This window comes from Methylobacterium sp. yr668 (assembly GCF_900116245.1).
Taxonomy (GTDB): Bacteria; Pseudomonadota; Alphaproteobacteria; order Rhizobiales; family Beijerinckiaceae; genus Methylobacterium.
The window spans coordinates 10035-65928 of the sequence record NZ_FOZY01000001.1 but is presented as its reverse complement, the minus strand read 5'-3'; the positions used below and the strand labels follow the sequence as shown (position 1 = coordinate 65928).

At 70.8% G+C, this 55894-nt stretch carries 53 protein-coding genes and 1 tRNA gene (1 of these 54 running past the window's edge); 27 read left to right on the top strand and 27 right to left on the bottom strand.

Annotation, left to right across the window (positions count from 1 at the left end):
• Positions 1–657 carry the 5' portion of a formate dehydrogenase accessory sulfurtransferase FdhD gene (fdhD, locus tag BM419_RS00320; RefSeq protein WP_244540688.1) on the bottom strand. 117 nt of this gene lie to the left of the window's left edge, so the window shows 657 of its 774 coding nt (coding positions 1–657); the start codon lies at positions 655–657; its stop codon lies beyond the left edge, outside the window.
• Between the two features lie 370 nt (positions 658–1027).
• Here fdhD and coxB point away from each other — a divergent pair, with 370 nt between their 5' ends.
• From coxB to BM419_RS00275, 10 genes are all read left to right on the top strand, one after another.
• Positions 1028–1867 carry a cytochrome c oxidase subunit II gene (gene coxB, locus BM419_RS00315; protein ID WP_056522032.1) on the top strand — a complete coding sequence of 280 codons (840 nt, stop codon included), beginning with the start codon at positions 1028–1030 and terminating at the stop codon, positions 1865–1867.
• A gap of 50 nt (positions 1868–1917) precedes the next feature.
• On the top strand, positions 1918–3546 hold the full coding sequence (gene ctaD, locus BM419_RS00310) for a cytochrome c oxidase subunit I (RefSeq protein WP_020091411.1): 1629 nt from the start codon (positions 1918–1920) through the stop codon (positions 3544–3546).
• Positions 3547–3761: 215 nt separating this feature from the next.
• Positions 3762–4712 carry a heme o synthase gene (locus BM419_RS00305; RefSeq protein ID WP_020091410.1) on the top strand — a complete coding sequence of 317 codons (951 nt, stop codon included), beginning with the start codon at positions 3762–3764 and terminating at the stop codon, positions 4710–4712.
• A gap of 5 nt (positions 4713–4717) precedes the next feature.
• Positions 4718–4882: a hypothetical protein gene (locus BM419_RS32220; protein ID WP_020091409.1), complete on the top strand. Its 165-nt coding sequence runs from the start codon at positions 4718–4720 to the stop codon at positions 4880–4882.
• Positions 4883–4892: 10 nt separating this feature from the next.
• Positions 4893–5504, top strand: a complete 612-nt coding sequence (locus BM419_RS00300; RefSeq protein ID WP_091924306.1) for a cytochrome c oxidase assembly protein — start codon at positions 4893–4895, stop codon at positions 5502–5504.
• A gap of 147 nt (positions 5505–5651) precedes the next feature.
• Positions 5652–6515 carry a cytochrome c oxidase subunit 3 gene (locus BM419_RS00295; RefSeq protein WP_020091407.1) on the top strand — a complete coding sequence of 288 codons (864 nt, stop codon included), beginning with the start codon at positions 5652–5654 and terminating at the stop codon, positions 6513–6515.
• A 151-nt stretch (positions 6516–6666) separates the two neighbouring features.
• A complete protein-coding gene (locus BM419_RS00290) occupies positions 6667–7041 on the top strand; it encodes a DUF983 domain-containing protein (RefSeq protein WP_026604660.1) in 375 nt (124 codons plus the stop codon).
• Positions 7038–7802: an SURF1 family protein gene (locus tag BM419_RS00285; protein ID WP_091924304.1), complete on the top strand. Its 765-nt coding sequence runs from the start codon at positions 7038–7040 to the stop codon at positions 7800–7802. Before BM419_RS00290 ends, BM419_RS00285 begins: the two co-directional genes overlap by 4 nt.
• Positions 7803–8014: 212 nt before the next feature.
• Entirely contained in the window at positions 8015–9130 is a 1116-nt protein-coding gene (gene sfnG, locus BM419_RS00280) for a dimethylsulfone monooxygenase SfnG (RefSeq protein WP_091678104.1), read from the top strand.
• Between the two features lie 42 nt (positions 9131–9172).
• Positions 9173–10429, top strand: a complete 1257-nt coding sequence (locus tag BM419_RS00275) for an SfnB family sulfur acquisition oxidoreductase (RefSeq protein ID WP_091924301.1) — start codon at positions 9173–9175, stop codon at positions 10427–10429.
• A gap of 8 nt (positions 10430–10437) precedes the next feature.
• Here the strand turns inward: BM419_RS00275 and BM419_RS00270 are convergent, their stop codons facing one another.
• The 3 genes from BM419_RS00270 to BM419_RS00260 form a co-directional block, all read right to left on the bottom strand.
• Positions 10438–11325, bottom strand: a complete 888-nt coding sequence (locus tag BM419_RS00270; protein WP_091924297.1) for a cation diffusion facilitator family transporter — start codon at positions 11323–11325, stop codon at positions 10438–10440.
• Between the two features lie 97 nt (positions 11326–11422).
• Positions 11423–11641 (bottom strand): hypothetical protein, encoded by a 219-nt coding sequence (locus BM419_RS00265; protein ID WP_091924294.1) that lies wholly within the window; start codon positions 11639–11641, stop codon positions 11423–11425.
• Positions 11638–11895: a hypothetical protein gene (locus BM419_RS00260; RefSeq protein ID WP_091924291.1), complete on the bottom strand. Its 258-nt coding sequence runs from the start codon at positions 11893–11895 to the stop codon at positions 11638–11640. The genes BM419_RS00265 and BM419_RS00260 overlap by 4 nt, the downstream gene beginning before the upstream one ends.
• Positions 11896–11993: 98 nt before the next feature.
• On the opposite strand from BM419_RS00260, the gene queA reads away from it, so the two are divergent.
• Positions 11994–13058, top strand: coding sequence for a tRNA preQ1(34) S-adenosylmethionine ribosyltransferase-isomerase QueA (gene queA / locus BM419_RS00255; RefSeq protein WP_091924288.1), 1065 nt, complete (start codon positions 11994–11996; stop codon positions 13056–13058).
• Positions 13055–14191 (top strand): tRNA guanosine(34) transglycosylase Tgt, encoded by a 1137-nt coding sequence (gene tgt / locus BM419_RS00250; protein WP_091924285.1) that lies wholly within the window; start codon positions 13055–13057, stop codon positions 14189–14191. The genes queA and tgt overlap by 4 nt, the downstream gene beginning before the upstream one ends.
• Before the next feature lie 7 nt (positions 14192–14198).
• Here the strand turns inward: tgt and BM419_RS00245 are convergent, their stop codons facing one another.
• Entirely contained in the window at positions 14199–15239 is a 1041-nt protein-coding gene (locus tag BM419_RS00245; RefSeq protein ID WP_091924283.1) for a hypothetical protein, read from the bottom strand.
• Positions 15240–15450: 211 nt separating this feature from the next.
• Between BM419_RS00245 and BM419_RS00240 the strand changes: the two genes are divergently transcribed.
• The 3 genes from BM419_RS00240 to BM419_RS00230 all read left to right on the top strand — a co-directional run bounded on the left by BM419_RS00240 (position 15451) and on the right by BM419_RS00230 (position 17677).
• Positions 15451–16203 (top strand): class I SAM-dependent methyltransferase, encoded by a 753-nt coding sequence (locus BM419_RS00240; protein ID WP_091924280.1) that lies wholly within the window; start codon positions 15451–15453, stop codon positions 16201–16203.
• A 147-nt stretch (positions 16204–16350) separates the two neighbouring features.
• On the top strand, positions 16351–17061 hold the full coding sequence (locus tag BM419_RS00235) for a restriction endonuclease (protein WP_091924277.1): 711 nt from the start codon (positions 16351–16353) through the stop codon (positions 17059–17061).
• A 289-nt stretch (positions 17062–17350) separates the two neighbouring features.
• A complete protein-coding gene (locus tag BM419_RS00230) occupies positions 17351–17677 on the top strand; it encodes a hypothetical protein (protein ID WP_091924274.1) in 327 nt (108 codons plus the stop codon).
• Positions 17678–17843: 166 nt separating this feature from the next.
• Here BM419_RS00230 and BM419_RS00225 read toward each other — a convergent pair.
• Both BM419_RS00225 and BM419_RS00220 read right to left on the bottom strand, forming a co-directional pair.
• Positions 17844–17920: transfer RNA gene (locus BM419_RS00225), tRNA-Pro, on the bottom strand.
• Positions 17921–18005: 85 nt separating this feature from the next.
• Positions 18006–18722 carry a 4'-phosphopantetheinyl transferase family protein gene (locus BM419_RS00220; protein ID WP_091924270.1) on the bottom strand — a complete coding sequence of 239 codons (717 nt, stop codon included), beginning with the start codon at positions 18720–18722 and terminating at the stop codon, positions 18006–18008.
• A gap of 130 nt (positions 18723–18852) precedes the next feature.
• On the opposite strand from BM419_RS00220, the gene BM419_RS00215 reads away from it, so the two are divergent.
• The 3 genes from BM419_RS00215 (at position 18853) to BM419_RS00205 (ending at position 23584) form a co-directional block, all read left to right on the top strand.
• Positions 18853–20145, top strand: a complete 1293-nt coding sequence (locus BM419_RS00215; RefSeq protein WP_091924267.1) for an MFS transporter — start codon at positions 18853–18855, stop codon at positions 20143–20145.
• A 64-nt stretch (positions 20146–20209) separates the two neighbouring features.
• Positions 20210–22642 carry an NAD-dependent DNA ligase LigA gene (gene ligA, locus BM419_RS00210; RefSeq protein WP_091924264.1) on the top strand — a complete coding sequence of 811 codons (2433 nt, stop codon included), beginning with the start codon at positions 20210–20212 and terminating at the stop codon, positions 22640–22642.
• A gap of 72 nt (positions 22643–22714) precedes the next feature.
• Positions 22715–23584: a 3'-5' exonuclease gene (locus tag BM419_RS00205; RefSeq protein ID WP_091924261.1), complete on the top strand. Its 870-nt coding sequence runs from the start codon at positions 22715–22717 to the stop codon at positions 23582–23584.
• A 6-nt stretch (positions 23585–23590) separates the two neighbouring features.
• Here BM419_RS00205 and BM419_RS00200 read toward each other — a convergent pair whose 3' ends face one another.
• Together BM419_RS00200 and BM419_RS00195 are read right to left on the bottom strand one after the other, a co-directional pair.
• Positions 23591–24649, bottom strand: a complete 1059-nt coding sequence (locus tag BM419_RS00200) for a GntG family PLP-dependent aldolase (RefSeq protein WP_091924258.1) — start codon at positions 24647–24649, stop codon at positions 23591–23593.
• A gap of 15 nt (positions 24650–24664) precedes the next feature.
• On the bottom strand, positions 24665–25549 hold the full coding sequence (locus BM419_RS00195) for an amino acid ABC transporter substrate-binding protein (protein WP_056522091.1): 885 nt from the start codon (positions 25547–25549) through the stop codon (positions 24665–24667).
• Between the two features lie 185 nt (positions 25550–25734).
• Here BM419_RS00195 and BM419_RS00190 point away from each other — a divergent pair, with 185 nt between their 5' ends.
• A complete protein-coding gene (locus BM419_RS00190) occupies positions 25735–26697 on the top strand; it encodes a LysR substrate-binding domain-containing protein (protein WP_244540677.1) in 963 nt (320 codons plus the stop codon).
• On the opposite strand, the gene BM419_RS00185 is transcribed toward BM419_RS00190, so the two are convergent.
• Positions 26667–28868 carry a 3-hydroxyacyl-CoA dehydrogenase NAD-binding domain-containing protein gene (locus BM419_RS00185; RefSeq protein WP_091924247.1) on the bottom strand — a complete coding sequence of 734 codons (2202 nt, stop codon included), beginning with the start codon at positions 28866–28868 and terminating at the stop codon, positions 26667–26669. The two genes, BM419_RS00190 and BM419_RS00185, sit on opposite strands and share 31 nt — an antisense overlap.
• Before the next feature lie 113 nt (positions 28869–28981).
• Here BM419_RS00185 and BM419_RS00180 point away from each other — a divergent pair, with 113 nt between their 5' ends.
• Positions 28982–29761 carry an EAL domain-containing protein gene (locus BM419_RS00180; RefSeq protein WP_020091385.1) on the top strand — a complete coding sequence of 260 codons (780 nt, stop codon included), beginning with the start codon at positions 28982–28984 and terminating at the stop codon, positions 29759–29761.
• Positions 29762–29791: 30 nt separating this feature from the next.
• Here the strand turns inward: BM419_RS00180 and BM419_RS00175 are convergent, their stop codons facing one another.
• From BM419_RS00175 to ccmA, 6 genes are all read right to left on the bottom strand, one after another.
• Entirely contained in the window at positions 29792–30307 is a 516-nt protein-coding gene (locus tag BM419_RS00175; protein WP_020091384.1) for a hypothetical protein, read from the bottom strand.
• Between the two features lie 120 nt (positions 30308–30427).
• Positions 30428–31636, bottom strand: a complete 1209-nt coding sequence (locus tag BM419_RS00170) for an acetyl-CoA C-acetyltransferase (RefSeq protein ID WP_026604659.1) — start codon at positions 31634–31636, stop codon at positions 30428–30430.
• Positions 31637–31915: 279 nt separating this feature from the next.
• On the bottom strand, positions 31916–33412 hold the full coding sequence (gene dnaA / locus BM419_RS00165) for a chromosomal replication initiator protein DnaA (RefSeq protein ID WP_091924244.1): 1497 nt from the start codon (positions 33410–33412) through the stop codon (positions 31916–31918).
• Positions 33413–33900: 488 nt separating this feature from the next.
• The gene (rpsT, locus tag BM419_RS00160; protein WP_007561677.1) at positions 33901–34167 is read right to left on the bottom strand and encodes a 30S ribosomal protein S20; all 267 of its coding nucleotides are present in this window, start codon (positions 34165–34167) and stop codon (positions 33901–33903) included.
• A 311-nt stretch (positions 34168–34478) separates the two neighbouring features.
• Positions 34479–35147 carry a heme exporter protein CcmB gene (ccmB, locus tag BM419_RS00155; RefSeq protein ID WP_056522298.1) on the bottom strand — a complete coding sequence of 223 codons (669 nt, stop codon included), beginning with the start codon at positions 35145–35147 and terminating at the stop codon, positions 34479–34481.
• Positions 35144–35782: a heme ABC exporter ATP-binding protein CcmA gene (gene ccmA, locus BM419_RS00150; RefSeq protein ID WP_091924240.1), complete on the bottom strand. Its 639-nt coding sequence runs from the start codon at positions 35780–35782 to the stop codon at positions 35144–35146. Before ccmA ends, ccmB begins: the two co-directional genes overlap by 4 nt.
• A gap of 127 nt (positions 35783–35909) precedes the next feature.
• On the opposite strand from ccmA, the gene BM419_RS00145 reads away from it, so the two are divergent.
• Positions 35910–36095 carry a hypothetical protein gene (locus tag BM419_RS00145; protein WP_056522110.1) on the top strand — a complete coding sequence of 62 codons (186 nt, stop codon included), beginning with the start codon at positions 35910–35912 and terminating at the stop codon, positions 36093–36095.
• On the opposite strand, the gene BM419_RS00140 is transcribed toward BM419_RS00145, so the two are convergent.
• Positions 36096–36881, bottom strand: a complete 786-nt coding sequence (locus tag BM419_RS00140; protein ID WP_091924237.1) for an RNA methyltransferase — start codon at positions 36879–36881, stop codon at positions 36096–36098.
• Between the two features lie 206 nt (positions 36882–37087).
• Here BM419_RS00140 and BM419_RS00135 point away from each other — a divergent pair, with 206 nt between their 5' ends.
• Complete coding sequence (locus tag BM419_RS00135; RefSeq protein ID WP_020091377.1) at positions 37088–38302, top strand: NADP-dependent isocitrate dehydrogenase; 1215 nt, start codon at positions 37088–37090, stop codon at positions 38300–38302.
• A 78-nt stretch (positions 38303–38380) separates the two neighbouring features.
• Here BM419_RS00135 and BM419_RS00130 read toward each other — a convergent pair whose 3' ends face one another.
• The 3 genes from BM419_RS00130 to BM419_RS00120 form a co-directional block, all read right to left on the bottom strand.
• On the bottom strand, positions 38381–38560 hold the full coding sequence (locus tag BM419_RS00130) for a hypothetical protein (protein WP_091924233.1): 180 nt from the start codon (positions 38558–38560) through the stop codon (positions 38381–38383).
• A gap of 2 nt (positions 38561–38562) precedes the next feature.
• On the bottom strand, positions 38563–39186 hold the full coding sequence (locus tag BM419_RS00125; protein WP_026604656.1) for an acyl-homoserine-lactone synthase: 624 nt from the start codon (positions 39184–39186) through the stop codon (positions 38563–38565).
• A 175-nt stretch (positions 39187–39361) separates the two neighbouring features.
• Positions 39362–40090 (bottom strand): autoinducer binding domain-containing protein, encoded by a 729-nt coding sequence (locus BM419_RS00120; RefSeq protein WP_020091374.1) that lies wholly within the window; start codon positions 40088–40090, stop codon positions 39362–39364.
• Positions 40091–40240: 150 nt separating this feature from the next.
• Here BM419_RS00120 and BM419_RS00115 point away from each other — a divergent pair, with 150 nt between their 5' ends.
• Positions 40241–40471, top strand: a complete 231-nt coding sequence (locus tag BM419_RS00115; protein ID WP_020091373.1) for a hypothetical protein — start codon at positions 40241–40243, stop codon at positions 40469–40471.
• 31 nt (positions 40472–40502) lie between these two features.
• Here BM419_RS00115 and BM419_RS00110 read toward each other — a convergent pair whose 3' ends face one another.
• A complete protein-coding gene (locus tag BM419_RS00110; RefSeq protein ID WP_020091372.1) occupies positions 40503–40940 on the bottom strand; it encodes a DUF3429 domain-containing protein in 438 nt (145 codons plus the stop codon).
• A 138-nt stretch (positions 40941–41078) separates the two neighbouring features.
• Positions 41079–44336: an SEL1-like repeat protein gene (locus tag BM419_RS00105; protein WP_091924230.1), complete on the bottom strand. Its 3258-nt coding sequence runs from the start codon at positions 44334–44336 to the stop codon at positions 41079–41081.
• Between the two features lie 301 nt (positions 44337–44637).
• On the opposite strand from BM419_RS00105, the gene BM419_RS00100 reads away from it, so the two are divergent.
• A complete protein-coding gene (locus BM419_RS00100; protein ID WP_091924227.1) occupies positions 44638–46425 on the top strand; it encodes an acyl-CoA dehydrogenase C-terminal domain-containing protein in 1788 nt (595 codons plus the stop codon).
• A 163-nt stretch (positions 46426–46588) separates the two neighbouring features.
• Here the strand turns inward: BM419_RS00100 and BM419_RS00095 are convergent, their stop codons facing one another.
• The 3 genes from BM419_RS00095 to BM419_RS00085 all read right to left on the bottom strand — a co-directional run bounded on the left by BM419_RS00095 (position 46589) and on the right by BM419_RS00085 (position 48463).
• Entirely contained in the window at positions 46589–47869 is a 1281-nt protein-coding gene (locus BM419_RS00095; protein ID WP_020091369.1) for an O-acetylhomoserine aminocarboxypropyltransferase, read from the bottom strand.
• A gap of 101 nt (positions 47870–47970) precedes the next feature.
• Positions 47971–48186: a hypothetical protein gene (locus BM419_RS00090; RefSeq protein WP_056522126.1), complete on the bottom strand. Its 216-nt coding sequence runs from the start codon at positions 48184–48186 to the stop codon at positions 47971–47973.
• A gap of 34 nt (positions 48187–48220) precedes the next feature.
• Positions 48221–48463: a hypothetical protein gene (locus BM419_RS00085; protein ID WP_020091367.1), complete on the bottom strand. Its 243-nt coding sequence runs from the start codon at positions 48461–48463 to the stop codon at positions 48221–48223.
• A gap of 190 nt (positions 48464–48653) precedes the next feature.
• Here BM419_RS00085 and BM419_RS00080 point away from each other — a divergent pair, with 190 nt between their 5' ends.
• The 3 genes from BM419_RS00080 to BM419_RS00070 all read left to right on the top strand — a co-directional run bounded on the left by BM419_RS00080 (position 48654) and on the right by BM419_RS00070 (position 52668).
• Entirely contained in the window at positions 48654–48854 is a 201-nt protein-coding gene (locus tag BM419_RS00080) for a hypothetical protein (RefSeq protein ID WP_056522129.1), read from the top strand.
• Positions 48855–49144: 290 nt separating this feature from the next.
• Positions 49145–50983 carry an ATP-binding protein gene (locus BM419_RS00075; protein WP_091924224.1) on the top strand — a complete coding sequence of 613 codons (1839 nt, stop codon included), beginning with the start codon at positions 49145–49147 and terminating at the stop codon, positions 50981–50983.
• On the top strand, positions 50980–52668 hold the full coding sequence (locus tag BM419_RS00070; RefSeq protein ID WP_091924221.1) for a putative bifunctional diguanylate cyclase/phosphodiesterase: 1689 nt from the start codon (positions 50980–50982) through the stop codon (positions 52666–52668). Before BM419_RS00075 ends, BM419_RS00070 begins: the two co-directional genes overlap by 4 nt.
• Positions 52669–52695: 27 nt before the next feature.
• Here the strand turns inward: BM419_RS00070 and BM419_RS00065 are convergent, their stop codons facing one another.
• Positions 52696–54570 carry a Hint domain-containing protein gene (locus BM419_RS00065; protein WP_091924218.1) on the bottom strand — a complete coding sequence of 625 codons (1875 nt, stop codon included), beginning with the start codon at positions 54568–54570 and terminating at the stop codon, positions 52696–52698.
• A gap of 757 nt (positions 54571–55327) precedes the next feature.
• Positions 55328–55894: TRAP transporter large permease subunit (locus BM419_RS00060; RefSeq protein WP_139257045.1), on the bottom strand; the 567-nt coding region annotated here is incomplete at its 5' end.

The following is a 55894-nucleotide window of genomic DNA, read 5'->3' as shown; positions in this document are numbered from 1 at the left end:
CGCCGAGATAGCGACGATCACGGCCGCGCCGAGCCGCGCGGCCTTCTCGACCATCTCGTACGAGCAGCGGCTGGTGATGACCAGGAAACCCGAGTCCGCGGGCGTCCCGGTCCGCATCAGGGTGCCGATCAGCTTGTCCAGAGCGTTGTGGCGGCCGACATCCTCGCGCACAGCCGCGAGGCCGCCGTCGAGGCGCGCCCAGGCCGCGGCGTGGACCGCGCGCGTCTCCGCGCCGAGGCGCTGGGCGCTGTCGAGATTCGACAGGGCGCGGGCGATGGCGGGCAGCCCGACCCGGACCTCGGAGTCCGCCCGCTTACCGGCCTGCGGCAGTTGCGCCAAGTCCTCGATGCCGCAGACCCCGCAGCCGGTGCGGCCGCTGATGGCGCGCTTGCGCGCCAGATGCTCGCGGAGCCGGCCCGGCGCGAGCTCGACGTGGAGGCGCAGACCGTCCGACGCCGTCTCCACCCGGGTCGCGCGGATCTCCTCCGCGCTGTCGACGATGCCCTCCGTCAGGCTGAAGCCGTAGGCGAAATCCTCGAGGTCGGCGGGCGTCGCCATCATCACGGCGTGCGGCACGCTGCCGTAGACGAGGTTGACCGGCGCCTCGACGGCCAGCGCCCGCGTGTCCGGCCTCGGCGCCGAGCCCGTATAGGTCATCACCTGCATCGGCGCCGGCACCGCGCAGGGGAGAGGACCGGAGGTGGGGCTGCCGGTTTGGGTGGACATCTCGAACTCCGCAGGCGTGGCACGAACGCGTCGCGACGCTTCATCCCCGGCGCGACGCGACGGGGAACGATTTCGCCGGCCCCTAGTGCGCCGACGCCACGAGGCGCCGTCAACTGGCGGGAAAGCGCGCGATGCGACGCTTGTGCGGTTGCACGTGGCCGGCCCTTGTGGTCTGAAGCGCCGGTCGGATAATGCCGGGTGACACAACCGGTACTCCGTCACGTCGGTACAATCCCGCACGCGTTCAAGACGGGGAGGTCCGGCGGCAGCCAGACAGTTTCAGGGGAGCCACGAGAGGCAGATGCGGACGGTGCGGACGATCAACCGGTCACTCTGGAGCCTCGCCGCTCTCGGCGCCCTGCTCTTCCCGATATCCGGCGCGCAGGCCGCGGGCTTCGGTCAGCCCGTGCCGTGGGAGATGGACCGGCAGATCCCGGTCACCGAGAACGCGCGCGACATCCTGAACTTCGAGATCGGCCTGCACTGGCTGTCCCTCGCCATCTCGGTGTTCGTCCTCGGGCTCATCCTGTGGTGCGTCTACCGCTTCGGCGAGAAGCGGAACCCGACGCCGTCGCGCACCACGCACAACACCGCCATCGAGGTCGCCTGGACGATCGTGCCGGTGCTGATCCTGGTCGCCGTGGCGATCCCGTCCTTCCGCCTGCTGCGCACGCAGCTCTCGGACCCGAAGGCCGACATGATCGTCAAGGTCGTCGGCCACGCCTGGTACTGGTCCTACGAGTACCCGCAGACCGAGGCCGGCGGCGGCTTCACGTTCGATGCCAACATCGACGAGGACAAGCAGCCGCGCCTGCTCCAGACCGACAACGAGATGGTCGTTCCGGTCAACAAGATCGTGAAGATCCAGGTCACCGCCGCCGACGTGCTGCATTCCTGGGCGATGCCGGCCTTCGGCTTCAAGATCGACGCCGTCCCCGGCCGCCTGAACCAGATGTGGTTCAAGGCCGACAAAGAGGGCACCTTCCACGGCCAGTGCTCCGAGCTGTGCGGCCAGCGCCACGCCTACATGCCCATCGTGGTCCGCGTGGTCAGCGAGCAGGCCTACGCCGACTGGCTGAAGGAGGCGAAGACCAAGTACGCCCGCATCGACAACGGCACGAGCTTCGCCGAGGCCCGCTGAGCCCCGGCTGATCGAACAGACCCCATCAGATCCACAAGGCATTCGAATCCATGGCTACAGCCGCAGCCCATGCCGGGGCCCATGAGGTCCACGACCACAAGCCGTCGTTCTTCGCCCGCTGGTTCCTGTCGACGAACCACAAGGACATCGGCACCCTCTACCTGCTGTTCGCCTTCTGCGCCGGAATCATCGGCGCGTTCCTCTCCTTCGGCATCCGGATGGAGATGGAGGCGCCCGGCCTGCAGTATTTCTCGAACCCGGCGACCTACAACGTGTTCGTCACCGGTCACGGTCTCATCATGGTGTTCTTCATGGTGATGCCGGCGCTGATCGGCGGCTTCGGCAACTGGTTCGTGCCCCTCATGATCGGCGCGCCCGACATGGCGTTCCCGCGCATGAACAACATCTCGTTCTGGCTGACGGTGGCGGGCTTCTGCTCCCTGCTCTGCTCGCTGTTCGTCGAGGGCGCGCCCGGCGCGTCCGGCGCCGGCACCGGCTGGACCGTCTACCCGCCGCTCTCCACCGCCGGCCATCCCGGCCCGGCCGTCGACTTCGCGATCTTCGCGCTCCACCTGTCGGGCGCGGGCTCCATCCTCGGCGCGATCAACTTCATCACCACGATCCTGAACATGCGCGCCCCGGGCATGACGCTGCACAAGATGCCGCTCTTCGCCTGGGCCGAGCTGGTCACCGCGTTCCTGCTGCTGCTCTCGCTGCCGGTGCTCGCGGGCGCCATCACGATGCTGCTGACCGACCGCAACTTCGGCACGACCTTCTTCGACCCGGCCGGCGGCGGTGACCCGATCCTGTACCAGCACCTGTTCTGGTTCTTCGGTCACCCCGAAGTGTACATCATGATCCTGCCGGCCTTCGGCATCGTGTCGCACATCATCGCCACGTTCTCGCGCAAGCCCGTCTTCGGCTACCTCGCGATGGCCTACGCCATGGTGGCGATCGGCGTCGTCGGCTTCGTCGTGTGGGCGCACCACATGTACACGGTCGGCCTGTCGCTGCAGACGCAGTCCTACTTCGTGTTCGCCACGATGGTGATCGCGGTTCCGACCGGCGTGAAGATCTTCTCGTGGATCGCCACCATGTGGGGCGGCTCCATCCGCTTCACCGCCGCCATGCACTGGGCGGTGGGCTTCATCTTCCTGTTCACGGTCGGCGGCGTCACCGGCGTCGTGCTGGCCAACTCGGCGGTCGATAAGTACCTGCACGACACCTACTACGTGGTCGCGCACTTCCACTACGTGCTGTCCCTCGGGGCCGTGTTCATCATCTTCGCCGGTGTCTACTACTGGTTCCCGAAGATGACTGGTCACATCATCCCCGAGTGGGCCGGCAAGCTGCACTTCTGGCTGGCCTTCATCGGCGCGAACGTCCTGTTCTTCCCGATGCACTTCCTGGGCCTCGCTGGCATGCCGCGCCGCTACGCCGACTACCCGGACGCGTTCGCCCAGTGGCACAAGGTGTCGACCTACGGCGGCCACATCTTCGCGCTCGGCATGTTCGTGTTCGTGATCGGCGTGATCCTCGCCTTCCGCTCGAAGGAGCGGGCCGCGGACAACCCGTGGGGCGAAGGCGCCACCACCCTCGAGTGGACGCTCTCCTCCCCGCCCCCGTTCCACCAGTTCGAGACGCTGCCCCGCATCGTCGACGAGCCGGGCGCGCACTGATAGACATCCCGCGAGCGCCGCGTCCGCGGCCCTCGCCCTTCCCCGGAGGCCGGTCGGCCGACCTCCCGGCAAGGGCGAGCGATGAGGGCGACCCGCACGGGCCGAGGGAGAAGTCCCGGGCCCCGCTCACGCCGATCCTTGGAACACGTCGATTTCGAGACACGACTCGGCCGTGACGCGCGCGGCCGGGCGCCGACACAGCAGCGGCAGACGCGATGACGAGCCTGACGAACACGATCGGACCGGACGTTCCGGCCCCGGCCCTCACGACCGCCGGCGGCGACGTTCCGGACTACTTCGCCCTGCTGAAGCCGCGGGTGATGGTCCTCGTGATCTTCACCGCGCTGGTCGGAATGGTGGTCTCGCAGGGCCACGTGCAGCCGGCCATCGGCGCGATCTCGCTCCTCGCCATCGCGGTCGGCGCCGGTGCGTCCGGCTGCCTCAACATGTGGTGGGACGCCGACATCGACGCGGTCATGAGTCGGACAGCAACCCGGCCGATCCCGTCGGGCCGGATCACCTCCCAGGAGGCACTGGGCTTCGGACTGTTCCTCTCGGTCGCCTCCGTGGTGGTGCTCGGTCTCGCCGCCAATCTCCTGGCGGCCGCGCTCCTCGCTTTCACCATCGTGTTCTACGCCGTGGTCTACTCGATGTGGCTGAAGCGGGCGACCGCGCAGAACATCGTCATCGGCGGCGCCGCCGGAGCCCTGCCGCCGGTTATCGGGCAGGCGGTGGTGACCGGCTCGGTCGGCGTCGAGTCGCTGATCCTGTTCGCCATCATCTTCATCTGGACGCCGCCGCACTTCTGGGCGCTCGCCCTGATCAAGGCCGACGAGTACGCCCGCGCCGGCATCCCGATGATGCCGAACGTCGCCGGCCCGGCCTCCACCCGCCGCCAGATCGTGTGGTACTCGCTGCTGCTCGCCCCCCTCGGCCTCGTCCCGGTGGCTCTGGGCTTCGGTGGCCTCGTCTACGCGGTGGTTGGCCTCGTCGGCGGCCTGGGCATGGTGGCCTTCAGCATCCGCGTGCTGCGGAACCGCGAGGGCGATGCCGAGCGGCGCGCCGCCATGGGCATGTTCGGCTTCTCGATCCTCTACCTGTTCGCGCTGTTCTCGGCGCTCCTGGCCGAGCAGAGCTTCGGCCTGTTCCGCCCGGTCCTGGGTTGAGCGCCATGGCGGATCCCGAGATCCAGTACCGGCCGCTCACGCCCGAGCAGGAGGCGCGCCGCCGCAAGCGCTCGATCGCGATCGCGCTCGCCCTCGGAGCCTGGGTCCTGCTGTTCTTCGTGCTGACGATCGTCAAGCTCGGCCCTCAGATCCTGACCCGGCCGCTCTGAGGCGCTCCCGATGACAGTTCCTCCATCAGGATCGAACCGGGCCGCCACGCGCACCGCCCTCGCCTGCGCGGGTCTCGCCGTGGGCATGATCGGCCTCGCCTTCGCGTCGGTGCCGCTCTACGACGCCTTCTGCAAGGCGACCGGCTACGACGGCACGCCCCGGCAGGGACCGGCCCTCTCGGCCTCCGCGGCGCGGACCGACGACAGCATGGTCGTCCATTTCGACACCAACGTCGCGCCGGGGCTGCCCTGGAAATTCATCCCGGAAGTGCGCAGCGTCGAGGCGAAGCTCGGTGAGACCAAGACGGTCTTCTTCCGCGTGCAGAACACCGGCAGCACGCCCTCGGCGGGTGTGGCGACCTTCAACGTCCAGCCCGGGTTGATGGGTGGCTACTTCGTCAAGATCGCGTGCTTCTGCTTCAACGAGCAGACGCTCCAGCCGGGCGAGACGCTGGACGTGCCGGTGGTGTTCTACGTCGATCCGGCCGTTCGGGACGACTCGAACACCGCGCATCTCTCGGAGATGACGCTGTCCTACACGTACTTCGCCTCCAAGAACGGTCAGCCCGTGAAGGCGGCGGTGGCGAGATCGTCTTCCTCGGGAACGAAGGGCGATTTCTGATCGCGGACCCGTGACAACACGGGGCCGCAGCGACTAAAGCTGCGAGCAAGCTTGGGTGTGGTGCGTGCCGCGCCCGGCCTAGGGCAAGCAACGAACAGCGTTAGGCCGGGAACGGTGCAGGGCGCGAGGGTGAGGAGCGACGGGACGATGGCCGAGGCGCACGCCAAGAATCACGACTACCACATCCTGAATCCGAGCCCGTGGCCGTTGATCGGGGCCTTCTCGGGCTTTCTCATGGCGTTCGGCGCCGTGTTCTGGATGAAGAGCCTCACGATCGGCACCCTGGCTCCCGGTCCCTACATCTTCGGGGCCGGCACGATCGGCGTCCTCTACACCATGTTCTCGTGGTGGAAGGACGTCGCGCACGAGGCCAATTCCGGCGACCATACCCGCGTCGTCCAGCTTCACCACCGCTACGGCATGATGATGTTCATCGCCTCCGAGGTGATGTTCTTCGTCGCGTGGTTCTGGGCCTACTTCGAGGCCGCCCTCTACACCGCCGACCCGATCCAGGTCTCGCGCGTGGAGTTCACCGGCGGTGTCTGGCCGCCGAAGGGCATCGAGGCGTTCGATCCCTGGCACCTGCCGCTCCTGAACACGCTGATCCTGCTGACCTCGGGCACCACCGTCACCTGGGCGCACCACGCGCTGATCGAGGGCGACCGCAAGGGCCTGAAGTACGGCCTGTGGCTGACGATCATCCTCGGCGTTCTGTTCACCGCCTGCCAGGCCTACGAGTACAGCCACGCCGAGTTCGGCTTCTCGGGCAGCATCTACTCGTCGACCTTCTTCATGGCGACGGGCTTCCACGGCGCCCACGTCATCATCGGCACGATCTTCCTGGCGGTGTGCCTGTTCCGCGTCTACGCGGGCCAGTTCACCCCGCGTCAGCACCTCGGCTTCGAGTTCGCCGCCTGGTACTGGCACTTCGTCGATGTCGTGTGGCTGTTCCTGTTCGCCGCCATCTACGTGTGGGGTTCGGGGGTCTTCCACGGCGGCGGCGCTCACTGAGCGGAACCATCCCGCCGCCGCATAGCGGATCTGCGAAGGGCGGCTCAGGCCGCCCTTCTGCGTTTCCGACGCCGCGCGAACCCCGTATCGACGAGAACGACCCGCGCGCGGGTCGATGGGGTCCCGCACGGAACAGGTCTGGAGTGTGCCCGTGAACAACCGAACCTACTCGCCGCCGCCGCCGATCCCGACCGGCCTGCGCGGCCGGTGCCCGCGCTGCGGTGAGGGTCACCTGTTCAAAGGGTTCCTGAGCCTGCGCCCCTCCTGCGAGGCGTGCGGGCTCGACTACGCGCATTTCGACTCCGCGGACGGGCCGGCCTTCTTCGTGATGTCGATCGTCGGCCTGATCGTGGTCGGTCTCGCCCTCTGGCTGGAGATCACCTACGAGCCGCCGATCTGGGTCCACGCCCTGGTGGCCCTGACCCTCTCGGTCGGGCTCAGCCTGATCCTGGTGCGGCCCCTCAAGGGCCTGCTCATCGCCCTGCAGTTCAGCAACCGGGCGGAGCAAGGGCGCTTCGAGCCGTGACCGCGAGCGGACCGCACCGCGCTGGCTGGCGCGACCTGGTCGCGCCGGGGCTCGCCTCGCTGGTTGCCCTGGCCATCCTGCTGGGGCTGGGGACTTGGCAGCTCGAGCGCAGGGCCTGGAAGGAAGACCTGATCGCCCGGATCGTGCGTCAGAGCCGCGCGGAGCCGGTGGCGCCGCCGGCCGCGGCGGCCTGGGATTCGGCGCGCGACGAGTTCCGGCACGTCCGGGTCAGCGGTCAGTTCCTCAACGACCGGGAAACCCTCGTGCACGGGCTGGCGCCCGGCGAGACGCCGGGCCGCGCCCTGCAGGGCTACTACGTGCTCACGCCGTTCCGCCGGGACGACGGGAGCATGGTGATCATCAACCGGGGTTTCGTTCCCACGGAGCTGAAGGCGCAAGGCGATCGCCGGGACGGCCTGATCGACGGGTCGACGACGGTCACCGGCATCCTCCGCGCGAGCGAGGCCCGGGGGATGTTCGTGCCGGAGCCGGATCCCGCCCGCGGGGAGTGGTTCAACCGGGACATCGCCGGCATCGCGGCGGCGCGCGGCCTCGAAAAGGTCGATCCCTATCTGATCGAGGCCGACGCCGTTCCCGGGCAGACGACGTGGCCGCGCGGCGGCCAGCTCCGGGTCGACCTGCCGAACAACCACTTGCAATACGCATTCACGTGGTTCGGCCTCGCCGCCTGCCTGATCGGCGTGTTCTCGGTCTTCGCGTGGCGCCGCCTCCACGATTCGCCCGCGGCCCGCGCCGCCTAGGACAAAGCCGCGCGCGCAGGATCTCGGCGAAGAAGAGTCTCGCCGAGATCGGCTGAAAAACGGCAACCCGTTCCTTTGACCGACGGCCATCGCCCCGGAATACTTTCGGTGTTCTTGAGCGATCGGTCGCGTTCTGCATAGTGTATTCAGTTCGCGGCGATCATCCGAAGACGACACGGCGCCGGACCGCCGTGCAACTGAGGTAACGCCGGATGACCAGCCATCTCGCCGACGCGGCGGCGCGCGAGCCGATCCGCTTCGCCTACTGGGTGCCCAACGTCTCCGGGGGGCTTGTCATCAGCAAGATCCCCCAGCGCACGAGCTGGGACGCCGAGTACAATCGGAAGCTGGCGCAGATCGCCGAGGAGGCGGGGTTCGATTACGGGCTGACGCAGATCCGGTTCACCGCGGGCTACGGCGCCGAGTACCAGCACGAATCGGTCGCCTTCAGCCACGCCCTGCTGGCCGCGACCACCAAGCTCAAGGTGATCGCCGCGCTCCTGCCCGGTCCCTGGCATCCGACCCTCGCCGCCAAGCAGATCGCCACGATCTCGCAACTCACCGAAGGCCGCATCGCGGTGAACATCGTCTCCGGCTGGTTCTCGGGCGAGTTCCGGGCGATCGGCGAGCCCTGGCTCGACCACGACGAGCGCTACCGCCGGTCGGAGGAGTTCATACGGAGCCTGCGCGGGATCTGGACGCAGGACAGCTTCACCTTCCGCGGCGACTTCTACCGCTACAGCGACTACACGCTGAAGCCGAAGCCGGCCCAGCCGCTGCCCGAGATCTTTCAGGGCGGCTCGTCGCGCGCCGCGCGCGACATGGCGACCCGCGTGTCGGACTGGTACTTCACGAATGGCGGCACGCCGGAGACGATCCGCGCCCAGGTGGACGATATCCGCGCCAAGTCGGCCGAGACCGGCAATCATCCCCGGATCGGCGTCAACGCCTTCGTCATCGCCCGCGACACCGAGGAGGAGGCCCGCGCCGTCCTTCAGGAGATCATCGACAACGCCGACCCGGACGCCGTGAAGGCCTTCGGTCACGAGGTCAAGAATGCCGGCAAGGCCTCGCCGGAAGGGGAAGGCAACTGGGCCAAGTCGAGCTTCGAGGATCTCGTCCAGTACAACGACGGCTTCAAGACCGACCTGATCGGCACGCCCGACCAGATCGCCGAGCGGATCCTGGCGCTGAAGGATGCGGGAGCGGACCTCGCCCTGCTGGCCTTCCTGCATTTCCAGGAGGACGTCGCGTATTTCGGCGCGCACGTGATCCCGCGGGTCCGCGCCCTCGAGGCCGCCCGCGACCGGCGCGCCGAGGCCGCCTGAGCGCCGCCCGCCGAACCGTATCCCGACTGATCGGAGTGAGCCATGAACATCGCCGTCGATGCGCGCACGCTCGAGCCGGAGCACCGCCCGGGCGCTCCCGGCCCCGCGCGGCCGCCCTCACCCGCCCACGTGATCCGTGACGACGCCGAGGCGCTGGCCGTGGCCCACGGGCTCGCAGCCGAGTTCCGGGCCGGCGCGTCGGAGCGGGACCGCCACGCCGTGCGGCCGCGCAAGGAGCTCGACGCCTTCTCGCAGAGCGGCCTCTGGTCGATCAACGTGCCGCGCGCCTATGGCGGCCCCGAGGTCTCCTACCGGACCCTCGCGCAGGTCATCGCCATCGTGGCGGCCGCCGATCCCGCCATCGCGCAGATCGCCCAGAACCATCTCGGCATCCTGGCGGCGATCCGGACGGTGTCGGACGAGGCGCAGAAGCACCTGCTGTTCGGCGAGGTCCTGCGCGGAACGCGGTTCGGCAACGCCTTCTCGGAGCGCGGCACCAAGCGGGCGGCCGATTTCGACACGCGCTTCACCGATCACGGCGACCACGTCGTGGTGCGGGGCCGGAAGTTCTACGCCACCGGCGCCCTCCTCGCGCACCTGGTCCCGATCGTCGCCCTCGATGCCGAGGGACGCGCTTGGTACGCCATCGCCGAGCGGGACGCGCCCGGACTCACGGTGATCGACGACTGGTCGAGCTTCGGCCAGCGCGGCACGGCGAGCGGGACCGTGCTGATCGACGACGTGCGCGTGCCCAAGACCCATCTGGTGCCGGCCTGGAAGGGCTACGCAGCGCCGACCGCCGACGGCGCCGTGTTCCAGATCATCCAGGCTGCGGTCGATGCCGGGATCGGCCGCGAGGCCCTCGACGACACCATCGGCTACGTCCGCGAGAAGGCCCGCCCCTGGATCGACAGCGGGCTGGAGCGGGCGTCCGACGATCCCTACACGATCCAGGCAGTCGGCGACCTGACCATCCGGCAGCACGCCGCCGAGGCGCTGCTCGACCGGGCCGGTCTCGCCCTCGACGCGGCCGTCGCGCGGCCGGACGCCGAGACGGTCGCGGCGGCCCAGATCGCGGTCGCCGAGGCGAAGGTGCTGACCACCGAGGTCGCCCTGGCGGCGTCGAACAAGCTGTTCGAGCTGTCGGGGACCCGCTCGACCCTGGCCGCCGAGAATCTCGACCGTCACTGGCGGAACGCGCGCACGCACACGCTGCACGATCCCGTCCGATGGAAATACGCGATCGTCGGCAACCACGCCCTCAACGGCGTGAACCCGCCGCTCCACGCCTGGAGCTGATCGGCGGCCTACAGCACCGGCAATCCCCGCGCCTTGGCCTCCTCGCCGGGCTCGACGTGGATGGTCACCACCGCCCCGGGGATCGTCGTTTCCAGGGCTGATTCCAGCCGGTCGCAGATCGCGTGCGAATCCTCGACGGTCATCGCGCCGGGGACGACGAGGTGGAAGTCGATGAAGGTCGCCTGACCGGCGGAGCGCGTGCGCACGTCGTGCGCCTCCAGCGCGCCCTCGCCGTGCTGGGAGATGAGCGACCGGATCTGGCTCACCATCTCGGCCGGGGCGGCCCTGTCCATGAGGCCGTCCACCGACTCCCGGACCATGCGGAAGCCGGACCACAGGATGTTCATGGCGACCAGCCCGGCCACCACGGGGTCGAGGACCGGGTAGCCCGTCACCACCACGGCGCCGACGCCGGCCAGGACGCCGCAGGACGTGACCACGTCGGCGAAGACGTGGCGCGCGTCGGCGATCAGGGCCGGCGACCGCCACCGCCTTCCCCAGCGCATCAGTGCCGCCGCCCAGACCGCGTTGACGATCCCGGCCGCGAAGTTGATCGCGAGGCCGACCGCGGGCGCGTCGAGGGGCTTCGGGGCGAGCAGCCCGAAATAGGATTCGCGCAGGATCAGCAGCGCCGCCACCACGATCAGCGCGCCCTCGATCACCGCCGAGAAGAACTCGGCCTTGTGGTGACCGTAGGGATGGTCCTCGTCCGCCGGGCGCGCGGCGACCCGCAGGGCCACGAAGGCGCCGACCGCGGCGACCACGTTGATGATGCTCTCCAGCGCGTCGGAGTACAGGGCGAGGCTGCCGGTGAGCCACGCCGCGTAGAACTTCATCGCCGTGACGGCGAGGCCGATGCCCGCGCTGAAGAGGGCGGCTTTCTGGGTGCGGTCCATGGTTCGCGCCGTTGGGGTGACGCCGCGCCCATACGGCACCGGCCGCGGCCAAGGCCACGGCAAAGGTTCGACGCCGCCGAAAACGTGTTAGCCGCGGCTAAGTCTCCGACGCGCCGCCGTTGTCGCGGGCGGCCTCGCGCCGCCGGCTCGGCTCCGCCTTGGCGCGCGCGGCCTCCGCCTTGCGCAGGTAGCGACGGCGCTGCCAAGCGAAACGCGCTCCGGCGGCGAGGGTCTCCAGCCGGGCGGCCTCGCGCTCCCAGTACCCGAGGAGCTGCCCGTCGAGGGTGACCCGCCGGGGGCGACCGCGGGGCGTCACGCGTCGCTCCCCCGCGGCGCCGGCGGCTCGCCCGTCTCGGCCACGACCAGGGCGTCCGGATCGCCGCGGAAGCTGCCGACGCCGGTGTTCGGCACCGGGATTCCGGGGCTGCCGAAGGGCTGGCTCAGGTAGGCCGATTCGAACTTCGCGCGGGCGGTGTCGGGATCCTCGGCCTTCAGCACGATCTCGGACGTGCCGGGGAGCGGCCAGCGGGGATCGGCGGCGTCACGGGGGCGAACGGCGTACCAGGGCATGGATCGGGAGCCTCGCGTCTCGGTGACGCTGGAAACGGACGCGCTCCCCGGCGGTTCCGCGGTTGAAACCGCGTGCCGTTCGGTGCAGGCAGCCGGCGATGCGCGTGGACCTCTTCGATTTCGAGCTGCCGGAGACCAGCATCGCCCTGCGCCCGGCCGAGCCGCGCGACGCCGGGCGGATGCTCGTGGTCCGCCCCGGCGCGCCGCTGGCCGACCGGACCGTGCGCGACCTGCCCGACGCCCTCCGGGCCGGCGACGCCCTGGTCTTCAACGACACGCGGGTGATCCCGGCCCGGCTGAACGGCGTGCGCACACGGCCCGGCGCCCCCGGCCAGCGCACCGAGGTGATGCTCCACCTGCGGGAAGCCCCCGACCGCTGGCGCGCCTTCGCGCGTCCGGCCAAGCGGCTCGCGGCGGGCGACGCGCTGCGCTTCGGCGATCTGGCGGCGACCGTTCTCGAGAAGGCCGAGGCCGGGGAGATCGTCCTCGCCTTCGACCGGGCCGGGCCCGATCTCGACGCGGCCATCGCCGCGGAGGGTGCCCTGCCGCTGCCCCCCTACATCGCGGGCAAGCGCGCCACGGATGACCGCGACGCCACCGATTACCAGACGGTCTACGCCCGCAATCCGGGGGCGGTCGCGGCTCCCACGGCCGGCCTGCACTTCTCCGACGCGCTGCTGGCCGATCTCGACGCCGCCGGTCTGCGGCGCCACCACGTCACGCTGCATGTCGGCGCCGGGACCTTCCTGCCGGTCAAGGCCGAAGATACCGAGGCCCACCGCATGCACGCGGAGATCGGCATCCTCGACGCCGCCACGGCCGAGGCCCTGAACGCCGCGCGGGCCGCGGGCGGCCGGATCGTCGCGGTCGGGACCACGGCGCTGCGGCTGCTGGAGAGCGCGGCCCGACCGGACGGCACGCTCGCGCCCTTCTCGGGACCCACCGAGATCTTCATCACGCCGGGCTACCGGTTCCGCGCGGTCGACGCCCTCGTGACCAATTTCCACCTGCCGCGCTCGACGCTGTTCATGCTGGTCTCGGCGTTCTCAGGTCTCGCGACGATGCGCGCGGCCTACGCGCACGCGATCGCCGCCGGGTATAGGTTCTACTCCTACGGCGACGCCAGCCTGCTCTTCCCGGGCCCGGGCGCGGATACCCCATGACCGACAGCGCACCCTTCCGCTTCGACCTGCTGGCCCGGGACGGCACCGCCCGCACCGGCGTGATCGGGACGCCGCGCGGCGAGATCCGGACCCCGGCCTTCATGCCGGTGGGCACGGCCGCGACCGTCAAGGCCATGTACCCCGGCCAGGTCCGCGATCTCGGCGCCGACGTGGTCCTGGGCAACACCTACCACCTGATGCTGCGGCCCGGCCCCGAGCGCATGGCCCGGCTCGGCGGCCTTCACCGCTTCATGAACTGGGACCGGCCGATCCTGACCGATTCCGGCGGCTTCCAGGTGATGTCGCTCTCCGCACTGCGAAAGATCGACGAGCAGGGTGTGACCTTCCGCTCGCACATCGACGGCACCGCGCATCACATGAGCCCGGAGCGCTCCATCGAGATCCAGGGTCTGCTCGGCTCCGACATCCAGATGCAGCTCGACGAGTGCGTCCGCCTGCCGGCGGACCACGGGGCCATCGAGAAGGCCATGCACCTGTCGCTGCGCTGGGCCGAGCGCTGCCGCGTCGCGTTCGGCGAGCAGCCGGGACGGGCCCTGTTCGGCATCGTCCAGGGCGGCGACGTGCCGGCCCTGCGCGTCGAGAGCGCCCGCGCGCTGACGGATCTCGATCTCAAGGGCTACGCGGTGGGCGGCCTCGCCGTCGGCGAGCCGCAGGCGGTCATGTTCGCCATGATCGAGACGGTCGAGCCGCACCTGCCCGCCGGCAAGCCCCGCTACCTGATGGGCGTCGGCACGCCGGACGACATCCTCGGCGCGGTCGCCCGCGGCATCGACATGTTCGACTGCGTGATGCCGACCCGCGCCGGCCGGCACGGCCTCGCCTACACGCGCCACGGACGGGTCAACCTGCGCAACGCCCGCCACGCCGAGGACACCGCGCCGCTCGACGAGACCTCGACCTGTCCGGCCGCGCGGGACTATTCCCGTGCCTACCTGCATCACCTCGTGCGCTCGAACGAGATCCTCGGGATGATGCTGCTGACCTGGAACAACCTCGCCTACTACCAGGACCTTATGGCCGGCGCGCGCGCGGCGATCCGGGACGGCCGCTACGCGGAGTACTGCGCCGAGACCCGCGCGGGCTGGGCGAGCGCCGAGCGCGCCGCCGCCTGACCGGGCGTCACGGGTGCGCGAGCACCCGGTAGATTCCATCCGGATCGTCGCGGCCGGTGGCGACGGCGCGCGCGAGATCCGAGACGACGCGCGCCGCCACGGGCAGGCGGTAATGCAGCGCGTCCCAATAATTCGCGTCCCGGGTCGTCAGCGGCGAGATCCGGCGAAAATCCACCACGACCGCGCCCCGGCTCTTCCCGATCGCCGCAGCGCGCGCCTTGCAGGCTTCCTCGCGACGGCCCGCCGCCGATCCCGGTGAACCCTGCGCCCCCGCATGCACCGGCATGAAGGCCACGATCTTCAGGGCCTCGGCGGGCACGCGACCGAGGAGATCGTCCAGGCGGTCTAGGGCCGGCATCGGCAGCTCGGGGGCGTCCGCCGCCGAGTCCACGCGGCCTGCGCGGATATGGGCCTGGGCGCGTGCGAGGTCGTAGCGCGCCTCGGGCGGCGTGAAGACCGCGTAGCCGTCTCCGCGAATCCGCGCCCGCGTCAGCCCGAGATCGGCGAGTCCGGCCCGGACGGCCGTCGTGACCGAGCGCAGGCTGACCTGACGCAGGACATCGCCGGGCACGCGGTCCGCGTAGAGCCAGTCAGGAAAGGCATGGGCGGTCCGGGCCGGCGGATCGGCGGCGCACCACGGGGCATCGAGGCCGAACAGGACCGCGCGGATCGGCCGGCGGGCCAGGAACAGCGCGGCGAGCCGGCCCTGCTCGTCGGGCGTCGCGGCATTCACCGCCAGATTGGCGAACCGGACACCGAAGGCCGCGTCGAGAGCCTGCGGGTCGAGCAGTCGCGCCGTCGAGGTGCCAAAGACCGCCGCGTCGAACGGCCCCCCGCGGGCGATCTGCGGATAGGAGAGCCGCTGATTGGCATCCATGATCGGTCCCGGCGGATGCCCGGGCGCGGCCCGCAGTCCGTAGGGATCGACCGCGGCCACGAAGCCGATCAGCGCCAAGCCCATGAGGGTGGCGCAGACGAGGAAGCTGCGCGCGAAGCCGACCCATCCAGCGGGTCGCCGGCCGGCTCGATGGTGAGAGGACGGATCCATCGGGCGGCTACATACGCCGTTCGACGGGCCACGTCGCGGGCATCGCGTGCCCGGCCGCACCGTGGAGGCGGCGGTCGCGCCGACCTGACCCATCCCGCCGGTCGACCGTTCGATACGGGCGAGACGACAAAGCGCGTGAACCGATCGGCCGCCGCCCGTATAGACGGACGAAGGCGTTGCCCGGCACGAGTGGGCGGCGTGGGGAGTCGGCATGACGTTCACGGCACACAACATCCGCCTCGCGGACGGGTCCGAGACCTTGCCCGAGGCGGGCTGGCTGATCGCCGACAGCCCCTGGACCCAGGCGGCCCTGCGCTCGCTCCGGCTGTTCTACGGGCACAGGCTGGCCGGCCGGTCGATCGTCGATCTGGGCTGCCTCGAGGGCGGCTACACGCTCGAATTCGCCCGCGCCGGGATGCGCGCCACCGGTGTCGAGGTGCGCCGATCCAACTTCGAGAACTGCCTGCGGGTCAAGGATGGGGCCGGCGTCCCCGACCTCGCCTTCGTCAACGACGACGTGTGGAACCTGGCGGCCCACGGCCCCTTCGATGCCGCCTTCTGCTGCGGACTGCTCTACCATCTCGACAGGCCGGCCGCCTTCATCCGCCTCATGGCCGAATGCGTGCGCGACGTGATCATCCTGCACACGCATTTTGCGACCGACACGAACGAGGCCCTGTTTCAGCTCTCGCCGCCCGCCGAGAACGAAGGTCTGCCGGGTCGCTGGATGCACGAGCACGATCTCGACGACACGAGCCAGCTCGAGGCGCACAAATGGACCTCGTGGAGCAACAAGCGCTCTTTCTGGCCCACCAAGCCGGCCCTGATTCAGCTTCTGAAGGAGTGCGGCTTCGACATGGTCTACGAGCAGTACGACATGCTGGGACGCGACATCCGTGGCTCGATGGAGAGCGGCTACTACCACCAGCAGGGCCGGAGCATGTTCGTGGCCATGCGGACCTGAGCGGCAGCCGGGGGACATAAATTTAGAATTCACCATCTCCAAAGACTTGTACTGATGAGTTCAGTACGCATGTGATCCGCAATGTCCGCTTAATTCCTGCGGCGGATAAATGGCGACATCGGCCTTATTTCGCAAAGTCCCGCCGCCATGTTCGCGACGAGCCTCGCCCTGTGGGTGATAGCCATCCTGCTTCTGCTCGCTTGGTTGCATCTGCAGGAGCGGATCACCGAGCGGTGTCGCCGCGCGATCCGACCGCAGATCGAGCGCCTGATCATCGAGAACCGGTGGATGGAGCACCACGCGCGCGGAGCGGCCGCGTTCGAGGCGCTCTGGGACCGGGAACTCGTCAGGCTGCACCGCGCCCATCTCTCGCGCCCGCTCCGCGCCGTCGTCCGGTTCCGCGGCTTCAGGCGTCTGGTCAGCGCGGAATTCGCGTCGATCCTGCCGGCCGAGGTCGCGTCCTGGACCTTCGTCGACCGCGTGAGCGCCTCGCAGGCGCATTACGAGGCGCTGATGCTGCGGTGCCTGAAGGCGGCCGGCTGGCGCCTGGATTACCAGGATCAGGACCACTTCGTGCTCCTCCGGGCCCGAAAGCGCGTCGTTGTTTGCCTGCATTGGGCGGATCGCGACGTCGCGTGTCTCCCGATCTCGGACGTCGCGGCGGCGGCGGAGCGCGCCGGGTCGACCACGGCGTGCGTGATGACCAATGGCCGGTTCAGCGGCGCGGCGCGCGCCATGGCGGAGGAGCAGAACGTCCTGGCGCTGCACTGCTCGCAGATCGACCTGCTGCTGCCCCGGGACAAGTCGACGGTCGCGCCCCGCACGGCCCGCGGAACCGGTTTCAAACTCGCCGCCTGACCGCGCTCGGACCCCGCGTCGTGCGATGAGGGCCCATGAGAACGACGACAACCCGCACGGCCGCGCGCCGGGTCCATTCCTCGACGCGCCTCCCTCTGTGCGGCCGATGAACTGACCGGCGCGCACGCTTTCGTCAGGGAGAGGCGCGTGCTCCTCTACGCATCGAGCGACCCGGGGCTCGCCCGCCAGTCCGCCGTTGCGGGCATCGTCTTCCGCGATCGGACTAACGCTCGCTTCACCATCCCGGCCGGACGCTGAGGCCGAATCGTGGTCCGAGCCGTTGAGGCGCATGGATCAGTCCGCAGCCCTCAGAACGGACCACCCCGCGACCGAACAGGACGCCCTCGCCGAGTTGCCGGCGGGCGATTTCGTCAGGCGATGGCGGCAGATCACCGGCGAGCCGCCGGCCATTCTCCTGAGCTCACGGTCCGAGATGATCGCGCTGCTCGTGGAGAGCGTGCCCATGGCGCCCCTGATCCCGCAGGGCGAGAGCCCCGGCACGGCGGGGTCCGGGGAGACTCCGTCCCAGGATCGCGGCTCGGACGGGCCAGACGGGGCGGCCTCAGGATCCGCCACGCGCAGTGATCAGCGGGGCGCGAGCCAGGGACAGGCCTGATGCGGAGCCGGGATGGCGCGACGCCTTCGGTCCGGTCGAGGTGGCCGCGTTCGCGAGAGTCTGGGAATCCGCGGACGCTGACCAGCGAGGCCACGCGTCATCCGTCCGGAAGGCCCTTGCGAAGGGTGACAGTCCGTTCTCGCTGAACTTGATATCGCGGGAATTTTGGTCGGAGTGGCAGGATTTGAACCTGCGACCCCCACGTCCCGAACGTGGTGCGCTACCAGACTGCGCTACACTCCGAAGGCCGTCCCGCGTGTCCGCCAGGGCCGGCGAGCGGGTGTATAGCCGCGCCTTTCCCGCACCGCAAGCGCGCTGTTGCGCCTTTTCAGCCCAGATGATCGGGCCAGTCGTCCGGGAGACGGTGGCAGGTGATCTCCGCCTCCGCGGATCGGGTCGCCACCGTGGCGACGTGATCGCGCCCGCAATCGACCTCGGCCAGGCTCCACGGACCGTCCAGGTTCCAGGACGCGTCGCCGACGGCCCGGAGAAGGCGCGGCGCTTCGGGCGGAACGCTGACGCTGAACCGGTCGAGGGGCAGCGACAGGCCGCTGCCCAAAGCCTTCACCACCGCCTCCTTGCGGGTCCACAGTCCGAAGAAGCGCCGCTCGACCGCGCTTCGCGGGGCCCCGGCCAGGGTCGTCACCTCGTCGGCGGCGAAATGGGCCGCCGCGATCCGCAGCGCGTCCGCGATCGGCCGCACGGCCTCGACATCGACGCCGATCGCCGCGCCGCGGGTGAGCCCGATCAGAGCGCGCGCTCCGGAATGGGAGAGGTTGAAGTCGGCGGCGCCCCGTGCCGGGCCCGCGAGCTCCGGCTTGCCGCCGGCTCCGGCGGCGAGCTCGACGTCGGCCGGCGCGAGACCGAGCGCGTCGCCGAGGACCAGCCGCAGCGCGGCGTGGCTGGCGCGGAACCGCGCCCGATCCGCCGGGCGCAGGAAACGGTCAGCCCGCGCGCGCTCCGCGGCGTCGAGGACGGCATCGCACCGGTCGACCTGGCTCGGAGACAGGACGAGGTCGACGATCCAGACCTGCACCGCGCTCACGCGACACCTCGCGAGGCGGGAGCTGGGGCGCTAGCGTCGGGAGAGCGAAACGGCACGGGCGACGATCCGATGGGGCAGGAATGAGCAGCATCGGATCGCGGCCCGTCTCGTGCAAGAAGCGCCGCGCGCGGTGACGCGGTCCAGCGCGGATCTCCGCGTCGGCCTCGCGGGTCGGCCGAGCCTCGGCGTGCGGCCCGTCCGCTACGGGGTGTTCTTCGCCATCTACCTATACCAGGGCCTCGTCGCGGGTTTCTCGCTGACGGCGCTCGCCAACCACCTCGCGGCCAGGGGCGTCCCGGCGACCGAGGTCGGGCTGCACTTCGCCCTGGCCGGCCTGCCCTGGACGCTGCAGCCGCTGCTGTGGGGGCCCTGGGTGGACCGGGCCGGGGACACGCGGATGGGACGGCGCCGGCCCTTCGCGGTCGCCGCACTGGTCGGATGCCACGCGACGCTGGCGCTGCTCCTCGTCGCCGGGGGCGACGCCGTCGGCGCGCTCGGCTTGGTCTTCCTCGTCCACAGCCTGTTCGCCTCGCTCCTCGATACCGCCTGCGACCGGATGATCATGGACCACGTCCCCACCCGGGAACTCGGCCGGGTCAGCGCCTGCACCCGCGCGGGCTTCGTGGCCGGAACGAGCCTCAGCGCCGCTGTCTTCGGATGGACGCTCGCGAACTGGGGCTTCGCCGCGAGCGCCCGCTGGCTGCTCGTCGCCGCGATCGTCGCGAGCCTGCCGATGCTGCTGGTCCGCGAGGCGCCGGCCGATCCGCTCTGGTCGCTCGAGCGCCGGGGACCGGCGCCGCGGCGCCTCCCGTTCCGCCGCTTCCTGCGCCGCACCGTGATCGCCCTGCGCCGCCCGCGCGCCCTGCGGCTGCTCGCCCTGTGCTTCGGCCTCGACGCGGCCCTCGGCCTGTTCGAGCTGCCCTTCTCGATCGACCTCCTCCAGCGTCAGGGCTGGGAGGCCGCGAGCCTGTCGCGTCTCCAGGCGGTCCTGACCCTGGTGAGCGGCACGGCCGGCGCCGTCGCGGTGGGACTCTGGTCGGACCGCGCGGGCGCGGCGTCGCCGCTGCGCGCCCTGCTGCTAGGCAGTGCCGTCACCTTTGTGCTGGCCGGGGTCCTGATCGGCGGCGGCCTCGTCGGGGCCGCGGCGCCGGCGATCCTGGCGCTCACCAGCGTGCTGCCCGGCCTGCTGATCGTCGCCCTGATGCCGGCCCTGCTCGCGGCGAGCCGGGGCCGCCCGGGCGCGGCCACGCAGTTCGAGGTCTACATGGCGGCCATGAACCTCGGCTCGGTCGCCGGGACGGCGGTCGCGGGCTGGCTGGCCCCGGTCCTGCAGCTGCAAGCAATCGCCGCCCTCGTCGCCGCGACGTTCTTCGCGGCCTTCCGGATGGCGGGGCGCGGCGATCTGCTCGGCGCCCGCCGGTAAGGGAATCGGGGATCGCGCGCCGCGGCCGGCTCCCCGCCGGCCGCCGATGCGTTAGAACCCCGGCATGGCCGTCACGAAATCCGAACCGCTCGATCTCGACCTCAGCGCCGAGGAAGCGCGCGCCGAGTACGCGCGGCTGTCGGACGCGCTCCTGGAGGCCGACCGCCTCTACTACCAGGAGGACGCGCCCGAGATATCGGACGCCGAGTACGACCGGCTGCGCCGCCGTCTGGAGGACATCGAGGCCCGATTCCCCGATCTCGCCGGCACGGGCGCCGCCAGCACGTCGGTCGGCGCCAAGCCGTCGGAGAAGTTCGCCAAGGTGCGGCACGCGGTGCCGATGCTCTCGCTAGGCAACGCCTTCGACGACGCGGAGGTGGCCGAATTCGTCGCGCGCGTGCGCCGCTTCCTCGGCTGGCCGGACGACGCCCCCCTCGCCTTCACGGCCGAGCCGAAGATCGACGGCCTGTCCCTGTCCCTGCGCTACGTGAACGGCCGGCTCGACACCGCCGCCACCCGCGGCGACGGCGAGGTGGGCGAGAACGTCACGGCCAACGCCCGCACGGTGCAGGACATCCCGGCGGTGCTCGCGGGGTCCGGCTGGCCGGAGATCTGCGAGGTGCGCGGGGAGGTCTACCTGTCCCACGCCGACTTCGCCGCCATCAACGCCCGGCAGGAGGCGGCCGGCAAGCCGCTCTTCGCCAACCCGCGCAACGCCGCCGCCGGCAGCCTGCGCCAGCTCGATCCCGCGATCACCGCGTCCCGGCCGCTGCGATTCTTCGCCTATGCCTGGGGCGAGCTGTCGGCGCCGATCGCCGACACGCAGACCGGCGTGCTGGAGCACTTCGCGGCCTGGGGCCTGCCGGTGAACCCGCGGACCCAGACCTGCACCGACACGGAGGCGATGCTCGCCCATTACCGCGGCATCGAGGCCGACCGGGCCGGGCTCGGCTACGACATCGACGGCGTCGTCTACAAGGTCGACGACCTCGCGCTCCAGAAGCGGCTGGGCTTCGTCTCGCGCTCGCCCCGCTGGGCGCTCGCCCACAAATTCGCTGCCCAGGAAGCCACCACGGTCGTCGAGGACATCGTCATCAATGTCGGCCGCACAGGCTCGCTGAACCCGCTCGCCAAGCTCCGTCCCGTGACGGTCGGCGGCGTCGTCGTGTCGAACGCCACCCTGCACAACGAGGGCTACGTGAAGGGCGTCGGCGCCGACGGCGAGCCGATCCGCGACGGCCGCGACATCCGCGTCGGCGACACGGTCACGGTGGTCCGGGCCGGCGACGTCATCCCGAAGGTCATGGATGTCGACCTCACGAAGCGCCCGGCCGACTCGCGGCCCTACGCCTTCCCGGAGACCTGCCCGGCCTGCGGCAGCCGCGCCGTCCGCGCCGTCAACCCCCGCACCGGCCGGCCCGACGCGGTGCGCCGCTGCACCGGCGGGCTGATCTGCCCGGCGCAGGGCGTCGAGCGGATGAAGCACTTCGTGTCGCGCAACGGTTTCGACCTCGAGGGCTTCGGCGAGACCTATATCGAGGTCCTGTTCGAGGCCGGGCTCGTGCGCCAGCCCGCCGACCTGTTCCGCCTCGACTTCGAGGAACTCAAAGCCGCCATCGTGGCGCGGCGCGAGGCGCTCTCGGCCGAGCGGCGCGCGGATTCGGGGACGGCCGAGCCGCCGAAGAAGGCCGCCAAGAAGAAGGGCGACGACGAAGACAAGGCGATCCGGAACCTGCTCGCCGCCGTCGAGGCGCGGCGCGCCGTGCCGATGAACCGCCTGCTCTTCGCCCTCGGCATCCCGCAGATCGGCGAGGCGACCGCCAAGGCGCTGGCGAAGCGCTTCGCCGACATGCCGACGCTGATCGCGGCGATCCGCGAGGCCGCGGCGGCGCAGCCCGGTCCCGACTGGGTCGAGCTCACCGCGGTGCCGCGGGTCGGGGGCACGACCCGGGACCGGCTCCTCGATCTCGGCTTCGCGGAGGACGACGCGGCGCCGGCCAAGGAGCGGGCGCGCCTGAGCGCCGTCCAGCGCGAGAACCTCCTCGCCCATTACGGCGACGTCGACGCGGTGCGCGCGGCGATCGCGCGGGCCGCGGCGCAGCGTCCCGGCGACGCCTACCGGGTCTTCGCCGACGACGGCGAGATCGGCCCGGTGGCGACCGACGCGCTGCTCCTGTTCTTCGCCGAGCAGCACAATGCCGACGCCGTCGCGGCCCTGCTCGACGCGGTGGCGGTGCAGCCGATGGAGCGGGCCGCCGCGGCCTCAGCGTTCGCGGGAAAGACCGTGGTCTTCACCGGCACCCTGGAGAAGATGACCCGCAACGAGGCCAAGGCGGTGGCCGAGCGCCTGGGCGCGAAAGTCTCGGGCTCGGTCTCGGCCAAGACCGACCTGGTGGTGGCCGGCCCCGGTGCGGGCTCGAAACTGAAGGACGCGCAGAAGCACGGCGTCCGGGTCGTCTCGGAGGACGACTGGCTGGCGATGGTCGCGCAGGGTTGAAGCCCGAGTCCGGGCGGCCTAGACCTCTCGGGGAACACCCCGAGAACTTCCACCCGGCATGGTTGAGCCTCGATGACGGTCCTGGCCCTCGACTTCGAGACGGCCAACGAGCGGCGTGACAGCGCCTGCGCGGTGGGTCTGGCCTGGATCGCCGACGGCCGCGTCGTGCGCCGCGAGAGCCACCTGATCCGGCCGCCCGAGATGCGGTTCGCACCGGGCAACATCCGCGTCCACGGGATCCTGCCGGCCGACGTCGCCGACAAGCCCGACTTCGCCGCCGTCATGGCGCCCTATCTCGGCGATCTCGGGCGGGGGCTGATCCTGGCGCACAACGCGAGCTTCGATATCGGCGTCCTGCGCGCCGGGCTGACGCGGGCCGGCCTGCCGGTCCCCGATCTCGCCTATCTCTGCACGGTCCAGGTGGCACGCCGGGTCTTCCCGGCGCCGGAGGGCTGCGGGCTCGGCAAGGTCGCGCGGCGCCTCGGCATCCGCTTCGAGCACCACAACGCCGGCGAGGACGCCTTCGCCTGCGCGGAGATCGCGCTCGCCGCGATGCGCGAGCGGGCGGTCGCGGACGTGCACGCCCTCGCGGCCGCGCTCGGCCTCCCGGTCGCGCGGGCGGTCGGCGGCCCAGCCGTGCCGCGCCGCGTGCCGGGTGCGATCAGCGCCCGGGCCGTGGCAAGCTTCCCCGACGCGCCGGCGGCCCTGCGGTTCGCCATGCGCGGCTCGACCGGCAACCGCTACCACGTCAGCCTGGAGGAGCGGCCGGGGGGACCGGAGCTGCGCTGCACCTGCACGGCCGGCCGCTACGGCATGCGCTGCCGCCACGTGAAGGCGCTGGAGGTCGGCGACATCACCGACCTGCTCTCGGACAATGCCGGCGACGTCGTGCTCCTCGCCCGCATGCTCGGCGCGAAGACCCGGGTCGCGGGCGCGGCCTGACCGGGCTCAGGCCGCGTCGAGGCAGGCGCGGAAGGCCGAGACGGCGCGGTCGATGTCGGCCGCCGAGATGTGCCGGTGCGTGACGAGCCGCAGCCGCCGCGGGCCGAGCGGGCGCGTGCGGATGCCGGCCGCGTCGAGATCGGCGACCCAGCGCGCGCTGTCCCGCCCGGTCCGAGAGAGGTCGACCTGCACGATGTTGGTCTGCGGCAGGTTCGCCGCGAGGCGCGGCAGGGCGTTCAGCCCGGCGCTCAGCTGCCGGGCCCGGTCGTGGTCCTCGACGAGGCGCGCGCCCATGACGGTGATCGCCTCGAGGCCGGCGGCCGCCACGATCCCGACCTGCCGCTGCGTCCCGCCGATCATCTTCCGCAGGCGCCGTGCCGCCGCGATCACCGGTCCGTCGCCGGCGAGCACGGCGCCGACCGGGGCGCTGAGGCCCTTCGAGAGGCACAGCGACACGGTGTCGACATGGGCCGCGAGGTCCGCCGGCGCGACCCCGAGATGGGTGGCGGCATTGAACAGGCGGGCCCCGTCGAGATGGACCTTTATGCCGCGCGCGCGGGCGATCTCCGCCACCGCGGCCATATGCTCCGGCGGCAGCACGGTGCCGCCGGCGGCGTTGTGCGAGGTCTCCAGCGCGATCATGGCCGTCGACAGCGGGCTCGCGCCCGGCCGGAGGGCGTCCTCGAGCCGGTCGAGATCCATGGCACCGTCGGTCCCGGCGATCCCGTCCAGGAACGCCCCGGTCAGGGTGGCGGCCCCGCGCTCGGTGTGGAGCATGTGGGCCTGGGCCTCGAGCAGGACCTGCTCGCTGCGCTGAACCTGGGCCAGGATCGCCAGCAGATTGCCCATCGTGCAGCTCGGCACGAACAGGGCCGCCGCCTTGCCGAGCATCGCGGCGGCGGTCTCCTCCAGCGCGCGGGCGGTCGGGTCGGCGTCGAGCCCGTCGTCGCCCAGCGGCGCCGACCGCATCCGGGCGTACATCGCCTCGGTCGGCCGCGTGACGGTGTCGCTCCGCAGGTCGACCACGGACAGTGCGTCCGTGGCTTCGCCGTGATCGTCTCGCATGTCGGTCTCGCCGCCCTACCGGTAGGCCGCCTCGTCGCCGGAATCGGTCGGGTTGGCGAGCGCCCGCTTGAGCACGTCGCTCATCGGCAACTCCAAGTTGATACCCTTCGGCGGGATCGGCTGCTCGAAATACTTGCCGTAGAGCCGCGCCACGGTCCCGTCCTGGATCAGCTCGACCACCGCCTTGTCGACCGCAGCCTTGAAGGCCGCGTCGTCCTTCGGCTCCAGGATCCCGTAGGGGGCGAATTCCAGGCCCTTGGTGCCGATCTTGTAATCCGCCGGCCGCTTGGCCCCCGCCACCGTGGCGTGGGCCAGGGCGTCGTCGTTGATGGCGCCCGCCGCGCGGCCGGTCTCCACGAGCAGGAACACCTCGGCGGTGTCCTTGGCCGGCATCACCTGGATGTCGAGCTTGTCGCGGACGTTGATCCGGGTGGCGACGCGCTGGGTCTCGCCGCCGGCCTGCGCCGAGATGGCCTTGCCGCGGAACGAGGCGATGTCGTCGACATCCACCGGCGTGTCCTTCTTGGCCACCAGCACCACCTGCGCCACGAAGGTGGTCGGCGCGAACGAGACCAGCTTGTGCCGCTCGGGCAGGTTGCTGGCGGTGCCGCATTCCAGGTCGATCGTGCCGTTGTTGATCAGCGGGATCCGGGTCGCCGACATCACCGGCACGTGGCGCACCTCGAGCTTGGGCAGGCCGAGCGCGGCCTTGAGCTTCTGCGCGACGTGTTCGCATATCTCCAGCGAATAGCCGACCGGCTTGGCGTTCTGGTCGAGGAAGCCGAAGGGCGGCGACGCGTCCGGGAAGCCGAGGCTGATCTGTCCGGTCGCGCGGATCTTGTCGAGGCGCCCCTCGGCGACCGACGGCGCGGCGAGGCCGGCCCAGCACAGAGTGGCCAACAGAAGCGGCAGCGTCCTCGACACGATCCGAACCCCCTCGCTATGTCTGAACCGGCGCAGCGCCCGGCCGCCCCGACGGGGAGTCGGCCCGAAGCTTTGCCGACCGATCCTAGGAGCGGCCGCGCGCGGGCGTCCAATGCCGATTCACCTGCCGAGCATACGGATCTGATATGGCCGAGCGGCGCATGACCTTCCGGCACATCGAGGCCTTCCGGGCCGTGGTGGCCACCGGGTCCATGACCGAGGCGAGCCGCCGGCTCCACACCTCGCAGCCGCAGGTCAGCCGGCTGATCGCGCAGCTGGAGGCGATCACCGGCCTGCCCCTGTTCGACCGCAGTGGGAGCCGGGTCGTCCCCTCCCTCGACGGGACGCGGTTCCACGCGGAGGTCGAGCGCGCCTTCGTGGGCCTCACGAGCCTGGAATCGGCGGCCGCGCGGATCCGGGCCTTCGGTGCGGAGCGGCTGCGGGTGGCGGCGATGCCGCGACTGGCGGGCGGGCTCCTCGCGCGCGCGGTCGTCCGCTTCCGGGCCGCGCATCCGGACGTGATCGTGGCGATCCATTCCGGCGACGACGAGACCGTGAACCACTGGCTCGCCACCGGCTCCTGCGACGCCGCGCTGACGATGCTGTACGGCGACGCCCCGGAGGCGCGCGCCGAGCATGTCGAGACGCGCGCCTGCGTCGCCGTCCTGCCGCGGGACCATGCCCTCGCCGCGCGGGAATCGCTCGCGCCCGCGGATTTTCAGGGCGTGCCCTTCGTCGCCGCGTCGCACGGGAGCGCCCTGCGCGGCCGGACCGAGGCCGTCTTCGAGGCGGCCGGCATCGGCCTGACCATCACCGCCGAGGCCGGCCTCGGCGCCTCGATCTGCACCCTCGTCTCGGCCGGGCTCGGGGTCAGCGTGATGAACCCCCTGGCCGCCCACGAGGAGGCGAAGGTCTCGCCGATCGCGATCCGGCCCTTCGCCCCCGCCCTCCCGGTGCATTTCGCGCTGCTCTTCCCCCCGGACCACGCCCTTGGGCGGCTTATGCGGGCCTTCGGTGCCTGCGCGCGCACGGTCCTGCTGGAGGAGCTCGCCCAGCTGCCGGACGCCGCGAGCGGGCGTCCGGCCGACGTCGCTCAGGCGGCGCGCTTCTCGGCGCCGGCGTAGAAGGTGCCCCCGCGCTCGGCCATGGCGGCCAGGTTGTCGGGCACGTGGAAACGGGGCCCGTGCTTGGCCTCGAGCGTCCGCGCGAGGTCGACGAAGGCCGCCGCGCCCATGAAGTCGATGTACGACAGGGCCCCCCCGGTGAACGGCGCGAAGCCGAAGCCGAGGATCGAGCCGACATCGGCCTCGCGCGGATCGGTGACCACGCCCTCGCCGACCGTGCGAGCGGCCTCCAGCGCCTGGACCACCAGGAGCCGCTGCTTCAGCTCGGTGAAGTCGACGGCGTCGGGATCGAGGCGGTTCGGCTGCAGGTCCTTCAGGCCGGGCCAGAGGCGCTTCGGCGCGCCCTCCGGGTAGTCGTAGAAGCCCTTGCGGTTCTTGCGGCCGAGCCGGCCCTGATTCTCCACCATCTCGGCGAGGATCGCCTTCTGCGCCGGGTCGACGGCGCCCTGCCCAACCTGCGCCTCGGTGGCCTTGGCGATCTTGAGCACGAGGTCGAGGGCGACCTCGTCGTTGAGCGACAGCGGCCCGACCGGCATGCCCGCCTGGCGGCCGGCGCTCTCGATCATCGCCGGCGGCACGCCCTCGAAGAGCATCTTGTGGCCTTCGAGGATGTAGGCGCCGACGCAGCGGTTGGCGAAGAAGCCGCGGGCGTCGTTGACGACGATCGGGGTCTTCTTGATCAGCCGCACGTAGTCGAGGGCGGTGGCGAGCGCCGCGTCCCCGGTCGCCTCGCCCTTGATGATCTCGACGAGCATCATCTTCTCCACGGGCGAGAAGAAATGGATCCCGACGAACTGCGCGGGCCGCTGCGAGGCCTTGGCCAGCCCGGTGATCGGCAGGGTCGAGGTGTTGGACGCGAAGATCGCGTCGGGGCGGATCACCGCCTCGACCTTCTGGATCACCTCGGCCTTCACCCGCGGATCCTCGAAGACGGCCTCGATCACGAGGTCGCACTCCGCGAGGGCGCCGTAATCCGCCGTGGCCTGGATCCGGCCGAGGAGCGCCTCCCGGTCGGCGGTCTTGGCGCGGCCCTTGTTGATCTGGCCGGTGATGAGCGTGTGGGCGTAGGCCTTGCCCTTCTCGGCCGCCTCGACCGACTGGTCGACCAGCACCACCTCGATCCCGGCCTGGGCGGTGACGTAGGCCACGCCCGCGCCCATGAAGCCGGCGCCGATCACGCCGACCTTTCGCAGGTTCGTGGCCGGCACGTCCTTCGGACGGCGCGCACCCTTGTTCAGCTCGCCCATGGAGATGAACAGCGTGCGGATCATCGCCGCCGCCTCGGTCGAGCGCAGGATATGCGCGAAGTACCGGCTCTCGACCCGCAGGGCGAGGTCCATCGGCAGCTGCAGGCCCTCGTACACGGAGGCCAGGATCGCCTTGGCGGCCGGGTAGTTGTCGTGCGTCTCGCGGCGGTAGATGGCGTTGGCCGGCGGCCAGATCATCATGCCGGCCGGCGAGTAGACCTTGCCGGACGGCGCTTTGAACTTCGGCACATCCCAGGGCGCCACAGCCGAGCCGCCCTCGCGGATCCAGGCCTTGGCGCGCTCCACGATCTCGGCCTGCGGCGCCACCGCGTGGATCAGCCCCATGCCCTTGGCCATGGGCGCGCGGATCTGCTCGCCCTTGAACAGCATCTGCAGGGCGTCGCCGGTCTGCATCAGGCGGGCGACCCGCTGCGTGCCGCCGCCGCCCGGGAACAGGCCGACCTTGATCTCCGGCAGGCCGACCCGGGTCTTCCCGTCGTCGGAGGCGACGCGGTGATGGCACGACAGCGCCAGCTCGAAGGCGCCCCCCAGGCACAGGCCCTGGATCGCCGCCGCGAAGGGCTTGCCGCAGGTCTCCAGCCGCCGGAACAGCAACGACAGGCGTCGGGAGGCCTCGAAGAAGTGGCGCATCGCCACCTCCTCGCCCTGCTCGGCCTTCAGCTGCTCGTAGGCCCGGCCCAGACCCTGGAGCATGGTGAGATCGGCGCCGCCGGAGAAATTGTCCTTGCCGGTGGCGATGACGCAGCCCTTGATCGCCGGGTCGGACGCGACCTGCTCGATGATCTGCTCGAGCTGGTCCATCACACCTTCGGTGATCACGTTCATCGAGCGGCCGGGCATGTCCCAGATCGCCAGAGCGACGCCGTCGGGATCGGTCTCGAAGCGGAAATCGGTCAGCGTCACGGTGCCGTCCTCCCTGGGTTCCGCCGACGATCCGCCGGCGCACTTGCATTAAGGTTGTGTTGAGCGCGTCCGGCCATTGTCTGCCGGCCGGGGTCACTCACCGAAAGCCGCACATGACGAAGGATTCCGGCTGCCGCGCCTGTCGCGCCGGCACCAAGCTCGACTTCGACTTCACGATGGCGTTCCAGCCGATCCTCGACCTCGCGGACGGCAGCGTCTGGGCCTACGAGGCGCTGGTGCGCGGCCCGAAGGGTGAGCCGGCCTACACGATCCTCGACCGGGTGACCGACGAGACCCGCTACCAGTTCGACCAAGCCGCCCGCGTCAAGGCGATCGAGCTCGCCGGCACGCTGTTTCCCCGCGACAGCGCCACCCGGCTGTCCATCAACTTCATGCCCAACGCGGTCTACGAGCCGAACGCCTGCATCCGCGCGTCGCTCGAGGCGGCGCGGCGCATCGACTTCGCACACCGGCGGATCATGTTCGAGTTCACCGAGCAGGAGCGCTTCCGGGACATCGATCACGTCAAGGGCATCGTCGCCGCTTACCGGAAGCAGGGGTTCCTGACGGCGCTCGACGATTTCGGCGCCGGCTTCGCGGGCCTGAGCCTGCTCGCCAATTTCCGCCCCGACCTGATCAAGATCGACATGGACGTGCTGCGCGGCCTCGACAGCGATGCCGGGCGCTACGCCATCGTCTCTGGCGTGGTCGCCATCGCCCGAGCCCTCGACGTGGCGGTGCTCGCCGAGGGCGTGGAGACCGCGGCGGAGCTCGACGCCCTGCGCAGCATCGGGATCACGCTCGTCCAGGGCTACCACTTCGCCAAGCCCCTCCTGGAGGGGCTGCCCCCGGTCGCGGGCTTCACCCCCATGGTGGCCGCGCGCGCGGCCTGACGCCGGACCGACGCGCGCGGCGCTCATCGCCTACTTCGGCGCCGGGGCCGGAGCCGCGGCCGGCGGAACCGTCGGCACCGGCGGGGCGCCGGGCTTCGGTCCGTTGTCGGTCGCCGCGGCCACCGCCAGCATGTTGAGCAGCTTGGTGACGGAGTTCTGCGAGATCGCCGTGACCGACGAGTTGGGGTCGGCGTTCATCGTCTGGAACTTGAGGTAGGTCGGGTCCGAGTAGATCTCGTCGAGGTGCTTGAGCTCGGCGAGGCTGAATTTCTCGGCGTAGTCCTTCGAGAGCCCCTGGACCATGAGGGTCCGCTGCTTCTCGAACTCGTCCAGCAGCTCCTTGCGCACGGCCTCGGCGCGGGCCTCCGGCATCGGCGCGACGGTCTTCTCCAGGGCGACGTTGAACCCGGTCTGGAGGTTCTTGATCAGGGTCTTGTTGACGAGGTTGGTGGCCGCGGCCACGCGGTCCGCCGCGTCATCGGCGCGGGCGGCCACCGGCAGGCTCAGGGTGACGCCCAGACAGAGCGTCGCAATCAGGCGGTTCAAGGGCTTGTCTCCCGTTGTTTTATCGTCCGGACCGCGAAAGGGCCGAGCGTCGCCCGCGCCTCTAGCAGCGTTCCCGGACTTTGGGGAGCGGCGCGGCGCCGCTCCCGAGCGCGCGGGGGTTCACACCCGCTCGATGATGGTCGCGGTGCCCATGCCGGCGCCGATACACAGAGTGACCAGCGCGCGCTCCTTCCCGGTCCGCTCCAGCTCGTCGAGCGCGGTTCCGAGGATCATCGCGCCGGTGGCGCCGAGCGGGTGGCCGAGGGCGATGGCCCCGCCATTCACGTTGACCGCCTCCGGGTCTAGGTCAAAGGCCTGGCAGAAGCGCAGGACCACGGCCGCGAAGGCCTCGTTGACCTCGAACAGGTCGATGTCCGAGAGGCTCAGGCCCGACTTCGCCAGCACCTTGCGGGTGACGTCCACCGGCCCGGTGAGCATCAGGGCCGGGTCGGACCCGATATTGGCGAAGGCGCGGATCCGGCCGCGCGGGCGCAGGCCCGCGGCCTCGCCGGCAGCGCGGGAACCGATCAGCACGGCGGCGGCGCCGTCGACGATGCCGGAGGAGTTGCCGGCGTGGTGGACGTGCTCGACGCTCTCCACGTCCGGATGCGCGTCCGTCGCGACGGCGTCGAAGCCGCCCATCTGGCCCATCTGCACGAACGAGGCCTTCAGCGCGGCGAGCGACTGCATGTCGGTGCCGGGGCGCATGTGCTCGTCGCGGTCGAGGAGCGTGATGCCGTTCACATCGCGGACCGGGACCACCGAGCGGTCGAACAGCCCCTCACCCCAGGATTTCGCCGCGCGCTCCTGAGAGCGGACCGCGTAGGCGTCGCAATCGTCCCGCGTGAAGCCGTACTTGGTGGCGATCAGGTCGGCCGAGACGCCCTGCGGCATGAAGTAGGACTTGATGGCGATCGCCGGGTCGACCGGCCAGGCGCCGCCCGAAGCGCCGATGCCGATGCGACTCATCGATTCGACGCCGCCGCCCACCGCCATCTCGTGCTGGCCGCTCATGACCTGCGCGGCGGCGAAGTTCACCGCGTCGAGGCCGGAGGCGCAGAAGCGGTTGATCTGCACGCCCGGCACGTGCGCGCCGTAATCCGCCACGAGGGCGGCGGCGCGGGCGATGTCGCCCCCCGCCTCGCCCACCGGATCGACGCAGCCCAGCACCACGTCGTCGACGAGGCCGGTATCGAGTCCGTTGCGGTCCTTGAGGGCGCGGAGCGCGGTCTCGGCGAGCCGCAGGGCGGTGACTTCGTGGAGGGAGCCGTCCGCCTTGCCGCGCCCGCGCGGCGTGCGAACGTGGTCGTAGATGAAGGCGTCCGTCATCAGCACTCCCTCGGGGCGTCGATCTTCGCCGGTCGGCGACGCGGCCTTACAGGGCCGTCTCGGTTCGCGCCAGTCTGCCACGGCGCGCGCGCCCTCGGCCAGCCCCGATAGCGGGGAGCCGGCGAAGGGCGCGTGACAGCGGGGGTGGTTTGGTCGTGCTCGTCCGGGCTCGGCCAGATCAGCCGGGTGCCCGGCCGTCCCCGCGCCCGCCCGGATCGAACCTGCTCCTGAAAGAGCAAACTCAGCCCGGACGCGATGCGGGAAATCTCGCGCGTTCGACTAGTCCTGAAGCATCCGCTTCAGCAGCTCGACCTCGTCGCCGAGCACCGAATCTTCGCCGATCTGCTTCTCGATCTTGCGCACGGCGTGCAGCACCGTGGTGTGGTCGCGGCCTCCGAAGCGGCGGCCGATCTCCGGCAGCGAGCGCAGCGTCAGGACCTTCGACAGGTACATGGCGATCTGACGTGGCTTCACCACCGCGGCGGTGCGCCGTTCCGACAGGATGTCGGACCGCGAGACGTTGTAGCGCGAGGCGACCAGCTTCTGGATGTCCTCGATCTTGATCCGCTTCGGCTCGCGGTTCTTCACGAGGTCGCGGATCGCGCTCTCGGCCGTCTCCATCGTCACGGCGGTGCCGGTGAGCGTGGCGTGGGCCAGCAGGCGGTTGACCGCGCCCTCGAGGTCGCGGCCGTTGGCGGTGATCGCGCGGGCCACGTAGGCCGCCACCTGCGGTGAGACGTCGAAGCCCGGATGCGCAGCCCGCACGGCGGCGAGGCGTGCCGACAGGATCGAGACGCGCAAAGCCTCGTCGAGGGCCGTGATCTCGACCACGAGGCCACCGCCGAGCCGCGAGCGCACCCGCTCGTCCAGGGCCTCGAGTTCGGTCGGGGGCCGGTCGGAGGCGACCACGACCTGACGGCCGGCATCGATGAGCGCGTTGATCGTGTGGCCGAACTCGGCCTGAATCGACTTGCCCTGGATGAACTGGACGTCGTCCAGGATCAGCAGGTCGATGCCCCGCAGCCGCTCCTTGTAGGCAAGCGCCGACTGGGTCTTCAGGGCGTTGACGAAGCCGTACATGAAGCGGTCGGCGGTCAGGTAGATCACCCGGCGGCCGGCCTCGCGGGCGGCGTGGCCGATCCCGTGCAGCAGGTGGGTCTTGCCCAGCCCGACGCCCGCGTGGAGGTAGAGCGGGTTGTAGAGCGCGCCCTCCCCCTGGTGATTGGCGACCCGCTCGGCGGCGGCGTGCGCCAGCGCATTCGAGCGCCCGATCACGAAGCTCGCGAAGGTCAGCCGCGCGTCGAGCGGCGTGCCGCTCAGGTCACCGCCGGCCTCGGCGCCGCGCGCCTCGGGCGTCGGCGCGACCGCGGCGACCGGCATCGGCGCGCTGGTCGCGTGGAGGCGGGCGAGCGGGCCGCTGACCGGGCCTGCCTTCGCGGCTCCGACGGCGACCGGACGGACCGGGGCCCCGGTCCCGCGCACGCCGACCTCGATCCGCGCGATCTCCTCGACCTCGGCCTTGAAGGTGTTGAGCACGCGGTCGAGGTAGTGCGACTCGATCCAGCTCTTGAGGAAGCGGGTCGGGACCGTCAGGCGGGCGGTTCCGCCGGCCACGGCCTCAAGCTCCAGCCGGGCGAACCAGCTGGCGAACACGTCCTCGCCGAGTTCGGCCCGCAGCCGGCGCTTCACCCGGGCCCAGGCAGACCCGTAATCCGTGCTGCCGCCGCCGTTGCGGCCCCCGTCGTCGTCGCTCGCCACCGTTCCGTCGACACGCATCACTGGCTCTCCCGACGCTGCCCACGGAATCCCGCAGGCGGCGCGTACGCACGAATTACGCCCTCAGCGTCCCGCAAGAACGGGCGGGACAGAGTCCTCTGGACGGAGTCAACCCCACCGCGAGGAACTTTTGCCGATTGGGAGAGCCTATCAACAATTACCTACGGTTCCTTTAACAGTGGGACTTGTGGGGACGGCGCCGATTCCCATTCGCAAGTGTTCCCGCGGGAGCTGAACACGGCGGCTAGAGTCTTGGCGAATCAGATCGATTCGCTGGAGTCCCGAAATCGTCGTGTTTTGCTTGCCCGGTGTCAGTTTCTGTTAAGCTACACGCCGTTTCCGGGAACCGCAATCGTGCCGATTCTTGGATAGGGTTAACGCTTTCGACTCATGCGCCGCCGGCAGCGCGCAGCCCGATCCGGACAGCGCGCACGAAAAAGCCCGGCGCGAAGGCCGGGCTCGAGACCGTCTCGGTTGTGCGTGGCGTCTTAGGCGGCGAGCGCCTTAACGCGGGCGGCGAGGCGCGAGACCTTCCGCGAGGCATTGTTCTTGTGAACGATGCCGTGCTGTGCGGCGCGCATCATCTCGGGCTCGGCGGCGCGGAGTGCGGCCAGCGCGTCCTGCTGGTTACCGGTGGCGATGGCCTCCTCGACCTTGCGGACGAAGGTCCGCATGCGCGAGCGGCGCGAGCGGTTGATCGCCGTGCGCTTGGCGATCTTGCGGGTCATCTTCTTGGCCGAAGCGGTGTTGGCCATGTACGTCCTCGTGTTTCTCGTCGGGCGATGCCGACGGGCCGGCTGTGCCGGAAATCGGTCGTCGCGTCAGGTTGTCTGGCGATGGCCGAGACGCAGCGCGCGCGAAAGCGCGGCCCCTCGGCGAAGCGGCTTCTATAGTCAGGGGGGCGCCGCGCGTCAACGCGCTCGGAGGCGAAACCGGATCGCGGGCCTCGGCCTCAGTCCGGGCGCCGGGACGCATACGGCAGGCTTCTTTGAAGACGTCGGATCGCGCGAGGCCGCATCGCCGCGACGATGACGGGCGCCGGCCGGCTCTCGCAGGAGCGCTCCGGCTATTCGGGCCAGCGCAGGGCCGCCGCCGCCGCCAGCGTCCCGACCACGGCGGCGATCAGCGTCAGCGCCGCCAGCACCGCCAGCGGCACGAGGAACGGCACCGTGCCGCCGCTCGCCGCCTGCGCGGCCGAGACGCCGAAGATCAGCGTCGGGATCATCAGCGGCAGGACCAGCACGGCCAGGATCAGGCCGCCCCGGCGAATCGAGGCGGTGAGCGCCGCGCCCACCGCGCCGATGAAGCTCAGGGCCGGGGTGCCGGCGAGCAGCGTCAGGGACGTCGCGCCCATGGCGGTGCCGTCGAGGGCCACCAGCAGCCCGAAGAGCGGCGCGGCCAGGGCGAGCGGCAGGCCCGTGGTCAGCCAGTGCGCCGCGACCTTGCCGAGCACCACAAGCTCGAGGGGCACCGGCGCGGCGGTCATCAGGTCGAGGGAGCCGTCCTCCTCGTCGGCCTGGAACAGGCGGTCGAGGCCGATCAGCGTCGCCAGAACGGCGGCGAGCCACAGGATCGCCGGGCCGATCCGCGACAGCAGGTTGAGATCGGGCCCGAGGGCGAAGGGCACCAGCGCGACGATCATCAGGAAGAAGACCAGCGACAGGGCGCCGGAACCGCCGACCCGGCCGGCGAGGCGCAGGTCGCGGGCGACGAGGGCGAGGACCGCGCGAATCACGCCCACTCCTCCAGCACGTCCGCGACCGGCGCCGCGGCAGCGGTCTCGATGCGCAGCTCCGCCGCGCGGGCGAGGCCGAGTGACTGGTGGGTGGCGGCGATCACGAGCCCGCCGCCGGCCCGATGGCCCTCCATCAGCTCCGCGAGCACCGCCTGCGAGGCCGTGTCGAGGGCGGCGGTCGGCTCGTCCAGGAGCCAGAGCGGACGGGCGCAGACGAGGAGCCGCGCCAGGGCCACGCGCCGCCGCTGGCCCGCCGACAGATAGGCCACCGGCAGGTCGTGCGCGTGGCCGAGGCCGAGCCGCACCAGCGCGGCGCGCGGGTCCAGGCGCGGCGCGCCCAGGAGCCGCTGGGCGAACAGGAGGTTCTCGCCCGCCGTGAGCGAGCTCTTTAGCCCGTCGCGGTGGCCGACCGCGTGGAGGCACTCGGGCAGGCTCGCCTCGCCGACGTCGGAGACGTCGACCCGCCCGGCATCGGCCCGCAGGCGGCCCGACAGGATGGCGAGGAGGCTCGACTTGCCCGCGCCGTTCCGCCCGGTGATCGCCAGGGCGTCGCCGGGTCCGAGGGCGAAGGACAGGTTGGTGAAGATGCGGCGGCCGGAGCGGCGGCAGGCCAGATTGTCCACGCTGAGCCGCACCCGATACCCCGCCCTCGTCCCGCCACCGCGCGGCCGCTCGGCCAATCGCCGACTCCATGCCCGATTGCGCCGCGGAACGGAACCGCACGGCCCAGCTGGGCTTTCGTTCTGCAACGGAGGATTGCCCATGGCCGAGGCGAGAAACCCGAGCGAGACCGAGGTCGCCGCGACGCCCGACGCGGTGGCCGGACGCGCCAAGGTCGAGGCGCGCATGGCGCAGTGCACCCCCGAGGAGCAGACGGCGTTCTGGGAGGCGGTCGGCCGCTGCTTCGGCGGCGGCAAGCCGCCGGAGATGACGCCGGCCTCCGGCTGATCAGCCGCCCTTCCGCGCCAGGGCCCGCAGCGCCCCGCGAAACGTCCGCACATCCTGCTCGGTCAGGCTCATGCGGTGGAGCATGTCGCGCATGTTGCGGGCGATGATCTCCTTCTTCTCCGGCGGGTAGAAGCCGGCCCCGTCGAGCGCCGACTCCAGGCTTCCGAACAGCGCGATCAGCGCCTCGCGGGTCGCCGGCGGCGACAGGAGTTCGCCCGTGAAGGGCAGGCGCGCCCGGCCGCTCGCCTGCCGCCACGCGTAGCCGATCAGCAGGACCGCCTGGGCGAGGTTGAGCGAGGGAAAGTCCGGGGAGACAGGGAAGGTGACGATCGCGTCGGCGAGCGACACCTCGTCGTTGGTGAGGCCGACCCGCTCGCGGCCTAACATCACCGCGGTGCGCTGGCCCTCGCGGGCCGCGAGCTCGCCCATGGCCTCCTCGGGTGCGAACACCCGCTTCATCTGCCCGCGCTCCCGCGCCGTGGTCGCCAACACGTACCGGCAGTCGGCGATGGCCTCGGCGACGCTGCCGTAGATCGTGGCCGCGTCCAGGACGTGCGTCGCGCCCGAGGCCGCCTCGCGCACGCCCTTCTTGGGCCAGCCGTTCTTCGGGTTGACGAGGCGCAGCTCCGAGAGGCCGAAATTCGCCATGGCACGGGCGGTCATGCCGATGTTCTCGGCGAGTTGCGGCTCCACCAGGATCACCGCGGGAGCGATCCCGGGCGGCAGTTCGGTGACCTTCCTCGGGGAAACCTCGGGGGCGTCGCCCTGTGCTTCTCGGCTCGTCATGGCGGCCGTCTGGCACGGCGGGCCCGCGCCCGTCGAGGGCCGAGTGACGATGCCGCCCGGATGACAGCGCCCGCCTTCCGTCGCCGGAAGGGCCGCGCTATGTCGCGGGGCGATTCCGGCCCGGGGCGCCCGTCAGGCCACCCGGGACAACGACCGCACGGCCCTTGCATGCCGTGCGCGGGGACAACGCGGGAAGGCATCGGTCCATGGCGAAGATCAAGGTAGCGAACCCCGTCGTCGAGCTCGACGGCGACGAGATGACCCGGATCATCTGGGCCGAGATTAAGAACAAGCTCATCCACCCCTATCTCGACGTCGATCTCGAGTATTACGACCTCGGCGTCGAGCACCGCGACGCCACCAACGACAAGGTCACGGTCGACGCCGCCGAGGCGATCAAGCGCCACGGCGTCGGCGTGAAGTGCGCCACCATCACCCCCGACGAGCAGCGGGTGCAGGAATTCGGCCTTAAGGAGATGTGGCGCTCGCCCAACGGCACGATCCGCAACATCCTGGGCGGCGTGATCTTCCGCGAGCCGATCATCTGCAAGAACGTGCCCCGCCTGGTGCCCGGCTGGACCCAGCCCTTCGTGATCGGCCGCCACGCCTACGGCGACCAGTACCGCGCCACGGACTTCAAGGTGCCCGGCAAGGGCCGCCTGACCATCAAGTTCGAGGGCGATGACGGCACGGTCATCGAGAAGGAGGTGTTCAAGTTCCCCGAGGCCGGCGTCGCCATGTCGATGTACAACCTCGACCAGTCGATCATCGACTTCGCCCGCGCCTCGATGAACTACGGCCTCGCGCGCAAGTACCCGGTCTACCTGTCGACCAAGAACACGATCCTCAAGGCCTATGACGGCCGGTTCAAGGACCTGTTCCAGAAGGTCTACGAGGAGGAGTTCGAGTCGAAGTTCAAGCCGCTCGGCATCACCTACGAGCACCGCCTGATCGACGACATGGTGGCCTCCTGCCTGAAGTGGTCGGGCGGCTACGTCTGGGCCTGCAAGAACTACGACGGCGACGTGCAGTCCGACACGGCCGCGCAGGGCTTCGGCTCCCTCGGCCTGATGACCTCCGTGCTGATGACGCCGGACGGCCGGACCGTCGAGGCCGAGGCCGCGCACGGCACCGTCACCCGCCACTACCGCGAGCACCAGAAGGGCCGCGAGACCTCGACCAACTCGATCGCGTCGATCTTCGCCTGGACCCGGGGCCTGTCGCACCGCGCCAAGCTCGACGGCAACGACGATCTGGCGAAGTTCTCCGCCACCCTGGAGAAGGTCTGCGTCGACACGGTCGAGGCCGGCCACATGACCAAGGACCTCGCCCTCCTCGTCGGACCGGACCAGAAGTGGCTCTCGACCACCGGCTTCCTCGACAAGGTCGACCAGAACCTGAAGACCGCGATGGGCGCCTGAGGCTCCAGCCTCGACGCGAAAAGCGGCGGGCGCCCTCCGGGACGCCCGCCGCTTTCACATCCGCGTGCCGCCGGCGCCTCAGGCGCCGCTCGCCTGGTCCCGCGGACCTGTCTGGGCGAGGGCCCGGGCGACCTCGAGAAGCAGGAGGTCGATGGCGGCCCGCATCAGCGGATCGCCGACCGAGTCGATGAGTTCGCGAACCCGCAGGCACTGCGCGGCGAGCGCGTCCAGCGCGGTATCCTTGCTGTCGAAGATCATGTTCAGGCCACCAGGTAAGCGGGTTCGGAGACGAGGACCGAGCGACTGTCGCCGCGGACGGCGCGGAGCTTGGCCAGGGTGCGGGCGTCGAACCGGGCGGTCGCCGCCATGATCTCCTCGCCGGCGATCTGGACGGGCAGGCCGAGCGGCTGCGGGCGGAAATGCAGCTGGATGACGTGGATCATGTAGAGGGTCGGCATCTGCAGCAGCAGGCTGTTGACCCCGTGGGCGAGGCCCCACTCCACGATCCCGGTGAGCAGCGCGATCGAGACCGGATTGACGACGCGGCCCTTGGCCCGGTGCGAGCGGGCGACGCCCTGGCGGGTCCATTCCCAGATCTGGGGGCCGACCGGCCGCTCGCCCTCGCAGAGCTGCGGCAGGACGTCCGACAGGAGATGCGGGCGCGTGGTCGGCAGGAGCCGGCTGTAGCCGACGACGGTGTCGTCCTCCATGGCGAGGAAGTGTATCGCGTGCGGCGTGTCGAACTGGTCGATCTCGCGGCCGTCCGGCCTGGCCAGCTCGCTCCAGCCCTTCTCGGCGACGAAGATGTCGTGGCGCAGGCGCCAGGCCTGCTCCATCGCGTCGGCGTAGCGATCCGCGTTGGCGGGGGTGACGATGTGGATCACGAGCAAACCTCACGTTGGTCTGGCGTGAGTTTTCGTCGTTTCACCGGGGGCTGTGTACTACGAGAAACCGTAGGGTCCGCGAGCGCAGCCGGCAGCGTCGCCAAGGACTTGCCGCGGTGCGAACCGCGTTCACCGATGCCGGGCCGCGGAATGTGCGGACCGCGTGGCGCGTTCTCTAGGTTATCAGACCCGCTCGGAGCGCCTGCGCCACGGTGTGGGCGCGGTTCACGGTGTCGAGCTTCGCCCGGGCCGAGCGCAGATGGTAGTCGACGCCGGCGGCAGTGATGCCCATGACGATGCCGATCTCGACGTCGGTCTTGCCCTCCGCCGCCCATTGCAGGGTCTCGCGCTCCCGCGGCGAGAGGCGCACCGGCGCGCGCCCAGCCGGCCGGCTGTTCATCAGCAGCAGCTGACCGACCGCGTAGGTCGCGACGAGGTTGAGGGCGACGCGCTCGGCCGGATCGATCTCGATCCGCTCCCCCGAGACGCTGATCCCACCCGGCTCGCCGTCGAGGGTCACGAACGGGATCGTGATGCCCGCGCGTATGCCGAAATCACCGGCCTCGTTCATGACGCGCCCGGCCGTCGGGGTATCCGGCAGCACGGCGCTCCAGTCGAACGGCGTCGCCGTGGTGCACAGCCGCCGGACCGTGGGGTCGTGGAGCGCGTAGCCCTGCGTCACGTACCGGCGGGCCCAGCCTTCCGGCATGGTGCTCGCGAGCACGAACCCGGCGTGCCGCCGCTTCGGCAGGCCGGGTTCCGGGACGATCCCGGCCATGATGTACGAGACCCCGTAGCGGGTGAAGGCGTCGACCAGGAGCCGCGCGATCTCGTCGGGCGAAGCTGCCCGTTCCAGATCGCGCAATACGCTGAAGGTCCTGTCGAGGTGCTTCGAATGCGGCATGCCCTAGCTCGAAATTGATGCACGCACTGCGACAAATGATGAGTCGAACGCAACCTGAGGATGGCATCGCCGCCGCTGAAAGGCTAGGGTAGGCGCGGAAAGCTCTGCCGTTTGAATCGGTCCAGCGGGCGGAGTGCGAGTTTCAACGGTATGACTGACGACGCGACCCCGCCGACGACGCGCTGGCTACTGGAACGGATCGCAGCCACGCTGAATGTTTGTCCGACCTATTTCCTCCAGACGGAGCGGCCCGACGAGACCGCGGCGGACCAGGACGCGCGCGACTGCGCGGAGGTCGCCGCGCTGTTCCAGGCGATCAAGTCGCCGGCGCGGCGCACCGCCGTCCTGAACCTGCTGCGCGAGATGAGCCGCGAGACCTGACGGCGCGTGCCGCGCGCCCGCCGCTCCGCGGTCAGGCCGCCACGAGGAGCGCGGCCCCGGCGACGCCCGAGAGGACCAGGCGCAGGCGGCCGAGCCAGAGGGGCGTGAGCCCGCGGCGGGGCAGATCCTGATCGATGAGGCCCCAGGCGAGCACGAGGCCGCCGAGGATGCGCAGGTCCCACGGTGCGGGGGCGGCCATCGCGGCCCAGGCGACCAGGGACGGCACGATGGCCACGAGATAATCGCCGTTGCCGCCATTGCGCGCAGCGGCGGCGCCCCAGCGGATCCCGCCGAGGAACGAGGCGATCACGGCGCCGTAGGCCGACAGGATGGTGCGCGGCGACAGGCCGATGCTGCTCAGGCCGCCGTCCGTGCCCGACACCGCAAGGGCAGCGAAGCCCAGGAACGGGATGAGTCCGGCCACGCCGAGAACGATTGCGCCGATCGGGACAGAGTTCCGGTGCGCCATCCATCCTCCGGGCATCGGCAAGGGTTGGCGACCCGCGCGATCCGACCCCGGTCCGACGCCGCCCTGCCGCAGCGTTCCCGCATCGCGGCGTGGCGGTCAAGGTCGGACCCGCGGCCGGGCCGCGGGCCCGAAGCGGCGTCAGCTCCGGCGCGGCGGCGCCGTGAACGGGACAGCGCCGGGCATCGGCGCGCCGAGGAGGGACATCGGCGCGCTCGCCGGCATCTTCGGCGCGGGCGGCTCGTTGACCGCCGCGTCGATCTTTCGCGGCTTGAAGTTCGCCGCGAGGCTCTTGGCGCTGGCGAGGTCGGCGGGGCTGAGCTTGTTGGCCACGTCGTCGCGCTTCTTGCCGGCATCGTCGTCGCCTTGGCTCGCGGCAGCGGAGAACCACGCGTAGGACTGGATCAGGTCCTGCGTCAGGCCGAGGCCGCGCGCGTAGAGGACGCCGAGATTGTACTGGCTGTCGCGGACGCCGAACTCGGCGCCCTGCCGGAACCACGAGGCCGCGGAGGCGAAATCCGGCTTGCCGTTGGCGGCCGGGTTCTCGGCGTACAGCACCGCCAGATTGTGCATGGAGCGGGCGTGGCCCTGCTCGGCGGCGCGGCCGTACCAGAGCTTCGCCTTGTCGAGGTCTCGGACGACGCCCGAGCCCTTCTCGTAATGGCCCGCGACCTTGTACTGGGCGGGCGCGTAGCCGGCCGCGGCCAGCTTCTCGAAGAGCTTGGCGGCGATCGACAGATCGCGCGGCATGCCGCGGCCATCGGCCTCCCGCGTCGCGAGGTCCCAGATCGACGCGCCGTCACCGTCGAGGGCGGCGAGCTTCACCTTCGCCAGCGCCGGCGGCAGGTTGCCGAACTCGGCCTGCAGGCTGTTCATCCCCGAGACCTGCGGCACCGCCGCCTTGGCATTGGGCCGGGCGTCCGAGGGAACGGAGTTGGGCAGAGACTGGGTCGTCGTCGGATCAGCCGGCGCCGGCTTCGACTCCGCGCTCTCCTTGGCGGCGTCCTTCGAAGCGTCCTTGGAGACGTCCGCATTGTCCTTCTGGACCTCCGCGGCATCGCCGCGGGACGGCGCGACCTGGCTCGTCGGAGCCGCCGGCCGCGGCTCGTCCGCGCCGCGCATGGTGATCGCCTGGAGCGCACCGAGAGCCAGAACGATGGCCGCGAGGCCGAGCAGCAGCGGCCGGCGCCGGCGATCGATCTCGGCGCGCAACCGTCCGAGGCGGCCGGTCGCCGCCCCCTGGAGAGCGGCGACCCGGTCACTCCGGGCTTCCCGGCGCTCGGCGGGCGCCTCGGCGGCCAGCTCCGCCTGGGCAGCCTGGGCCGCCCGGCGCGCGGCCGCGATGAAGCTGGTCTTGATGTCGGTCTCGGACTTGGAGTCGGCCGCGGATCGCGCGGCGGCGACGTCGCCGAGGCGCTCCTGCGCGGCCCGGCGGGCGGAGGGCTCACGGGCCGCGCGCGGCTCGCGCGGCGGCCGGCCGCTGCCGGGCTCCAGAAGGTCGTCGGCGAGGCGGGATGCCTCGGCATTGTCGCGCCGCGACCTTGCGCGCGCCTCGACGGGCGCGAGGGCCACATCCGGGCTCGTCGACGACATCAGGCGCTCGTCGAGGGACGGCCCCCGCGCCGGGACGGCCTCGGCGGGCCCGAGCCGGACGAGGAGCCGCTCCAGGGCCGACTGAACCCCGTCGAGGGTCGCGCCGAGGCGCTGATCGGAGGCCACCTGCCGGGCCTGCATGTCCGCGAGGCTGGCGCGCAGGAGGCCGATCTCGCCGGTCTCGGCGGCACCGAGGCCGGATGTCTGAAGGGTCTGGGCGACCGCGTTGCGGGCGGCACGCTCCACCACGGCCTCGCTCGGCGCCGATTCCCGGAGCGCCGTGACCTGCCGCAGCAGGTCGCTCATCGTGCGCTCCAGCCCGGCCAGCGCCGGATCGGCGCTGTGCGGCGCGTCGAGGCGGCCGGCCAGCGAGACCACCTGCCGCTCCAGGGCGTCGAGGCCCTCGTGCTCGGACCGGGTGCCGACCTGATCGACCTTCTCGGCAAGGCTGCGGAGCATGGCGTGGATGGAGGCCATGTCGCCCGAGCGAGCCACGTTCACGTCGCCGGTGCGCTCGGACCAGTCGTCCCGCGCGCAGAGCACGTCGACCTTCTCGGCGAGTGCCTGGATCTGCTCCGCCAGCGCCGCCGGCGCGGCGATCTTCACGTCGCTGCGGATCTCCTCCAGGATCGGCCGGAGGTCCGGGCCGGCGGCCGTCCGCTGCAGCTGGGCGATCTGCGCGCTCACCGCCTGCAGGCTCTGCGCGAGACCCTGGATGCGCTCCGGGCCGGCGAGCGCGGCAATCTGACGGCGGATCTCCTCGAGTTCGGCGAACAGGCCCGCGAGGGTCCGGTCGTCCGGACCGGCGGCGCCGGTCGCGGCGGCGGTGTCGAGGCGCTCGGCGAGGCGCCGGACGTCCTCCGCGACGCGGCTGTGGACGTTCTCGGCCACCTCCTCGGCGAGGCGCTCGACCTGGGCCCGGACCTGCTCGATCGGCACCGCGATGGCGGTGAGATCGGTCCCCGCCTGGGCGCGCTCGATTCCGCTCGCCAGGGTGACGACGGCCTGCTCGAGGGCGCCGATGTCCCGGCTCGTCGCGAGTTGGTTGATCGCCTCCCGCAGGCGCGTGGTCTCCTCCTGAAGCTCGATCAGGGCGGTCGACGGGGCGACGCCCTCCTCGATCCGCGCCTCCAGGCGGCGGGCGAGGTCCAGGCGCATGCTGGCGACGACGCCGCCATCGGCCGGGGAAGCGGCGAGCGCCGGCTCGGCGCCCTGTGCCAGCTCGCGCTGGCGCTGGCGAATGTCCTGGACGGCGCTGCGGATGTCGGCGGCGGCGGGACGCGGGCGACGGCCGGGCGTTCGGGTCGCGGCGACCTGCTCGCCGAGCTGGGACATGCGGCGCTCGATGTCGCCGAGCCGCTCGGTGACCTGCTGGACGGGGGCCGCCTTCAGGGCGCGCTCGATGCGGGCCTCGATCTCCGCGAGGCGGCGCGCCTCGGCGTCCTGGGCGGCGCGCCGCTCGTGGTCGAGGGCGCGGTCGAGACCGTCGAGGCGGTCCATCAGAGCGGCGATACCGTCGCCGTAGCCCTCGGCGCGCGGCGCCGTCCCGTGAGCCCGCTGGTCGGGCGAGGCCGGCGGGAGGGCGCGCTCGGCCGAGGCCTCGGGCCGGTTGCCACCGAGGGCGAGCTGCTCGGCGCGGTGACGCCGCCGGTGCCGGCGATTTCCCTGACTGGCCGATTGCTGCTGCGGCACCACCGACGCGATCCAGGTCTCGAGCGGGACCCCGGCCCGCGCCGCCACGTCGCGGGCCGCGTCGAGCACCTCGGGATCGAAACTGTCGAGCTGCGGCATCGCGTTGCGGGTCATCGGTGGCCTGTCGTCGGCAGCGTTCGGCGTCCGTTTCCTCGGCGCAGAGCGGGACCGGAATTCGGTATCCACGGACGCACGCGTCGGATCGTTCGAGCGTGACCATTAACTTTCTTGGTAAACACGAAGTTAAGGTTTGATGGGCCCGGTAATGGCCGCGACCACGCGGCTGCTGAGGAACGGCCGCGCCTGTCGCGCTCCGGGCGGGCGGAGCCGTTGCTCCGGGAGCGGCGCGGCGTTTACATGCGGCCAACGCGGCGGGCCGTTCCGAGAGGCCCGCACCAGACGGGGGAAGCCAGAGATGCCGCAGTATCGCGCTCCGGTCGAGGATACGCTGTTCTTGCTCACCGAGGTCCTCGGCTTCCATGCCCGGGACAACCTGGCGGGCTTCGCCGACGCCTCGCCCGACGTGGTCGAGGCCGTCCTGCGCGAGGGGGCGAAGCTCGCCGAGGAGGTGCTCGCCCCGCTCAACCGCACGGGCGACGTCGAGGGCTGCCGCCGCGAGGCCGACGGGACGGTGCGCACGCCGACCGGCTTCAAGGCCGCCTACGACACCTACGCCAGCGGCGGCTGGATGGGCCTGTCGGTGCCGGAGGCCTATGGCGGCCAGGGCCTGCCGCACACCCTGAACACGGCGATCCAGGAATTCGCCTCGGGCGCGAACCTCGCCTTCGGCATGTATCCCGGCCTGACGCAGGGCGCGATGGCGGCGCTGCTGGTCCACGGCTCGGAGGAGCAGAAGGCGCTGTACCTGCCCAAGATGGTCGAGGGCGCCTGGACCGGGACCATGAACCTGACCGAGCCGCATTGCGGCACGGATCTCGGGCTTCTCAAGACCAAGGCCGTGCCGAACGGCGACGGCTCCTACAACCTCACCGGCACCAAGATCTTCATCTCGGCCGGCGAGCACGACCTCGCCGAGAACATCGTGCACCTCGTCATCGCGCGGATCGAGGGCGCGCCCGCCGGCACAAAGGGCATCTCGCTGTTCGTGGTGCCGAAATTCCTGGTGAACGCCGACGGGTCCCTCGGGGCGCGCAACGGCGTGTCCTGCGGCTCCCTCGAGCACAAGATGGGCATCCACGGCAACGCCACCTGCGTGATGAACTACGACGGGGCTACGGGCTGGCTCGTGGGCCAGGAGAATCGCGGCCTCAACGCCATGTTCGTGATGATGAACGAGGCGCGGCTCGCCGTCGGCGTCCAGGGCCTCGGCCAGTCCGAGGTCGCCTACCAGAACGCCGCCGCCTACGCGAAGGACCGGCTCCAGGGCCGCGCCCTGACCGGCGCCAAGGCGCCCGAGAAGGCCGCCGACCCGATCATCGTCCATCCGGACGTGCGCCGCACGCTGATGCAGATCCGCGCCTTCAACGAGGCGGCCCGGGCCCTCATGCTCTGGACCGCGCTCCAGGCCGACATCCTGCACCGCTCCGAGGATGCCAAGGAGCGGCAGGCCGCCGACGACCATCTCGGCCTGATGACCCCGGTGGTGAAGGGCGTATTCACCGACCGCGGCTTCGCCAACGCGGTCGAGGCCCAGCAGCTCCTCGGCGGCCACGGCTACATCGAGGAATGGGGCATGTCGCAGTTCGTGCGCGATGCCCGCATCGCCATGATCTACGAGGGCGCCAACGGCATCCAGGCCATGGACCTGATCGGCCGCAAGCTGCCGAAGGACGGCGGCCGGGCGATGATGACGTTCCTGGGCGAGGTCCAGACCTTCCTTAAGGACCACGGCGAGGATCCCGCCATGGCGCCGTTCACCAAGCCACTCCAGGCCGGGCTGAACGACCTCCAGGGTGCCGTGATGTGGCTGATGCAGAACGCGTTCAGCAAGCCCGACAATGCCGGCGCCGGCGCGACCGACTTCATGCACCTCTTCGGCCTCGTGGCCCTCGGCTACATGTGGGCGAAGATCGCAAAGGCCGCCCAGGCCAAGCACGCCGAGGCCCCCTCCCCCCGCTGGGAGTCCAAGCTCACGAGCGGCCGGTTCTTCATGGAGCGGATGCTGCCGGAGACCGCCCTGCGCCTCAACCGGATCAAGGCCGGGGCCGAGAGCACCATGGCGCTGGAGGCGGAGGCATTCTAAGCAGCCCGCCGGCTGTGCGCCTCGCGCCAGCCGGCGGCTTCTGGTCAGATCGCCGGAAGCACCGCCGTCCTTGCGAGCAGAGCGAAGCAAACCAGGGTCGCGCCCCGCTCAATGACGTCGGGCCGCCCTGGGTCGCTTCACCGCGCTCGCGATGTCGCCGGGCTCACGCACCGAGTGCCGCGTCCAGATCCTCGATCAGGTCGGCCGGATCCTCCAGGCCGATCGACAACCGCACCACGTCGGGTCCCGCGCCCGCGGCGGTCTTCTGCGCGTCGGTGAGCTGGCGGTGGGTCGTCGAGGCCGGGTGAATGATCAGGGAGCGCGTGTCGCCGATATTGGCGAGGTGCGAGAACAGCTGCAGGCTCGACACCAGCTTGACGCCCGCGTCGTAGCCGCCCTTGAGCCCGAAGGTGAAGACGGCCCCCGCGCCGTTCGGCGTGTAGCGCCGGGCGAGCTGATGGTACCGGTCGGTCTCCAGGCCGGGATAGCTGACCCACGACACCGCCGGATGCGTCGACAGGTGCTTGGCCACCGTCAGCGCGTTGTCGGAGTGGCGCTGCATGCGCAGCGGCAGCGTCTCGATCCCGTTCAGGATCAGGAAGGCGTTGAACGGCGACAGCGCCGGTCCGAGATCGCGCAGGCCCAGCACCCGGCAGGCGATGGCGAAGCCGAAGTTGCCGAAGGTCTCGGCCAGAACCATGCCGGAATATTCCGGCCGCGGCTGGCTCATCATCGGGTAGCGCGCGTCGCCGGCCCACTGGAACGAGCCGCCGTCGACGATCAGGCCGCCGATCGAGTTGCCGTGGCCGCCGAGGAACTTGGTTGCCGAGTGCACCACGATGTCGGCGCCGTGCTCGAACGGCCGGATCAGGTACGGCGTCGCCATGGTGTTGTCGACGACGAGCGGGATGTTGTGCTTCTTGGCGATCTGCGACAGCGCCGCCAGATCGGTGATGACGCCGCCGGGATTGGCGATCGATTCGCAGAAGATCGCCTTGGTGCGCGGCGTGATCGCCGCCTCGAAGGAGGCGGGGTCGTCGTTGTCGGCCCAGGCCACCGACCAGCCGAAGTTCTTGTACGAGTGGTTGAACTGGTTGATCGAGCCGCCGTAGAGCTTGTTGGAGGCGACGAACTCGTCGCCCGGCTGCATCAGGGCGTGCATGGTCAGGAACTCCGCCGCGTGGCCGGAGGCCACCGCCAGGGCTGCGGTCCCACCTTCGAGCGCGGCGATGCGCTCCTCGAGGACAGCGTTCGTCGGATTGGTGATCCGCGTGTAGATGTTGCCGAAGGCCTGGAGCCCGAACAGCGACGCGGCGTGGTCGACGTCGTCGAACACGAAGCTGGTGGTCTGGTAGATCGGCGTCGCCCGCGCGCCGGTGGCCGCGTCGGGGGCGGCGCCCGCGTGGATCGCCAGCGTGTTGAAGCCGGGCATGCGGTCGGACATCGTCGGGTCTCCTCAGAGCACCCGAGCCTGTACGCACGCCTGGGAGTGCGGCGCAAGACTCGGGCGCGAAGACTCGGGCGCGACCGAGCGCTTCGCAATCCCTAGGCGTCCGGCCGGTGGCCGATGTCGATATGCGGCTGGCCCGCATCGACCAGGGCACGGTCCACGGCCTCGATGGCGAGAAGGGTCCGGGTCAGGTCCTCGGCCATGGAGATCGGCGCCAGGTCGAGGCCGCCCAGGCGCCGCGCGATGGCGTTCCGCTGGCGGGCCAGGGCGGCGCGCGCCCGGTTCAGATCCTCGATCTCGTCGGCGGTCATCCGCGCTCCTTCTCGTCGGGGTGCCTCGCCGCGCTCAGGCGCCCGGCGTCCAGTCGATGTTCGGGCGCTGGGCCAGCATGCGCTCGAAGTAGTTGGCGACGGCCTGCGCCCCGTCCGTGTGCATCATCGCGACCGGATGCGCGAGGTAGGCGCGGGCAAGATCGACCGGAATCCGGCCGCCCTGGAGCGCGCTCAGCACCTCGTCGATGAAGGCGTCGTTGGCCTCGTTGAAGTCGTTCGACAGCTTCTTGCGGTCGTTGAGGGCCTTGATCGGCATGCAGCATCCTTGTCGCGCGGAGCCGGGTCGCGCCCGGCCGGAGGGCTCGGCCCGAACCGGGCCGCGGTGGGGAAGGTTCCGGCCACGGAACCTGACGGACAGGTCCAACTGGCGTGCGCGCCCACACCGCTCGGTAACCTTCCACACACGATCCGTGGAGCGGAGTCCCGCGCTCGAGCGTTTACCGGTCATGACGACCGAAATCACGCGCTCTCATACCGTCGAGATCGTCCCGTGCCTGGACGATCCGCGGTGTTTTCGCTGGATCATCCGCAGCCGCGGCGGCGCGGTTGTGGAGCACTCGCCCTACGCGTTCGTGACGCAGAACGGAGCGCGGATCTCCGGAGAGTGCTGGATGCGCGAGCATTTCGGCGACGGTCAGGTCGCGTAGGCTGCGGCCGCAACCGGCAGGGGCGGACACGACCGTCCATTTGGAATTTGCGCGGGTGTTTCCGCGCCGCGCCGGCGTGTCGATGGCAGACGATCCCGCTGGATCATGCGCCGACCGGTCCGCGTCCTCCCGCGCGACCGTCGCGGCGGCCATCAAATACAACCTTGACGATGCTCACGAACCGTAAGGCATCGGTTAAGCATTGTTTCGCTGGCCATATTTCTTTGTCAGAACTTTAATCACGCCCGACCAGTATCGCGCCGATTCTGTTTCTGACCAGGGTGCGAACGATGCTGAGCGGCGACGGAACGGTCCGGCACGACGATGCCGCGTCGCCCATGGGCGCGGTGACGTCGATCGAGGGATCCAAGGTCCATCTCGAACTCATCGTGCAGGGCGGCCGGCCCAGGGTGCGCGTCACCGTCGGCAATCTGGTTCGGATCCGTGCCGGAGAGGCGATCCTCGTCGGCATCGTCACCACGCTGTCCTCGGGCAGCGAGCGCGGGCACCGGCCGGGCGCCTACGCGAGCCTCGACCTGCTCGGCGAGATCCACGCGGCGCACGGCGCGCGCCGCTTCAGCCGCGGCGTGAGCTGCTACCCGGCGATCGGCGACGATGTGGAACTCCTGTCCGCCACCGACCTCCGGATCGTCCATCAGGTCTCGGCGACCGGCACGGCGGCCGTGGGCGCGCTCTACCAGGATCCCGAGACCCCGGCCTGCATCAAGATCGACGACCTGCTCTCCAAGCACTTCGCGGTGCTCGGCGCGACCGGTGTCGGGAAGTCAAGCGGCGTCACCGTCATCCTCGACGAGGTGATGCGGGCGCGGCCGGCCGTGCGCGTCTTCCTGCTGGACGTGCACAACGAGTACGCCGCCAGCTTCGGCGACCGCGCGAGCGTCATCAGCCCGCGGACCCTCAAGCTGCCGTTCTGGCTGTTCAACCTCGAGGAGATCGCCGACGTCATCTACGGCGGCCGGCCGGCCGTGGACGAGGAGATCGAGATCCTGGCCGAGGTGATCCCCCTCGCGAAGAGCAAGTACGGGCAGTACAAGGAGGCGAGCGACCGCCAGATCGTGAAGCGGCCCTTCGGCAAGGGCGCCGGCTACACGGTCGACACGCCGGTCCCCTACATGCTGCAGGATCTGCTCGCGCTCATCGACGAGCGGATGGGTCGGCTCGAGAACCGCGTCTCCCGGATGCACTATCACCGGCTGATCTCCCGGATCGAGGCGATCCGGAACGATCCCCGGCACGGCTTCATGTTCGACAACGCCAATGTCGGCGGCGACATGATGGGCGAGATCCTGGCGCACCTGTTCCGGCTCGATCCCGACGGGCGGCCGATGACGATCATGCAGCTCGCCGGTCTGCCGATGGAGGTCGTCGACGCCGTCGTGTGCGTGCTGTGCCGCCTCGCCTTCGAGTTCGGCATCTGGAGCGAGGGCGCCATCCCGCTGCTGTTCGTCTGCGAGGAGGCCCACCGCTTCGCCTCGGCCGACCGGTCGGTGGGCTTCACGCCGACGCGCCGCGCCCTGGCGCGGATCGCCCGCGAGGGCCGCAAGCACGGCGTCCATCTCGGGCTCGTCACCCAGCGCCCGGCCGAGCTCGACGCGACGATCATGTCGCAATGCAGTACCCTGTTCGCCATGCGCATGACCAACGCGCGCGACCAGGCTTTCCTGGCCGCGGCCGTGTCGGACGCCGCCAACCTCCTCACCTTCGTGCCGTCGCTGGGCACCGGCGAGGTCATCGCCTTCGGCGAGGGCGTCCCGATCCCGGCGCGGATGACCTTCCGGCCGCTGCCGTCGGCCCGTCACCCGCGCAACGACGCGAGCGGCAGGGCCGCCGAGGACGACGCGACCGTCGCCGGCGCGGCCTTCGTCGGCGCCGTCGTCGAGCGCTGGCGCGGCGCCACCATGAACAAGATCGCCGGGTACGACGGCGATCCGGCCGCGGCGGCGCGCCTCGGGCGCGAGGCGGGCTCGGACGGCCCGCACGGCGCCGCCCTCGAGCAGGTGCATCGCCGTCTCCTCCGCCGCCCCCTGGAGGGCGGCGACCAAGCTCAGACCGGCGCCCAGACCGGCGCCCAGACTGCCAAGCCCCTGTGGCAGCAGGGCGGGGCATGAGCGAGCCCGCTTTTTCGGAGCGTCGAACCCTGCTCGAGGCCGCCATCCAGGCGCTACCCGTCGGGGTCGTGGTCCATGACGGCCAGGGTCACTGCGTCCTCGCCAACGCCGCCGCGCGCGCCCTCGGGGACAGGGCCGTCCAGGCGCTTCCCGCCGCGGCGGCCGGCGCCCGGGACGCCGGGACCGTCGAGGCAGTCGACGACCGGATGCTCGAGGTGCGGACGCGGCCGGTCGCCGAGGACCGGGACGGTTTCACGCTGACGACCCTGATCGACGTCACGCACCATCACCGGATCCAGCGGGAGCTGATCACCAAGGCCTTCATCGACGCCCTGACCGGCCTGCCCAACCGGACGATGTTCGAGCAGAGCATCGCGGATGTCCTGGCGGGGTCCGCGCCGGGGGACCGATTCGCCCTGGCCTTCATCGATCTCGACAACTTCAAGCACATCAACGACTACTACAGCCACGCCGCGGGCGATGCCCTGCTGCGCAAGGTGTCCGACCGGATCGGCGCCGCGCTGCGCCCGAGCGACCTCCTGGCGCGGATCGGCGGCGACGAGTTCGTGCTGCTCCTCGCTCCCGTCACCGACGGGGACGCGGCGCTGGCCGCCGTGCGCGCCATCTCGGAGCGCCTGAAGCAGCCGTTCTTCATCGACGGGCACGAGATCTTCGCCTCCGCCTCCATCGGCGTCAGCCTCTTCCCGGAGCACGGCGACAGCTACGAGACCCTCGCCCGACAGGCCGACAACGCGATGTACCGGGTGAAGGGCGAGCTGAAGGGCGGCGTCAGCGTCTTCGACGACGCGATGAGCCAGGCCGCGACGGCCCGCATGGCCGTGGAGCAGCGCCTCCGGCTGGCGATCCGCGATCGCTGCTTCTGCTGCGCCTTCCAGCCCAAGGTCGACATGCGCTCCCACGCGGTCACGGGCGTCGAGGTGCTCCTGCGCTGGCGCGACGAGGTCGGCATGATCCAGGCGCCGGGCGACTTCATCGCCCTCGCCATCGAGCTCGGGCTGATCAACGAGATCACGCTGCAGCTCCTGGCCGAGACGGTGCGGGCGATGCCCGACATCGACGAGGTTTTCGGACCCGATGTCACCGTGAGCCTCAACATCGCCGCCAAACAGGCCTGCGACGTGCCGTTCATGACGGCCTTCTGCGCGGCGCTCGGCGAGACCGGCCTCGCGGAGCGCTTCGTGCTCGAACTGACCGAAGAGGCCTTCTTCACGACGGGCCGCTTCCAGCGCGAGGTCCTGCCAAAGATCCGGGCGATCGGCGCGCGCGTCTCGATCGACGATTTCGGCGTCGGCTACTCGTCCCTCGCGGCCCTGGCGGACATCACCGCGGACGAGTTGAAGATCGATCGCTCGTTCATCACCGACATCGACAAGCGGCCACGCAGCCAGATCGTCCTGAAGGCGATCGAGTCGCTCGGTGCGGCGCTCGGCATGACGGTGGTGGCCGAAGGCGTCGAGACCTTCGAAGAGGTCGCCTACCTGCTCGGCGCCACGCAGATCCGCTGCGCCCAGGGCTACTACTTCGCGCGCCCGCTGCTGCTCGACCAGATCCGGCAGGCCGAGCCGCCGCGCATGTCCGGGGCGCGCGGTCCGGCCGCGCGCGGCCGCGCGTCGGACCTGCGCGCGTCGGACCTCCGCGCGTCCAGCCTGATGCGGCGCGCCTGACGTCCGCCGCGCGGCCGCGGTGGCGCGTCAGGCGGCCAGCAGGGGCCGCCACACGCCCGCCGCGTCCGCGGCCATGGCGCAGATGACCGCCTCGTCGATCGAGCGGCGCACCTCGACCACGTGCGGCACACCGGGAGCGAGGGGCGCCTCGACGCCGAGGTCAAATCCGTGCCGGCCGTCGCCCACGCCCGCCGCCGCGATGTCGGCGCGGTACTCCGCCGCCACCGTCACCGCCACGATCGTCCCGTCGACCACGATGTCCAGGCATACGGGGGCGTCGGGCTGCGCGGCGTCGTGGGCCCAGCCGGCCACGCGCAGCGCGCCGTCCGCGCGCAGCGCGCAGCGATCCAGCCACGCCCGCACGGCGCCCGGACGCGACGTCGCGCCGGCCCGACGGATCAGCCGCCTGCGCAGGGCGGCGAGCTGGGGACCGAGCGCGGTGCGCGGCGCGTAGGCCTGCGGACCGATCGCGCTGTCGTCCGGATCGCGGCCGTCGAAGAGCCGCCGGAGGCCGGGAGCGGGCAGGAAGCTCTCGGCCGGCGCGCCCTCCGCCAGCAACAGGTCGTGGCTGTCGAGCTCGATATGCCAGTAGGTGAGATCGATCACGCGCTCACCGCGGGTGATGCTGGTTCCGTTGACGAGGTGGCCGGCGGCGACGAACAGCCCGTCCAGCCAAACGGCGTGGTCCGGCGAGACGAGCAGGTCGCGGGCGGGGACGCCGTCGTCGAGCGCGCCGGCCCGGATGCGCACAGGTCGCTCGGTCGGCGGGGCCGACGATCCGGGATAGGTGCGGCGACCGATCCACCGGATCGGCCGATGCAGGCCCGCGGCCGTGACGACCCTGTCGCCCACCGCGAGCCGCTCGACAGCGACGTCGCCGCGGTCGGTCCTGATGGACGTGCCGGTGCAGTAGCACGGGGCGTTTCCCGGCGCCGCGGTCCCTTGAGCCGTGGCGGAGGACGATTGAGAAGATCCATTCGACCCGTTGGCGCCCGATGCAGGCGCCGTCGAACCGGAGTTCGACCCGGTCGCGCCCGGCTGCGCTCCGGCCGCGCCGGCGCCCGACCGGAGACCGGCCGTCGCCCCGTACAAACCCGGATCCCGGCCATCCGGCGACGACACGCTGTCCTGCGGCACCGCGAGCGCGTTGGGGTTGTTCGAGTAGACGCGGATATAGTCGATGCTCGAGCTGAAGCGGGTGCCCGTCGTCGCCGTGCTCTGCACGGCCAGGTTGGCCAGCAGATACATGGGGCTGTGCAGGTCGGACGGCGTCGCCTGCGAACCGACGAGCTGACCGTCGACGTAGAAGCTGATGCGATCGGCCTGCCAGTTCATGCCGTAGGTGTGATACCCGTTGGGATTGGGCATCTCGCTGTAGACTTGGCGGGTCTGCTGCCAGGTCGTTCCGGGCGGCTGCGGGTCGGTCGTGTGGATCGTGCTGTAGACGCCGCGGTCGTTGTTTCCGTAATGCTCGACGACGTCGAGCTCCTGGTGTCCGTTGGCGCTGCTCGACTGCGGGCTCTGCTGATTCGGCAGCAGCCAGAAGGCGTCCCAGGCATCGGGATTGTTGGAGAAATCCGCGCGGATCTCGAAGTAGCCGTAAGTCTGCGAGAAGTTGCCCTGCGTGCTGATGAGGCCGGACTGCCAGCTCCCCGGATAGCCGGACGCGCTCGTCCCGGGCGGCGCCGCCGTGATCGTCAGGACACCGTTCTGGACGCTGAAGGGATCGTAACCGGACCCGGAATCGAGGAACGAGGACCGGCCGAAGCCGATGTCGGAGTTGGCGTCGTACCGCCACTCGGCGCGAATATCGCGGTAGGTCGTCCCGACGCCGTTCTGCGAGATGCTGCGCGCGTTGAACTCGTCGTCGTAGGTCAGGCGATAGCCCGTCAGATCAAGCATCGACGCCGTCTCATCACCATTCTGGTTCGCCGGACGTGGCGCGCTGTCAAATCAAGATTGCCAACAAGCAATCCGCGAATAGTTAATAATGTCCTGCGTGTCGCGCGGACGAAGTGAGCATCGGCTGCGACAGGCCGTGGCCTGAACGCCCGCCGGTCGCGTCGCGCCATCGAGCAGGCAAAGACGACACGGTTAAGGCTGACTAACCGTATCGGCCACGTGGCGCAAATCAGTCACGGCGCCGCGCGGCTGCGGCCGTACTGGCTGACGGTCAATCGAGGCGCCGCACGGAACGGCCGTGACGGGCTGGAGGGCCGGTGACGGCGGGGGCCTGTACCGCGTCATCGCGGCCAGCGGATCGGAACGCTGGGTGATGCTCGACCGGAGGTTCGGACGTCGCCGCGCGATGAGCCTCGGGTCCGCCCCTGCTGTCGCCGTAGAGGCTGTTCAGGCAGGCGATCGGCGCCGGCCCGCGAGCCATTGCAGCTCCGATCTTCCGGGCCAGAACGCGCGTGCATTGGAAGGAGCCGGCGCAGTCGCACGCGATCGCGGGGGCAAGCGGCGATCCGATCCAGCACGTGGCCTTGTCCTGGGCGACCGATGAGCGACAGGCCGCGCTCGCCGCCCTCTTCGGTCGGGCCGTGCGGCCTCGCGGGTCGGCGGCACCTCACAGGATGCGCTGATCGGACCGTCCCCCGACGAGGAAGCGGCTGCATTCCGTTGGATGCAGCCGCTTCCTGGATCGCGTTGCAACGCCTCAGAGGAAGCCGATCGAGAACCAGGGGACGAGGATGATGGCGAGCAGCCCGACCAGCAGGGCCACGATGTAGCCGACGATCGGGCGCATCCCGGCGTCAGGGTTGATCCGGCTGATGGCGCAGGCGGCGTAATAGCCGACGCCGAAGGGCGGGGCGAACAGGCCGATGCCCATCGCGAGGATGACCACCATCGAATAGTGCACCTCGTGCACGCCCACCGCCCGGGCGATCGGGAACAGCAGCGGCCCGAACAGCACGATCGCCGGTATGCCTTCCAGCACCGAGCCCAGGATGATGAAGGCGAAGGCCGAGACGAACAGGAACCCGAGCGCGCCGCCCGGGAGGCTCTTCATCACGTCGGCGAGCGTCTGCGAGAAGCCCGACTGGGTGAGCGCCCAGGCCATCCCGGTGGCCGCGCCGATGATCAGCAGGATCGCGCCGGACAGGGCGGCGGTGGTCACCAGCATCGGGTAGAGCCGCCGCCACTCGAACTGGCGGTAGATCAGCAGGCCGGCCAGCGCCGCGTAGACGATGCCGATGGTCGAGACCTCGGTGGCGGTGGCGAT

Coding starts and splice junctions, on each gene's coding strand:
- coxB (WP_056522032.1), top strand. CDS start 1,028: ATGCGGACGGTGCGGACGATCAACCGGTCACTCTGGAGCCTCGCCGCT.
- ctaD (WP_020091411.1), top strand. CDS start 1,918: ATGGCTACAGCCGCAGCCCATGCCGGGGCCCATGAGGTCCACGACCAC.
- BM419_RS00305 (WP_020091410.1), top strand. CDS start 3,762: ATGACGAGCCTGACGAACACGATCGGACCGGACGTTCCGGCCCCGGCC.
- BM419_RS32220 (WP_020091409.1), top strand. CDS start 4,718: ATGGCGGATCCCGAGATCCAGTACCGGCCGCTCACGCCCGAGCAGGAG.
- BM419_RS00300 (WP_091924306.1), top strand. CDS start 4,893: ATGACAGTTCCTCCATCAGGATCGAACCGGGCCGCCACGCGCACCGCC.
- BM419_RS00295 (WP_020091407.1), top strand. CDS start 5,652: ATGGCCGAGGCGCACGCCAAGAATCACGACTACCACATCCTGAATCCG.
- sfnG (WP_091678104.1), top strand. CDS start 8,015: ATGACCAGCCATCTCGCCGACGCGGCGGCGCGCGAGCCGATCCGCTTC.
- BM419_RS00275 (WP_091924301.1), top strand. CDS start 9,173: ATGAACATCGCCGTCGATGCGCGCACGCTCGAGCCGGAGCACCGCCCG.
- BM419_RS00270 (WP_091924297.1), bottom strand. CDS start 11,325: ATGGACCGCACCCAGAAAGCCGCCCTCTTCAGCGCGGGCATCGGCCTC.
- BM419_RS00260 (WP_091924291.1), bottom strand. CDS start 11,895: ATGCCCTGGTACGCCGTTCGCCCCCGTGACGCCGCCGATCCCCGCTGG.
- queA (WP_091924288.1), top strand. CDS start 11,994: ATGCGCGTGGACCTCTTCGATTTCGAGCTGCCGGAGACCAGCATCGCC.
- tgt (WP_091924285.1), top strand. CDS start 13,055: ATGACCGACAGCGCACCCTTCCGCTTCGACCTGCTGGCCCGGGACGGC.
- BM419_RS00245 (WP_091924283.1), bottom strand. CDS start 15,239: ATGGATCCGTCCTCTCACCATCGAGCCGGCCGGCGACCCGCTGGATGG.
- BM419_RS00240 (WP_091924280.1), top strand. CDS start 15,451: ATGACGTTCACGGCACACAACATCCGCCTCGCGGACGGGTCCGAGACC.
- BM419_RS00235 (WP_091924277.1), top strand. CDS start 16,351: ATGTTCGCGACGAGCCTCGCCCTGTGGGTGATAGCCATCCTGCTTCTG.
- BM419_RS00230 (WP_091924274.1), top strand. CDS start 17,351: ATGGATCAGTCCGCAGCCCTCAGAACGGACCACCCCGCGACCGAACAG.
- ligA (WP_091924264.1), top strand. CDS start 20,210: ATGGCCGTCACGAAATCCGAACCGCTCGATCTCGACCTCAGCGCCGAG.
- BM419_RS00205 (WP_091924261.1), top strand. CDS start 22,715: ATGACGGTCCTGGCCCTCGACTTCGAGACGGCCAACGAGCGGCGTGAC.
- BM419_RS00200 (WP_091924258.1), bottom strand. CDS start 24,649: ATGCGAGACGATCACGGCGAAGCCACGGACGCACTGTCCGTGGTCGAC.
- BM419_RS00190 (WP_244540677.1), top strand. CDS start 25,735: ATGACCTTCCGGCACATCGAGGCCTTCCGGGCCGTGGTGGCCACCGGG.
- BM419_RS00180 (WP_020091385.1), top strand. CDS start 28,982: ATGACGAAGGATTCCGGCTGCCGCGCCTGTCGCGCCGGCACCAAGCTC.
- BM419_RS00170 (WP_026604659.1), bottom strand. CDS start 31,636: ATGACGGACGCCTTCATCTACGACCACGTTCGCACGCCGCGCGGGCGC.
- dnaA (WP_091924244.1), bottom strand. CDS start 33,412: ATGCGTGTCGACGGAACGGTGGCGAGCGACGACGACGGGGGCCGCAAC.
- rpsT (WP_007561677.1), bottom strand. CDS start 34,167: ATGGCCAACACCGCTTCGGCCAAGAAGATGACCCGCAAGATCGCCAAG.
- BM419_RS00145 (WP_056522110.1), top strand. CDS start 35,910: ATGGCCGAGGCGAGAAACCCGAGCGAGACCGAGGTCGCCGCGACGCCC.
- BM419_RS00140 (WP_091924237.1), bottom strand. CDS start 36,881: ATGACGAGCCGAGAAGCACAGGGCGACGCCCCCGAGGTTTCCCCGAGG.
- BM419_RS00135 (WP_020091377.1), top strand. CDS start 37,088: ATGGCGAAGATCAAGGTAGCGAACCCCGTCGTCGAGCTCGACGGCGAC.
- BM419_RS00130 (WP_091924233.1), bottom strand. CDS start 38,560: ATGATCTTCGACAGCAAGGATACCGCGCTGGACGCGCTCGCCGCGCAG.
- BM419_RS00120 (WP_020091374.1), bottom strand. CDS start 40,090: ATGCCGCATTCGAAGCACCTCGACAGGACCTTCAGCGTATTGCGCGAT.
- BM419_RS00115 (WP_020091373.1), top strand. CDS start 40,241: ATGACTGACGACGCGACCCCGCCGACGACGCGCTGGCTACTGGAACGG.
- BM419_RS00110 (WP_020091372.1), bottom strand. CDS start 40,940: ATGGCGCACCGGAACTCTGTCCCGATCGGCGCAATCGTTCTCGGCGTG.
- BM419_RS00105 (WP_091924230.1), bottom strand. CDS start 44,336: ATGACCCGCAACGCGATGCCGCAGCTCGACAGTTTCGATCCCGAGGTG.
- BM419_RS00100 (WP_091924227.1), top strand. CDS start 44,638: ATGCCGCAGTATCGCGCTCCGGTCGAGGATACGCTGTTCTTGCTCACC.
- BM419_RS00095 (WP_020091369.1), bottom strand. CDS start 47,869: ATGTCCGACCGCATGCCCGGCTTCAACACGCTGGCGATCCACGCGGGC.
- BM419_RS00090 (WP_056522126.1), bottom strand. CDS start 48,186: ATGACCGCCGACGAGATCGAGGATCTGAACCGGGCGCGCGCCGCCCTG.
- BM419_RS00085 (WP_020091367.1), bottom strand. CDS start 48,463: ATGCCGATCAAGGCCCTCAACGACCGCAAGAAGCTGTCGAACGACTTC.
- BM419_RS00080 (WP_056522129.1), top strand. CDS start 48,654: ATGACGACCGAAATCACGCGCTCTCATACCGTCGAGATCGTCCCGTGC.
- BM419_RS00075 (WP_091924224.1), top strand. CDS start 49,145: ATGCTGAGCGGCGACGGAACGGTCCGGCACGACGATGCCGCGTCGCCC.
- BM419_RS00070 (WP_091924221.1), top strand. CDS start 50,980: ATGAGCGAGCCCGCTTTTTCGGAGCGTCGAACCCTGCTCGAGGCCGCC.
- BM419_RS00065 (WP_091924218.1), bottom strand. CDS start 54,570: ATGCTTGATCTGACGGGCTATCGCCTGACCTACGACGACGAGTTCAAC.